This is a genomic window from Ensifer sp. Root142, assembly GCF_001426785.1.
Taxonomy (GTDB): domain Bacteria; phylum Pseudomonadota; class Alphaproteobacteria; order Rhizobiales; family Rhizobiaceae; genus Ensifer; species Ensifer canadensis.
Map to the genome: position 1 here is coordinate 230,686 of NZ_LMFK01000034.1, position 55,031 is coordinate 285,716.

The following is a 55,031-nucleotide window of genomic DNA, read 5'->3' on the forward strand; positions in this document are numbered from 1 at the left end:
GAGGCCGCTGCCGATATCGCCGAAATTGGCCATGCTGTTCACTCCATTCACTCCTTGCGACCAAGCAGATGCGCCGCGCCCGCCATCACATCAGCAGGCCGGCGGCCGTCACCACGCTTTGCGCGATTTCAGACATCTTCTTTTTTTCGTTCATCGCCGTCTGCCGCAGCAGGGCAAAGGCTTCCTCTTCCGAGAGACCACGGATCTTCATCAGGATGCCCTTGGCGCGCTCGATGACCTTGCGCTCCTCGAGCGCGGACCTGGCATCGGCCAGTTCCCGTTGCAATCGGCTGAAGGCGTTGAAACGACTGACGGCCATGTCCAGGATCGGCTTGACGCGCTCCTTTTTGAGACCGTCGACGATATAGGCGGACACGCCCGCCTCCACCGCCGCCTCGATCGAAGCGGTGTCGGAGCGATCCACGAACATCGCGATCGGCCGCCCGACCGTGCGCGTCAGCTGGAACAGATGCTCCATCATATCGCGATTGGGGTTTTCGATGTCGATGACGATGACATCCGGCCTGAGACTGTCGATGACGCGCGCGACACCCTGAACCTCATGAATGACAGTCACCTTGCGATGCCCGGCCTCATGCAATCCTTCCTCGATGATCGAGGCACGAATGGCGTTCTCGTCGATGACGAGAATGGTGAGGTCGCGGTTTGTCATGAGGCGATCATGATGCAGCGCAGCAATTTCCGCAACAGAATTGCCTATTTTCTTAACAAATTTATCGTTGCCTATTTTTTAGTCTATGCCGCGTCATTTGTAAGGTCGGAACTTTGCTCCAGACAGCGCTTCCGAAGCCGTAGGCTTCTTTCCCCAGAGATTATTCCCAAGACTATAGAATCCGGCAAGATGCTCACGGGGCATTCTGCGATCGCCTGGCTTCTCAGTCGTCGACGTAGTGGCGAGGGGCCCCATGCAATTGCTGCCAAGTCTGATCTGCGTCGATATGATGCCCGCAGGGCATAGGCCAGAATTGCGGTAATACCCCCGAGCAATCTCGAGCACGGAGTGTCGGAATCTCGCTTAGTCGATCGTCTTCAAGACAGACGAGCTATGGAGAACAGCGATGACTATCACCATTACCGCATTTGAACGGTCGCCCGATCGCGGCAGGGGCATGGCGCGTGACATGCGCGTTCGCTGGGCGCTCGAAGAAGTGGGCCAACCTTACGACGTTCGTCTTGTTTCGTTCAAAACGATGAAGGAACCCGCGCATTTAGCGCTTCATCCTTTCGGACAGATCCCGACCTATGAAGAAGGCGATCTCGCCCTGTTCGAGTCCGGGGCCATCGTGTTCCATATCGCCGAACGCCGTTCGGGCCTGCTGCCACACGATGCGAATGCCCGGGCACGCGCGATCACATGGATGTTTGCCGCGCTCAACACGATGGAGCCGCCGATCGTGGATCGCGAAATCGCCAGGTATCTGGAAGGCGATGAGACCTGGTACGAGCAGCGGATGTCTGCCGTCGAGGGCCGCATCCGTAAACGGCTGAGCGAACTTTCCGGGAGGCTTGGCAATGCCGATTGGCTCGACGGCGAGTTCAGCGCCGGTGACCTTCTTATGGTGACGGTGCTGCGCAGATTGGCAGGATCAGGCATATTGGACGAATATCCGAACCTCGCCGCCTATATCACCCGCGGCGAAGCGCGACCCGCCTACCAGCGTGCTTTCGACGCTCAATTGGCGGTTTTCACCGCTACATCAACAGGCGGATAAAGGTCCACTCTACGACGGACGCATCAACGTGAACGCGAGTATTCGCGCGACCGTCAGCCCCGCTGGGGACCGACCCTTTTGGCTGAGATCGACGCAACGGCGGAAAACCAATGAAGACACAGAAGGCTTCCAGGTGACGGTAAGTTGGAAACCGCTCCGATGGCTCATCTCGCCACCAACTGCCTGTCTCAGGGCTAGCCTATCTCTTCAGGAATGAAGCCGCCGGTCTGGCGTTTCCACAGACGGGCAAACAGGCCATCCTGTTCAACCAGTTCTTCCGGCCTGCCTTCTTCCACGATGCGCCCCTGATCGAGTACGATTATCCGGTCCATCATGGCGATGGTCGAAAGGCGATGTGCTATGGCAATCACCGTCTTTCCCTCCATCACCAGGTTGAGTTTTTCCTGGATGGCAGCCTCAGATTCGCTGTCGAGAGCGGAGGTCGCTTCGTCCAGCACGAGGATCGGCGCATCCTTCAGCAGAACGCGGGCGATCGCCACGCGCTGCCGTTGACCGCCCGAGAGCTTGATGCCGCGGTCGCCGACGAAGGCGCCATAGCCCTTACGGCCTTCGCCATCAGCAAGATCGGCGATGAACACATCGGCCCTTGCCGTTTTGGCCGCCTCTTCGACCTCTTCCTGCGTCGCCTCCGGTCGGCCGTAACGGATATTGTCGCCGACCGAACGGTGCAGTAGCGCGACGTCTTGCGCGATGACCCCGATGTTGCGGCGAAGACTTGTCTGTGTGACATCGCGGATGTCCTGCCCGTCGATCAGGATAGCGCCTTCGTTGATGTCGTAGAAGCGCAGCAGCAGGCTCACCAGCGTGGTCTTGCCGGCCCCGGAAAGGCCGACCAGCCCCACTTTCTCCCCGGGCCGCATCGTCAGCGATAGATTGGCGATGACGGGCTTGCCGGACTTGTATGCGAAGCAGACGTCTTCGAAGCGTATCTCGCCGCTGTTCACTACGAGGGTCTTCGCGTCAGGCCGATCTGTTATGGTCGGCGGCGTCGTCATCACGGGCATCGCATCCTTAATCGTCCCGATCGCCTGGAAGATCTGCTGGCCCATCTGCAGGAAGGTGAAAGTGTGCCCGGACAGTCTTTGGAGGATATAGACCGCCCCGACGAACTCGCCGACCGTGAGAAAGGCGTTGACGAGGCCCGAAAAACCAATCGAAAGCATCGCCAGCCAAAGTGCCATGTTCAGCGCCACGACAATGAGTTCCGACGTGCGGTAGATGCGCTGTTCCTTGTGCTGCGTCTGTATGGTTTTGTGAATGATGCGACGGATCGCGCCGGCCTCGCTGTCTTCGGCAGCGAACTGCTTGATCATTTGCATGTTGGTGTAAAGGTCGGTGATGGCGCCTGACACCAAGCTTCGCTGCTTGGCAGTGCTGCGCGAGCGTTCGACGAAAATCGGGGCCATCTTGATGGCGAGTGCCACATTGAGCCCTATCCAGACGATGACGGGCAAGGCGAGCTGCCAGGATAGGGCGCTCAGCAAAACGACTGAGCCAACCATCTGCAACAGGAAACGTGGAATGGACTGGAAGGCGGCGATGATCTGCTGCTGAACGGCGGATGATACTTGTGACAGGCGCGAAGCGACCTGTCCGGCAAAAAGATCGTGGAAAAATGCCAGATCCTGCCGCTCGACCGCCTTGTGACCCTGCCATTGGATAGCGGCCGGCATGCCGACGCCGAGCGTATGCGAGTTGAGTGTGTTCAGTAGAAACGAGGCGACTGGCATGGCCGGAAAGATCAGCAGCCCGAGAAAAGTCAGGAGGGGCCATTCGCTGTGCAAGAAGGCCGATGCACCTATCTGCGATACGCCATCGACGATGACAGAAAGCCCCCAGACGATGGTCAGGTTGATGGCCTCAATCGCCATGGACGAAAGCGCGAGCGCGATCAGCACGCCACGGAACATTGATATGAAATGCAGAAGGACGGTTGCGGGCCCCTTGGACGGCAGCGGTCGGTAAGGAATATCCAGGGGTCGGATCAAGGTTTCGAACGGACGGTAGATCGCATCTGAAATCGACATGGGCCACTCGGTCAAATAGCGGATGGGAAAGTCAGCGACGCAGATCGCACCTTACCACCCTCTTCCTGCAATCTTAATTAGAATATTTTGGTAAAATTCGGGCCTTTTGCAACTACTGGGAGGGAGCGAAGACCTCGTATATGTGTTCCCAGACCCGGCGTCTTTACCAACCACGCACGGTTGCCGAAAAGCGACCGCGGGCATATGTGCTCGCGATCGCATCCGTGTACTGAGGCATCCCAGTGTTCCGGCAAATCACCAGAACGCTGGGATGCCATTCTCTTGAAGCTGACGTACCGGCAGTTACGCGGCCGCTTCCCGCTTGGGCAGCACCCAGTTCGCGCGCGGAAAATGGCAGGTGTAGCCGTTAGGATAGCGCTCCAGGTAGTCCTGGTGCTCCGGTTCCGCTTCCCAGAAATCTCCGGCCTGCTCGACTGACGTCACGGCTTTTCCTGGCCAAAGTCCCGACGCGTCGACGTCGGCGATGGTGTCTTCAGCTATTCGTCTTTGCTCATCGCCAAGAACGTAGATCGCAGATCGGTACGAACTGCCGATGTCGTTGCCCTGCCGGTCGACCGTCGTTGGGTCGTGAATCTGGAAGAAATACTCCAGAATCCGGCGATAGCTGATCGTCTCGGGGTCAAACACGATCTCAATACCTTCGGCGTGGGTGCCGTGATTGCGATAGGTCGCATTCGGTACATCGCCGCCGGTATAACCCACCCGGGTCTTGATGACGCCGGGCAACGCTCGGATTAGATCCTGCATGCCCCAGAAGCAGCCACCGGCCAAAACAGCTTTCTCGGTCATTTGATAGTCTCCACTTGGTTGAGATAGGCACCATAGCCCTCGGCCTGCATTTCGCCGAGCGGAATGAACCGCAGTGCCGCGGAGTTGATGCAATAACGCAATCCACCCCGATCTGCCGGACCGTCGGTGAACACGTGGCCGAGGTGACTATCGGCATGAGCTGAGCGCACTTCGGTGCGGATCATGCCATGAGTACCATCAGACAATTCGCGAACATTTGCATGTACGATCGGCTTCGTAAAACTCGGCCAGCCGCAACCGGATTCGAACTTGTCGGCAGAGGCAAACAGAGGTTCGCCTGAAACGATGTCGACGTAGATGCCCGGTTCCTTGTTGTCATTGTACGACCCGGTAAAGGGCCGTTCCGTCGCATTTTTCTGGGTCACTTGGTACTGAATCGACGTCAGCCTGGCGATCGCGTCATCGGTCTTCGTGTACTTCACAGCCATTACTCCTATTGGACTTGCTGCCAGAATATGGCGCTGGGTCGGCGATTTTCCCAATAGAGGGCGTGCATAGATTCAATAGCGATGCCATGCGGCGTTTCAGCGCCTCAGGCCCAATCGTGACGGGCTGCCATCTGGGCGATCTTGCGCATCTCAAGTGGCGTGCCGGAACCGGAAACGGATGCCAATACCACCTCTCGTTCCAATGACATGCCTTCGATCCTGCGGGTCACTATCCCCTCAACCACGACCGAACGCTCGGGCATAATGCAGATCGCGCGGCCTTCCGCCACCAGTTGCTGGACCCAGTCCTCACGATCGGCACTGAAACGTGGCTGCATCACCGCGTTGTGGTTCATCAGGTGCTCTGTCATCTGGGTATGGAACTCGCAAGCGAGCCGGTCGACATATGGATACGAGGCGAGGGCCTTGACGCTGACGACGTCATTTTCAGCAAGTGGGTGCCCATCAGCGCAGGCGAGGAGAAATCGCTCACGAAACAGCGGCACGATGTTGAGCTTGGGGTTGAAACGCGGCGCTTCCGGAAGGATGCAGGCATGATACTTGCCCGACAGCACCTCCAGCGCACCCTCGCCGGCCGACAACTGATGCATGTTGAGGTTTACGGCAGGGAGTTGGCTGAGCACTTTGTCAAAGAATGCCGTGAACTTGGCGGGGCCGATCGTCGGGGCAACGGCAATGTCGAGAATACGGCGGCGGCCGTGGACCGTGCTTTCTGAATGTTCGCGCACGTTTCGAAGAGCGAGTTCCACCCGCATGAATTCAGCCTGGACGTCGCGACCAAGCGCCGTCAGGCGGCTGTCCTTGCCATCGCGGTAGATCAGTGGACTGCCCAGTTCTTCTTCGAGGCGCTGAATTGCGCGCGTCAAGCTCGGTTGCGACACGCCGCTTCGACGCGCGGCTTCCGTGAAGTTCAACGTTTCAGCCAGATTGAGGAAGTATCCGACCTGATTGATATCCATGTCTGATGCTCCACGTTGGTTGCCTGGCTGCAGTCGCAAAGTTGGCGCGCTTGTCACCCGCGAGAACGCAGCTTGCCGCAACGCTTGGCTCAGGTGAAGGGCACGAGCAGAATGGGTCCGGAACGAATCCGGGTAGCCGGTCGTCGCTGCTCATATAGACTGCGCACGTCCCAGCAGCGAAGGAGCATTCCTATGGCTTTCAGTTCGCAACGGCTTCAATTTGCCGGCCATTCCGGAGCAACTCTTGCCGCCCGGCTCGACTTCCCCAGCGGGCCCCTGCGCGCCTACGCTCTGTTTGCCCATTGTTTCACCTGTTCCAAGAACCTGGCGTCGGCGCGCCGGATCGCAGCGGAACTGGCCCGAGAGGGTATCGCTGTCCTACGTTTCGACTTCACGGGGTTGGGATCGAGTGAAGGCGAATTCGCATCGACGAATTTCTCCTCGAATGTTGCCGACCTTGTCTCGGCGGCCGACTATCTACGTCATCACTTCCAGGCACCCTCGTTGCTGGTCGGTCATTCGCTCGGCGGGGCCGCAGTACTCGCGGCGGCCAAGGACATTGCTGAAGTCCGCGCGGTTGCAACGATTGGCGCACCGGCCGATGTCGGCCACGTGTTGAAGAACTTGGGCGCGAGCCTCAAGGAGATCGAGACGTCCGGTTCGGCGGAAGTGGATCTCGCCGGACGCAAGTTCCTCGTCAAAATGCAATTTGTCGAGGATGCGCGTGCGCACCGCATCAAGGACGCCGTCGCGTCGCTGAAAAAGCCACTGCTCATTTTGCATAGCCCCTTGGACGAAACCGTCGGCATCGACAACGCTACCGAAATCTTCGGCGCAGCCAGACATCCCAAAAGCTTCATATCGCTGGACAAGGCAGATCACCTGCTCACAAATCTTGAGGACGCGGCCTTTGCCGGACGTGTCATTTCAGGATGGATGACGCGCTATCTCGCTGCCGATGCGCCGCAAGGCGCGGAGCCGATAGAGCATGTGCGGGTGACGGAGACAGGCGGCGGCAAATTTCAGAACACCGCCCAGGCCGGCAGCCATCGTCTTTTCGCCGATGAACCCAAGGCAATGGGCGGCCTCGATTCCGGCCCGTCACCCTATGACTTCCTGTCCATGGCGCTCGGCGCCTGCACGTCGATGACGCTGCGCCAATACGCCGAATACAAGAATCTGCCGCTCGGACGCATCGGCGTTGATGTCTCCCACACGAAGATCCATGCCAGGGATTGTGTGGAATGCACGGAATCTGAGCGCAGCACTGGCGGCAGGATTGATCGCTTCGAACGCGTCATATCAATCGACGGCGAGGTCTCAGAGGAGCTTCGAGGCAAGATCGCTGAAATCGCCGACAAATGCCCGGTCCATCGTACGCTGGAGGGTGTCGCAAGGATAGAAACGGTCGTGAAAGCGCCGTTGCGATAACCGCTCTCGATAGAGGCGCCCAATCCGCCTGCGCGGATACAAATGATTACAGAAACGCCCCTAGGCAGACATATCCGGTATACGCGATCGCAGGAAGATGGGTTCGTTGGCATCAGATACAAACGCTTGAGAAATCTAGGTTACGTCTACATGCGCAACGAATACCAGTGTTCCAGGTGCGTTATCGATCTGTGTCAAGGCGTCGAGACTTGCCTGCGGGCCATGTGGTTTGGCGGTAAATGGTCGGGGCAAGCAGCACTTGGAACACTGGCCGCGGATTGGGCGCCAATATCAAAGCAAGGCACGTGAAATGTCCGGCATCATCAATCTTTTCCTTGCCTTCTGCGTCGCCGCAGCGGCCTCCCTGTTTTACTCGGGCGATTTCAAGAGGGCACCGTTCGTGCCAATCAGTCGGTCCAGTGCCGGTCTCCTCGCCACAACTGAGGCACACGGAACGCTCGCTCCGCCTTTTCATTTCGAGGATCTCGATGAGGAGTTCTCACCCAGAACCCCGCGCCTCTAGCTGACAAGCACCGGCTGTGATTGATCGCGATCACCAGCGCTCCAATAGACTGCCCCTTGCTGGCCTCAGGCTCCGTTCTTTCGCCCTTGTGCACGCGAGTGGCGGAGTATGTTGACCGCCACCTTTGAAGGTTGGCACATTGGATCCGTGATCAGGCTGTCAGAAAAGACCGACGGATTGGGCCGGTGCCTTCCTCATCGCGACGATGTGCAGCGATGAATAATTTCGAGAAGGCGGTCACAAGACCGCTCGACATATTGCTGAGGACACGTGGCAACGCCCAAAAGCAGACCGGGTTTCGCGAAGGCTGGCGACGCGTGCCATACCGACAAGGGTGCCGGTGCCAGGCCGAACGGTAGCGTTTCGCGCACGATGGAAACATCCGGCGCGCCATCGGGGAGGCGCAACAGAACGGCCAGACCCGCCGTATCAACGATTATCCCGTCTGCGCGCGCCTCCAGACACCGCAGCAATGCGTCTCGGCGTGCCGTGTATGCGCGTTTCGTGCGCCGCAGATGCCGCAAGAAATGCCCCTCGCAAATAAACTCCGCGGTGGCGAGTTGTACGGATGGCCCGGGCGGAGGCGCCAAACATGCCGCCACCTCGGCGAAGCGGGCTTCCAGAGACCGCGGCACGAGGACAAAGCCGAGGCGCAATGTCGGACTTATGGTCTTGCTGAACGAGCCGATATGGATGACCCGGCCTGCACGATCAATCGAGGCGAGTGCCGGCGCGGCGCGGCCTGTCAGTTGCAACTCGCCCAAATAATCATCCTCGATTACCCAAGCTCCCGCCTGATCCGCCCAATCAAGAAGATGCAGCCGTCGCCCGAGCGAAAGCGTCATTCCAGTTGGAGCCTGCTGTCCAGGTGTCACAACGACTAGCCCCGCGTCCGGAGCGATGCGAAGGCCGTAGTCGACATCGATGCCGTCGGCGTCAACCGGGACAGGGACAGGCAACAATCTCGCCAACTCAAGCCCGCGCCGCGTGAACGGAAATCCAGGATCCTCCATCCATGCCTTGCGTCCTTCGAGCCCAAGCGCGTGGAGGGTCAATCCAAGGCCGCTGGCAAAACCGCAAGTGATGAGGATCTGAGAGGGCAAACACTCGATCCCGCGCGCAATGGCAAGATAGGCGGCGATCTCTCGCCGCAGCTCGAGTTCGCCGCGTGGGTCCGGATACATCGCCGGTGCGCTCGCCTCGGCGCGCACACTTTGGGACCGGATCCTGGCGAAGAGTTTTGCGGGAAAGGTCTCCTTCGCCGGCACGCCCATCTGGAAGATTGCCGGGCCCGCGATCATCTCCTGATACCGCTCCATGAAGGAGCCAGGCTCCGGTGGGGAATCCTGTCGCCGGGATAGGATCGGTCGCTCCGTTACACGCGTTCCCGTTGCGCGAGATGCAACGATAAGCTGAGCCGCCGCCAGTTTATCGTAGGCCAGCCGAACGGTGCCACGGGCGACGCCAAGTTGGGCCGCCAAGTCTATCCAGGAGGGTAGGCGCGCGCCTGATGCCAATACGCCACTGTCGATCGCGGCAGTGATGCCCATGCAGATCTGGTCCGCCAGCGGGGTCTTCGCAGTGCGATCAATCTGCAGCTCAAGCGGTTTAGCCATTCCGTCCCGTGGTACAAGATTTTCGTGCGTTCCTGGTGCTTAATACAGGACCAGTCGAGGGGTATTTATAGCGAGTAGATGAACAGGCCACAAAGGAGAAATGTCATCATGAATGCACGATCCATCATCGGTGCAGCCTGCGCCGCAGTCGCCATTGCCGTTGCGATGCCCGTCGCCGCGCATGATCCCCTCGAAACAGTTACGCCGGCCTTCGAGCAGAATATTCCGAACATTCCCGGCAAGTCGGTTCGCGCCGTGGTCGTCGATTACGGTCCAGGCGGAGCGTCACTGCCACATGTCCATGCAAAATCGGCGTTCATTTTTGCCTATGTTCTGTCGGGAGAAATCGAGTCACAGGTGAACGATGAGCCCAAGAGGACCTATCGTCCCGGCGAAAGCTTCTACGAGACCCCTGGCTCCAGCCACCTCGTAAGCCGCAACGCGAGCAAGACCGAACCCGCGAAGCTTCTGGCTGTCTTTGTCGTCGACACCGACGACAAGGAACTGACCACCACAGCCAAAGCAAAGGAATGAACCGATGTCAGCCCGTCTGGACTATAACCAAATCGCTCCTGGCGGCGCGAAAGCGCTGGGCGGTGTCTACGGTTACGTCATGCAAAGCGGCCTCCCATCCGTTTTGCTCGAGCTGGTCTATCTGCGTGTTTCCCAGATCAACAACTGTGCCTATTGTCTCGACATGCACACGCGGGATCTTTTGAAGAAGGGGCAGCAGATCGAGAAGATCGCGTTGCTTCAAGCCTGGCGGGAAGCCGGCCCTCTCTTCGACGAGCGCGAGCGTGCGGCGCTCGCATGGGCCGAAACAGTGACGCGCGTGGCAGAGACGGGTGTGCCTAGTGACGCCTATGACGCTGTCAGCGCCGTCTTCAGCGAACGCGAACGCGTCGATCTCACGATCGCGATCAGCCTCATGAACGCCTACAATCGGATGGCCATAAGCTTCAGGAATGTGCCCCACGCGGCGATTGGCAGATAGCCTCGAAACAGCGCTCGCGGACCGCGGCCGATCGCGCGTCCGCAGCGCGGCCCAACGCGATTTGGCGGTGGAGCCCGGGCTGTTTCACTGTGAGCAGCGCGCTCGTCACTGCACTAACATCGAGAGGAAAACACATGCCGGATGTCTCAAAGACCTTCTCAGGAAAGGCATGGCGCGTCCATCAGTTCGGGCCGCCAGATGTAATGCAGTTGGAGCGCGTGGACACTCCAGAGCCAGGGATGAACGAGGTCATCGTCAAGGTCCATGCGGCTGGTGTTGGCCCTTGGGATGGGTGGATTCGCGCCGGCAACAGCGCCCTGCCCCAGCCTCTCCCGCTCATTCTCGGTTCGGACATCTCAGGCGAGGTCGTCGCGGTCGGCGCTGGGGTCCCGCGGTTCAAGGTTGGAGATGATGTCTATGGCGTCACCAACAAGCGCTTTTGTGGTGGATACGCGCAATACGCAGTCGCCAGTGCTTCCATGCTCGATCACAAACCAGTGTCGATTGACCACGTCGCTGCGGCATCGCTGCCCGTGATCGCGGTGACAGCATGGCAGGCACTTTTCGATCAGGCTGGTTTGGAAAGGGGCCAAACTGTGCTGATCCACGGTTCGGCGGGAAACGTCGGCGCCTATGCCGTGCAATTCGCCAGAGAAGCGGGCCTTCGGACAGTGTGCACCGCCGCGTCAGGTGACATCGAAAGCGTTGTTGCTCTCGGTGGCGAAACGGTCATCGACTATACAAAAACCAGATTTGAGGACGAAATTCGCGATGTCGATGCCGTCATCGATCTGGTGGGCGGAGAAACCCAAACGCGATCGTTCCGGGTGCTGAAAAAGGGAGGGCGATTGATTTCGGCCGTTTCGGTTCCGGACCAGGCTCTGGCCGCACAGCACCAGGTCCTGTCCAAATTTTTTCTCGTCGACGTATCGACCGAAAGCCTTGCCCGCATCTCCTCTCTCGTCTCCCGAGGTGCCCTCCGGATGAATGTCGGGGCGACATTACGGTTTGAGCAAGCGAAGGACGCGCACTTGATGCTCGAAGGCGAGCTGCCGAGACCGAAGGGAAAAATCGTCCTGGCAATGGGTGAAGCCAACTAACGAAAATCGCGCCAGGCTACCGGAGAAATGGAATGATGGGTCGCTTCAACAGGCCCTTCTTCCATGGAACACACGGATCGCCAGAACGACCCCGGCGATCAGTATCGCAACGCCGGCGCCTTCCAAAACCGTCGGTATTCGAGCATGGACAATGAGCCCACCAATGACGCCGAAGGCCGTTTCTGAAACGATCAATTGAGCCGCCAGCGCGACCGGCAGGCTGCGCGCGGCCACATTCCAGGTCCAGACGCCGCCAACTGTCGCCACCAGAGCGAGCGACACACCCCACAGGTACAATGGTGCAGCGGTGCCCCATCCGAAACCAAGCTTGGGAAGCTGGAACAGCCCCATCGCTGCGCCAATCGGGTAGAAAACCAGCATCAAAATGCCGCCGCCGATGAGGATGAGAGCCGACCACACACCTGAAGGCATGCCCGGTCTGGCGGCCAGTGCTGCCTGGTTAGCAATGGCAAACCATACCCACAACACGACGGCTGCGATAGAAAGTGGAACCCCAATCCAGAGTGAACGCACAGAATCCAATCCGACCTCGGTGAACGCGGCGCTGTTGACAAGAACAAGACCGAACAACACCAGCATGAGCGGCATCATCAAAAATCGCCACGGCAGGGATCCCTGCCGCCGATTGCCGATGAGGGCCAGAACGATCGGGACAAGTCCGAGGAATGCGGGCGCAATCACCGGCCCGGCATAGATGGCCGCGCCCGTAACCGTGAGGAAATAGCCGACATAGCCGATGAAGGCGAGCCACGTGGCGATGAGCCAGTTGCCGGGGGTAAGGTACTGCGCCACCCCCTTGGTGATCACCAAGATATACACGCCAACCACCGCCGAAACGACATGGCGGATCAGAGCAAAATCGAAGGTAGAGTAATCGCCGATGACGAACGGCACGATGAAGTTGAGGGAAAAGGCGAATGCGGCAAAAATCGCCGCGAAAACGCCGATATAAAACTGTCTGTCCATAACTGGCCCCGATCTGCCAAGCCAAGCGAGGCGGTCCCGCCGTCTGCTCGTTCCATGGCCAATGTTTCTCTATGCTACACAGCGATAGAGCCTTCGCGCTTCCCTTGATCTAAGCGTTCGTTCGAGGGCACTGCCGGGCGTCGACGTTGTCGCCCGTGTGCCCTCAATGGTGGTCAGTTGGCCAGGTAGCGGTCGGCGGGTTTGTTCGTAGACAGATTGTCGGCCATCGCCTGGCGGGCAGCCTCGAAGGTGTCCCACTCGCCGACATCGTGAAGGCTGGGGATCGTAACGAATTCGTTGCGGGAGAGACCCATGAGCGCGGCGTCGACCAAGGCATCGGCCGGCATGACGATTTCCTGGGGCAAGTGCTGCACGGGCAAGCCGGCGATATCCCAGAAGTCGGTCGCAGTGGCGCCTGGCAAGACGACCTGCACATGAACGTTGCTGTCGGCGAGCTCCTGACGCAGGCTCTGGCTGAAGGCGAGAACAAAGGCCTTCGTGCCGCCGTAGACGCCATTCAGCCTCTCAGGTGCAACCGCCACGATCGAAGCGATATTGATGATAGTGCCCCTGTTCCGCTCGACGAAGGCAGGCACCGCGGCATAGGTGAGGCGCATCAGAGCGTCGACGTTGAGTGCGATCATCGCGCTCATGGCGTGAGCGTCAGATTGGAGCAGAGGCGCAGTTGCGCCGACGCCGGCATTATTGACCAGCATAGTTATCCGCGGATCACCGGCGATCTGCGCCGCGACCCGCGCCACATCGTCCGCGACCGTCAGGTCGGCCGTGACCGTTTCAACCGTGCGGCCCGTCTGCTCGTGAATGGTTGCAGCAGCTCGCCGCAGCCGATCGCCGTTTCGCGCGACGAGGATCAGATCATAACCCTTCCGAGCCAGGCGATCAGCGTAAAGCGCACCGATACCGCTCGATGCACCGGTAATGACAGCTTTTCCCAACGTCTCTTGCATCGTCGTTCCTCTCTGATTGTGGTGAAGGCAGGCCGTCATCGCTGGCGAGCTTCGGTCTCTGCTCATGCCCTTTAGATTAGGCTGGACACCCAGCGACCGGTACTGAGGGGAAATGAGAGCCAGCCTCTCGTTTCGTAGTCTCGGGTCACACAAGGCGCCGATATCGCGGCGCCAACTCGCCATTCACGAGATCATCGAGCAGCGTCTTGCGCGCGTGTTCGTACCGCGCCCATTGGCTTGCCTTCGCCAGAGAGGGAATGGTCAGCGGCTCGCGGCGGTCGAATCCGACCAATGCGGCATCCACCAGGTCGGCGGCACACATCATTCCGGGCAGAAGTTCGGCTTCACATCCCGCAAATGGCCAGACATCGGTGCGGATTGCGGCGGTCAGAACCAATTGTACATAAACGCCGTGATGTCCCAGTTCGTGTTGCATCGTGCGGGCCAGGGCGATCAGGAAGGCCTTGCTCGCGCCGTAGACGCCGGTTGCAGTTTCGGGTGCGATGCCGCCGGCCGACGCCACGTTGATAATCGCACCGTGGCGCCGAAGGGCCATGTTCCGGGCGGCGGCCGCCGAAATGCGCGTGTATGCCCTCACATTCGTGCCAATCAGGCGGTCGAGATCTGCCGCAGAAGCTTCGGCCAGTGCCTTGCCGGGAGGCAGGCCGAGGTTATTGACGACGACGTCAAAGCCGGTTCCTCGCGCGAAACTGGCTTCCACGTCATCCAGGCCGCGATCGGTGCAAAGGTTTGGAGTGATGATCTCGACCGCCGCTTCGGTTTCGGCTTGCAGAATACGTGCAAGCGCGGCTGGTCGATCAGCACCATTTGCAAGCATCACAACATCGTATCCGCGGCGCGCCAGCCGATCGGCATAAAGGAGACCGATCGCGCATGACGCGTAGGTCACAAGGGCCTTCGGGTGCGTTCGCGACATGACATTTCGTCCTTTCGCGACTGGTGTATGTCATTCCGCCCCGTTTGGGACTTGCCGACATCAAGAGGCTGCCTCTCGCATTCTTGCTCTACCGGCCGCGGGCGTGGCGCTCAATTCTTATGCCAGGTCCTGAACTCGTCGCTGACGACAAGCAGGCTGATTGAACCGCTATTTCCAAGCCTTCTGGGAGAAAGACATGCACATACATCTGAAACGGAAAATCGCATTCGCCCTGTCGATGGGCGTCGTGACGACGGGGATCATCTCCTTCTCGCTTCTCGCCTTCAATCTGGGCTTTTCGAATGGATTTGTCCTGACGTGGCTGCGTTCCTGGGGGATCGGATACGTGATCGTCATTCCCGCAATCCTCCTGATCGGCCCTCGCCTTCAGGCGCAAGTCGATCGCCTGGTCTACTGATCTGACGCTACATTGAGGAAACTGACATGCCAAAATCATCCATTCGGACGTTGTTCGCGGCCGCCGCGGTGCTTTGCTCGGCCATCGCTCCGGCAAGCGCCGAAGACAGCCAACAACCAAAGGCCAACATCGACTTCCTGAAGATCGATGCAGACATCACGCTTAGAAGAATGGTGGTGCATAACCCGAGACCGAAGGGGACCGTTCTCTTCCTGCATGGCTTTCCGGAGACCCTCTATGCCTGGAAAGATGTTTCGCTCGCCCTTGGCAATGACTACGAGGTTCATGCTTTCGACTGGCCAGGTTACGGTCTCTCATCACGGCCAGCGGTCGACAGATTTTCCTATGCACCCAAGGACTACGCGCGCGTCTTGAACGAATACCTGGCGAAAGCCGATATCGACACATCGAAGTTGACGATCTACGCAACCGACATCGGAGCCCTGCCAGCGCTGCTCCTGGCATTGGAAAAGCCTGATATCGCCAGGACGATCATTGTCGGCGACTTCGCTCCCTTCAACAGGCCCCAGTACATGTACGAGAGCCTGCAAAGCCTGAAAGTGGCGGGATCGACCGACCAGGCGCGCGCCCAACTGAACAAGAATCGCGCCGATATCCTCGAGAACGCCTTCAGACGAGGCCTGCCCCAAGAAGCTCAGTTCGAGGTATCGAAGGAATTCAAGGACGACATGGCCAATGGCTGGAACCACGGCGCTTTGACGACGGCAGACGCTTTCTCGTATTATTATTCTCACTTCACGCGGGACCAGGACCATTTTGAAACCCAATTGGCCAGGTTCAAAACACCCGTAAATGTGGTTTGGGGTGAGAAGGACCTCTACATCAAGAAGGAAATGGGGCTCGAACTCGCCTCAAGGCTCTCCGCAAAACTCAATCTTCTTGCCGGCGTTGGGCATTACCCTCATCTGCAGAGCCCGAAGCAAACGATCGAAGAGGTTCGAGCTTCATTTCGGTGACGGGGCGTAGCTGTCAGGCCGCCGATCCATACCCACTGCAAGTCGTACGGAGCCGCGGCAGGGCCCAGTCGATGAAGGCGCGCACCTTCAATGCGAGTAGCCCTTGACGCGAATAAACGATGTGGATCGGTTTCGCCTCGCCGCCATAACCTTGCAGGATCGGCACAAGCGCGCCGGTGGAGAGCTCCTCTGGCACCTGGTAGTCAAAGACCCTGGAGATGCCGACTCCACCTAACGCGGCGGCAACACAATTTGCCGCCGTGTTGACTTCGAGCCGGGTGACCGGAAGAGCTTCGATCAGTTTACCGTCGACGTCAAATCCCCAGAAGAACGAGCGGTTGTTGAACATGATGCCGTCATACTTCGGCAGGTCGCTCGGATGCTCAGGCACGCCATGCCGCTTGAGATAAGCTGGACTGGCAACCGTCAGAAGGCGAAACTCGCCAGCCTTGACTGCGTAAAGAGAGCTGTCGGCAAGTTCCCCGAGACGAATGGCAACATCCACCTGCTCGTTGACGAGATTGACTGAGCGGTCCAACGACAAGATGTTCAAGGAGACTTCCGGGTGCTTGTCCATGAAGTCCAATGCAATCGGCAGCACGTAGCGGCTTCCGAACTCCACCGGCATCGTGATCGTCAACGTTCCGCGCGGTGTTTGATATTCACCCGAGGCGCGTCGCTCGGCCTCCTCCAGGTCCGCCACGATCTTCCGCGCCGCTTCGACATAATCACGACCGGCATCAGTCAGTTGCAGGTTTCGGCTTGTGCGAATGATTAGGTTTGCACCGAGGTGCCGCTCGAGATCAGCGACTTTGCGGCTGACACTCGGCAAGGGAGCATTCAGCTTGCGGCTGCCAGCCGACAAACTTCCGGCGTCGACCACCGCAAGCAGTACCCGCATAGCATCAAGTCGATCCATTGGACCCCGCGACTAGAGCATCCCGCTTTCAAGTGGTATCACCGAAAGCGGATAAGATGCTCTAGAATCAAAGTGCTAGAGCGTCCTTTGTGCGTTCATCTGAACGCACGGCGCTCTAGAGTTTGCCCATAGGTACTGCATTCGTCCGAAGGTGACTACAGCGCCGCGCGTCTTATTAGACGCGCAAAGATCGCTGTAGCACTTTGAATTACCACATGTTTCCTTAAATCGAATAGGATTTAAGGAAACATGCAGTAGGGATTGCAGCCGGCCATCGGCCCTGACCGGACGTCTGGAAGCAACACACCTCGTGGAGGGGCAGTCGAATCCTTAGCTCTTCTCGACCTGTTCCGCGAGCCGTCGAAGCCCTGGCAGATCGCAGAGAAGCAGCTTCTGTCGTCCGCCCTGCACCAGTCCCCGTCCCTCCCACGCGCTGAGAATGCGCGAGACAGTGTGGAGCGTCGTTCCGGTCATTTCGGCAATGTCCTGGCGGGATATGGGAAAGTCGATGCGCACCCCGAGCTCTTCGCGTTTTCCGGCCTGTTCGGCCAAGCGCAGAACCGCGTGCGCGACGCGGCGTTCGACCTCCTCGGTCGACATCTCACGGATGCGGGTATGGGCCTCGTCGAGCCGCTGACCGATCGTGTGCATCGCATTGATGGCCAGATGCGGATTGCTCTCGACGAAAACATTCCAGAGTTCGGTCGGCCAGGCGAGGACGAGGCTTTCCGTTGCCGTCATCGCCGTGCCCGGATAGTCGCTGCGCTGCAGCGCGCGGGCAAAGCCGAACAGATCGCCCGGATTGACGACACGGACGATGATCTGTTGTCCGTCGCGGGTGACCTGAGTGACCTTAAGGCGTCCATGCAGGAGCAGGTAGAACGAATCTGCCGCAGCCCCCTGCTCGAAGACGGCCTCATTCTGCGGGACGCGCCGCACGGTCGCGTGCGCCAGGAGCTTGTCCAGCTCCTGATCGCTCATCTTCTGAAACAGCGGGAGTGATTTGACGAGTGTTCGGTCCAGTGCAGCCACGTCGTTTCCTGTCTCCTGCGGATCGGCGATGCGGCTGCTATATCACGTGCGATCGGGAGGAAGAAGCGGACAACACCCTTTCGCCGCCCTTAAGCGGCGATAATCAAGGCCCCGCGCTGTTACACCGCACCGGGAAAACGGCGCTCGAAGGCGTACAGCATGTCCGCATACCAACGATCGTCGCGAACCAGGCGGAAGCCGAGATTGTCCGGCGGCACGCCGACCGCGCAACCGCCGCTCTTCGGATCGCGAATGAAAAAGCTCATCGACGCACGGTGCTTGCCGTCGACGACGTAGATGCCGCAGGCTGGCGATATCTTTAGCACCTCACCATCCGCATCGATCGTAACGCGACGGTGGCAGGTCTGCGTCCATTCCCAGACATTGCCGTCGAGATCGGCGACGCCGAATTCGTTCTCGCCGAACGTGCCCGACGGTTGCGGCATTGGGTTCTTCGACTTCTGCCGTGTCGATTCGCGCTCGTAGTCGGCAAGCCATCTCAGCGCCGGGTTGTCCTTGCTGCCGTCAATGCCGAGCGCGTCGTCGGGAAATTTCCGGCCGGCCGCAAAGGCCCATTGCCGATCGGTCGGCAAACGCCAGACCTGCCCCGTCTTTTCCGTCAGCCAGGCGGCATAATTGCTGGCGTCGGTGTAGTTGACGCCGGTCATCGGCGTATCATTGCCGAGGCTTGCCGCCGGCTCACCCTTTTCGCAAGCGCCGTCTTCGACGCATCGCTGATAGTCCGTGCGGCTAACCTGGTACTTCATGATCCTGAACGGTTTCGCGAGCGTCGCATCAACCAGCGGTGCATCGACGGCAAAGCCATTCTTGATGAAGTGGCCTTCGGCCCGGTATTCCATGCGGCGCGGCTCGATCGTCACTGTCACTGGCGCTTCGATGCGGGTGTCGACCGTTGCGTCGAGGTCATCCAGCAGCCCGACCTTGGCCGAAAGCACCCCGCCGATGGCAACCAGCAGCAAGGCTGGAACGGCGACGGAAAACACCGAAACCGAATTCTTGTGACGTCTATCGCGCATGTTCTTCCCCTTCTATTGGCATGCGCCGACGGATCCGGCGCATGCCCTTGTCGCTGCCTCGCGCTGCCCAAAGACCTCTTCGGGCAACGCGGCCGATTGTCATGTCGGGGCTACATCGAAGCCGGCTTGACGACCGAGGTCATCAGATCGTCGTTCCACTCGCCGGTGACCTTGAAGTGTCCGGCCGCGCCCAGTTCGAAGGCCTCGATCAGGTTGTGGTTGACGTAGGCATAGATGCCCGGCTGCCGGAATGTGTAGAAGGCCGCGCCGGCGGTGCCGCCCGGAATGAACCAGGTTTCCTGATCGAGCTCGGGCGGATTACGGAATTTGCCGGTTGCCCAGACATAGTCGCCGTGTCCACCGATCAGGTGTGGCCGTGTATCGCGGTTGGCCTGCGAGTGGATGACGAGCACATGTTCGCCAACGGCCGCTGTCAGCGCCTTCTCGCCGGTCAGCGCTCCGACCGCGCCATTGAAGACGACGTGGGTCGGGGTCAGCGTGCGCATCACCTTGACGGTATCTTCATAGGCTTCGCCGGGCGTTTCGTATTTCTTGTAGTTGCCGGCTTCGTCGCGCGGGATGTAGAAATCCTGCTCGCCCACGTAGTAGACCTTGTCATAGGTCAGCGGCTGTCCCTTCTCATCCTTAAGCCCGTCACGCGGCAGCACCATGATGGCGCCGTTCATGCCCGACGTGACGTGCCAGGGCACCATGCCTTCCGGCGCGCAATGGTAGACGAAGACGCCAGGCTTGGTCGCCTTGAAGCGCAAGGTCGTCTCCTCGCCGGGATTGACCTGCGTCAGGCCGCCACCGCCCAAGGCCCCCGTTGCTGCGTGAAAGTCGATATTGTGCAGCAGCGTGTTGGTGGCGGGGTTGATCAATCTGAGTTCGACATAGTCGTTCTCGTGGACGACCATCAGCGGACCGGGAACCGAGCCATTGAAGGTCATGGCGTGCACTTCGGTGCCGTCGCCGTCAATGACCAGCTTCTTTTCTTCGATGGTCATGGTGAACTCGACCACGCGCGGGCCGGTCTTGGCGACCTGATCGTGAGCATGAACGAAGGGCGGAGCGACGAGGTCGACCTTGACCCGTTCCAGTGTCGCAATGTCGACCGGCGCCGTGTCCGCTGCCGCGGGAGCGGCGGCCGTTGCGGCCTGGGTCGAGGTCGCCGTCAGGATCGGCGTCAGCGCGCCAGCGAAGGCGGCGCCGGCCAGAATCGTCCGGCGAGTCATCTGCAGCTGTTCTGTCATCATTGCTCTCCTTGGGCATGACCGCGCGACCGGAGTGGCCGTCCGAAAATCATGCCGAAATTCAACGTGTTACGGTGTCCTCTGCCGTCCCTGGCGGGCTCACCTCAGGTTTTGACCACCGGTTTTTCAGTAGTCATGCCTCAAGTAGAACCGAGAGCGAATGACGTCTTTGTCTTGGAACAAATCGCCCCGGAAAGTGGATGTTTTTCTGCAAATCTTCACGGGGGCGGCGTTCGCCAGGCTCTATAATTGCGTTTTCGCAAAGATGCCTCGGCAAGCCCCGGATAAATCGATCCCATCCACCCGTCCGCTCGACGAAAGAACAGGATCGAACAATGTTTAGTTACTTCAGCAAACCAAGGCCCAGCGGAGGAATCCCGCGCGGAATCGCCACCACCGGTCCCGTTCTCTTTTCCTATGGCTTCAGACCCTTCTTCCTCGGCGCCAGTCTCTGGGCGATCTTCGCCATGGCCGGATGGATTGCCGCCCTTACCACGGGTATCGACATTGCCGGCGAATATGGCCCTGCCCATTGGCACGCACACGAGATGCTCTTCGGGTTCTCATCCGCCGTACTCGCAGGCTTCCTTTTGACCGCTGTTCCGAACTGGACCGGCAGGCTGCCAGTTTCTGGCAGGCCGCTCGCCTACCTGTTCGCCCTGTGGGTTGCCGGGCGGCTGGCGCTGCTTGCAACCGATGTTATCGGATTGAAGTTCGCAGTGATCATCGAGGCCGCCTTCATGCCGGCGTTGCTCGCCATCTGCGCGCGCGAAATCATCGTCGGTCGGAAGTGGAAGGATCTGAAAATCGTCAGCGGTCTGGTTCTTCTTTCAGCCGCCAATGCGTGGTTCCATATCTCCGTCGTCCGTGAGCTCGACGTCGACGCGGCGGCACGGCTGGCGATCGGCGCTTATGTCATGCTGATCATGATTGTCGGCGGCAGAATTCTGCCAAGCTTCACCCGCAACTGGCTGAACAAGTTCGGCCGGACCGACTTTCCGGTTCCCTATAACCGCTTTGACACAGTGACGATTCTCGTCGGCGTCGCTGCTCTTGTCTGCTGGACCTTCGCGCCGCAACACATCGTCACGGCTACGGTAGCGTCCGCCGCCTCGTTGCTGCAGGCGGCCCGGCTTATCCGCTGGCGCGGGTGGACCACGTGGCCGGACAAGATCGTGTTCGTCCTGCACGCGGCCTATGCCTTCGTTCCACTCGGCTTTGCCGCCGTTGCAGCAGGCGCGGTCGGCGCTCTCGACGCGTACCCCGTCATGCATGTGATGACCGTTGGGGTCATAGCCTGCATGATGCTGGCCGTCATGACGCGCGCAAGCCGCGGACACACCGGACGGCCATTGGCTGCATCGAACCTCAGCTGCGCCTCTTACATCGCCATCATCGGCGCGGCGCTGGCGCGCCCCTTCGCCGAGATCCTGCCGGCGCACTATCATCACCTGCTCGCGCTATCGGGAGCACTCTGGATCACAGCCTTTGCGCTGTTCTGCATCGAATACGGTCCGATGCTGGTTCGCGCCCGGCGCGCGCCACGGGGTGCTGCCTAGCGCCCCGAGTAAGTTGGTTCTGCATAACCAAAAAAGAAGGTTGCCGCCGCTGCGGCAACCTTCCGACGAGGCCATGTACTCATAAAGACGCCGCCCCGCAGGATCGAAGCTTGTGCCTCCGACAGCGGGCGTGAGGCGAACCTCTCGAAAATCGCTAGCGCAGCCAATAACCGGTCATTGGCTGCGCTGAAAAAAGCGATGGGGGCAGAAACACTTGCCACGGCGGCAGACGCAAGAAATCTAGCACTCATGCAGTGCCTGTGGTTCATTTCTTCGGTGACTTCCCAGCGGGGCGGGTGTCGGACCGTATGCAAAACATCCGGAACCCGCGGCGCGTGTTCAATCAACCCTCTCGAAGTCGCCTGGCTTCCAACTCTTGTCGAACCATGGCTCCAATGGAGCATACAGCCGCAACAGCGAATTCCAGCCCTTGCCGGGTATGGTTTGAACCCAGTTTCCCTCTTGTCCCGACGGAGCCTCTGGAGAGAACCAGACTGTCACCGAACCGTCCTCGTTCTTCTTGATGCCCGGCTGGTTGCTGTCGATACCTGCGAGCTTCTGGTCAGTCTCCAGCATTGATCTGGTCTGATTGTCATAGACCGTGAACGACCAGAACTGTCCGACCGGAACGGGGGCAGGCAAGGTGATTTTGTATGTCTTGCTGCCGTCGAGATAGGTTCCGGTCGAGTCCCTGACCGCAAACGCGTAGGCTGAGCCGGTGCCGGGCATCGCATCTGCCATCGCAGGTGTGATCCCCGTCGCCGCGTAGTGGAACATCGTGCGCGCGTCGAGCATGCGTTCGCCGTCGTTCAGGAACTGATAGCTGTTGCCGATGAAGCCATTGTTCCATTGACGGTCGGGGTAAAATTTCGCGCGTTCATCGCGGGGAGCAAAGACCATGGACCGGGCCGTCGCATTGCCGACCGCAACAGCCTCGGTGAGGATTGCCCTCATGCGGGCATCAGGCGCGAACGGCTTGCCCTTCTTGATGCCAATAGATGCGAACAGGCCGACAATTTCGGGATCGAATGCATCGCCCGGCTCGGTCTGGATGACGCTGTTCAGCTCCTCGTAGAAATGGAAGTCATTGGCATGGACCGTATTCATCTGCTTGCCGGAGATGTTGATAAAGGTGGTTTCCGGCGGCTCCTTGCCCGCCGACAGCGGATAGACACGCGCATGGTCCTTCACGCTCCTGACTGCCGCAGCGATGTCGCCGTCCTTTACGAAGGCGCGGTAGAGAATCAGGTTTGTGTTGGTCGGCGACTTGGTGGCAAAGTAGCCTTCAGCAGGCAACTCGCCGGAATAGGCTGGTGGCACGAAAAGATATTTTCCACCTTTACCGCGGTCGGGTCCGATGAGGCCCACATCGGTGACGTAGCGGAAGTATGCGTCGTCGACGGGTCCGAGGACGCCTGGAGGCACCTCCGCGACGACTGGTCCGTTCGTAAGATCAACGCAGAAAAAGACGTAGACGGTCGTCGTATTCGCGGTCAGAAACAATGAACGCGCGTCCATAAGATTTTCCGTAATGCCGATGCCCTTGTTTTTCGCGGCCCCGACGTCCTCCAGGCCCTGGCACAGTGCGTAGACAGACGCGGCTGGCATTCCCGATAGAAACGCTTCGACGCCCCTTGAAAAGTCGATGTTGTCATAAACCTTCTGCACCGTCTCTTGATCGGGAAGACCGTCCGAGAACTTCAGGGTTCCGATGCGAGTTTCCACGGTATCCGGCGTCTGGATGCTCGCTGGGACATCGGCCATGAATTTGGGCCCGAAATGGTCCTGCGCGGCAACGGACGTCGCTGAGACGAGCGAAAACAGCGCCAGCGCTGGCAATCGATTGAACCTGACCATGCACACTCTCCTGGACGTTGTCGGAGCGACATTAGCTGCAACCTTCCGATGAGCAAGTGTTGCAGCAAATCTCGACATAATCGCACACAGATTTCATTTGGGCGGGTCCCTCGTTCATTCACTTGCGGATCGGGCAACCGCATACGGACTCAAGGCGACATTGAACGCGAGCCTGTCTGGGATCATATCCTGAGAGCAATCTCGAACCTGAACGGTGCTGTGGTTCAGATGATTGACAGCACAGTGCGCACCAGCACGCTACATGCGTGCAAGTTTACACGTCCACGACCTAGTACCTGGCAGATGCCTCGCGCATCATTTCCGGGGTCCATGGCGGCTCGTAGGTCAGCCGCACTTCGGCATATTCCACGCCGGGAACGTACCAGACGCAGTTCTGCACGGCTTCCTTGAGAAAGGCCGTGGCGGGGCAGGCCTTTATCGTCGTGGTCATCGTTACGCGGACGATGCCGCCATCCTGGACAGCAATGTCGTAGATCAAACCGAGATCCACGACATTGGACCCCATTTCCGGATCGACGATCATCCGCAGGGCGCTGCGAATCCGTTCGACCAGCTCTTCGCGTTCAGTCGGCTGCATTTTCGTGCCCCTTGTTTCCACCGACGCGGACGAGGATGCGATAGGTCTCGCCCGCCGCGTCGAAGTTTCCGGCCCATTTGTGACCGCGTTTCGCTAGTTCGGGGTAGAGAAACAGCGGCTCGCGCGCGAGAAGTGCGAAAAGCACCTCGCCGGCCTGCATCTTTTCCACCACGGCGAGGATGCGAACCATCGGCTCGGGCGGGTCCAGATCCGTCAGATCGAGCTGGCGCGCGGGATCCGGCCATGCGTCCAGATCCGTGTCGCCGGCGGAGACCCTGATCTCGTCGACCTGTTCCTCCGGCGTGAACAGAACCTCCCAGTCGCCGTTGCCGAGCGGCTGGTCCTGGTGGGCAAAGCCGCGGCCGGCCATGACGCTGAAAAGCGGCACCGGCCTGAACGTTGCAATCAGTTTGAGCGGTTGTCCGGGTGCCAGACCGTCGACGGCGCGCATGATGGCCTGGAACGGATCACTACCGCTCTTGAGAAGCGGCCGGACGTCGAGCTCGATGGGGTCTTTGGTCATGGTTGTCTCCGTGACTGAAACGATGGGAAGAAGAGATGCGGACGGGCGAAGCCGCCAGGAAGCCGAAGATTACTGGGCACATTGCTGAGCCTTCGTGTTGCCACGAATTCCCAAAGCAACGCATTGACCGCAATCAACTGGCCAAAGCTGCTCGCCTGAAACAGCAATGCGTTGTCGAAATAGAGCGCTGTCGAGGCAACGATCACGGTGAGATAGTAGAGGCGAAACCAGAACGCCGCACGCGTTTCGACGACCAGATCCTGAACGCGCGGCGTCGGCATGCGTCCAAGCAGCGCGCCGTAACATTCGAGCCAGGTGATGAAGGGAACGATCTTGTAAAGCTGCGCCAACCCCATGCCCGTCAGCCAGCCAAAAGTGACGAGATAGACAAGCGCGCCCACGCCTTCTTCGATTTGGCCGCTGACGATCAAAGCTACGAAGAACACGGTCGCGACTATCAGCGCCACGAAAGCGCCGATGCCGGCGCGGCTGTTCAATTCGATGAGCTTGCGTTTGCGCTCGCGGTAGATCCGCACGATGTCCGCCATGTAAATTCCAATGGCGATCACACCGGCGAGCGCCGCACCGACGAGCAGGATCGTCCGCCCGTCCGAACCGGAAAGGATCATCGGCACAATGCAGACGATCATGCCGAGGGCAACAGCACCCAGCGCCCAGACGATCCTGCTACTATGCCGTTCGCGGTCCGGCGACAGCATGAACATGGTCAATAGCCGGTAGCTGACCCCCATGGTCGTGAAACTCAGCCAGCCGCCCAGCCCCAACGCGGCATGAAGCGAAATGCCTTCAAGGGTCAGATCGATCGCGGCCGGCGTATCGGAAAGTCCGGCAAGGACGAATGCGTAGATGCCACCGAGAAAGAAGGTCATGACCAGCGAGCCAAGACCAACGGCGACGAACCGCGCGGGCAAGGGCAGCGGTCGCGCCTGCCAAAGCGTCGATGCAAAGATGATGATGAGCAGGCCGAAACCGGCGATCGTCACAGTCGCCCCGAACGGCAGCAGGAGCGGTGAAAGGCTGTCGGCGCCTGCGAGGCTGACAAAACCAAGCACCAGGCTGGTTATGCCGACAACCAGCAGCGCCAGAGCCGGAAAAGCCAGGTTGGGAAACGAAAGCGGCCGACCAACGAGAACAGGCACGAACTGCAGCAGAGCCCCCGCCATCAAGAGGCTGAGCCATCCGAGCGCAATGGTATGGACGAGCGCCAGCGTCTCAGGGGCCTCGATGGATGAAACCGGATATCCGAAGCCGAGGACCATCATGATCTCGCCGATGGCAAGAAAGATCAGCGCGGCCGCGAAATAGGACATCGTCCAGCGGGAAAGCGTGGCACCGAACATCGCGGTTCATCCAGAAGAGCGCATTTCCAGGAAAGTGCGAAGCGGCTTTCCGGCCGGAAATGCGTAAACACAAAGAGATAGAGCGTTCCTGCGGCTACGCCTAAACTGGAAACGCCCTAGCCGGGACACTCGTATCAGTGGCCGCTGCTGCTGCCGCAGCAGCAATCGCAGCCGGAGGCCTGTTGCCGGCCGATCTCGACCCGCCAGACATCCGGTCCCTGCTCGAGGTAATCCCAGGTAAATTCGCCGGGGTAGCGGCTTTCCAACTGATAGTGCAGCGGACGCGGATCATGGTCGTTGACGATGATGAAGGAGCCGCCCTCGGCCAGCGCATTGAGCATGCCGAAGATCTTCGGATGGCGCTCCACCGGCGGGATGGTGCGCACGTCGATGAAGGGCTTGGTTTCTGTTTCTGCAGTGGTCATCTCAGTCCGTTCAGGGCGCCGTTGTTGCCTCAGCTTCCGGGAAACGCCGGCGCAAACGGCCCGGATTTGCAAAGGCTAATGCCGACGGCAACGCGACATTTTGTCGAAGCGCAAACAAATCCCGCTTTGCGCCTTCATGGTCGGTTACTTGGCATTTCGCAAAGAACGACGGGGGCACGCGGCCTAGAAACGGATCGATTGTTTCGACAAGCCGATAGGAACCGCCATGCAGTCCACCGCCCTTTTGAAATATGCCGAGATGCGCTTGCCGCGCTACACCAGCTACCCGACCGCACCGCGTTTTTCCGCCGGTGTCGATCGCACGACCTACGCCGATTGGCTCGGCGCGGTTCCCGAAGATCGGGATGTGTCTCTTTATCTGCACATCCCCTTCTGTCGATCGATGTGCTGGTATTGCGGTTGCCACACCACGATTACCCGGCAGGACGAACCGATCCTCGATTACCTCAACGTGCTGAGGCAGGAGATCGGCATGGTGGCCGATCATGTGTCCGCGCCGCTGCCGATCGGCGAGGTCCATTTCGGCGGCGGGACGCCGACGATCATCGAGCCGGAAGAGTTCCTTTCCCTGATGGCCCTCCTGCGCGAACGCTACCTGTTTGGTCAAAAGACAGGCGTGGCTGTCGAAATCGATCCCCGACGCCTGACCGCAGCCATGGCGCAAGCGCTTGGCGAAGGGGGCGTTGGACGCGCCAGCCTCGGCGTACAGAGCTTCGACCCGGTCGTCCAGAAGGCGATCAACCGCATTCAGACAGAACAGCAGACGGCGGATGCAGTGGCGCATCTTCGCAAAGCCGGTGTCACCGGAATCAATTTCGACCTGATCTATGGATTGCCGCACCAGACGGTTCGCTCCTGCGTCGAGACGGTCCAGGCGGCAGTGGCGATGCGGCCGGAGCGCTTCGCCGTCTTCGGCTACGCGCATGTGCCGTCGTTCAAGAAACACCAGCGCATGATCGACGAGAACGTTCTGCCCGACGCTTCGGCGCGCACCGATCAGGCGCTCGCCATCAGCGAGGCGCTCTGCGAAGCGGGTTACCGCCAGATCGGGCTCGACCACTTCGCCCTGCCCGACGACGATCTCGTGCTCGCGCAATCCTCTGGCACGCTTCGGCGGAATTTTCAGGGCTATACCACGGACAATTGTGAAACGCTGATCGGTTTCGGCGCCTCGGCAATCGGCCGGTCACAAGCCGGCTACGTGCAGAACGAGGTTCCCCCAGGACTTTATGCAAGCCACATCGCGTCTGGACGGCTGGCAACGACCAAGGGATATCGTTTGACCGATGAGGATCGCCTGCGTGCCGCGATCATCGAGAGACTGATGTGCGACTTCACGGTCGACATCAAGGCAATCGCCACCGCACACGGACGCGACCCGAACGTCCTTCTCGGTGGCAATGCACGGCTGACGACGATGGCCAATGACGGCGTGCTGGATATCGCCGACGGCGTCATAACGGTAAGCCAGGATCATCGCTTCGTGATCCGCGCCGTGGCCGCAGCATTCGATGCCTATATCGACGACGCGCCACGCACGCACAGCAAGGCGGCCTGAACCTCGGTTGACCACAAACACGAAAAGGCCCGGTCGAGACCGGGCCTTTTCGCGTTGTACCTGACCGTTCTATCCCGCCAGGCTTCGGTAGATCGCCGGCAATGCCGCCGGCAGCCGGGTGATATTGCCGACCAGCGCATAACCGTTCTGGCCGAACATGGCAGGCACATAGGACCTCGCCTCGCGGTCGACGGTGACGGCAAAAGCGCTGATGCCGCTGCGGCGCGCTTCCATCACCGCCCTGCGGCTGTCTTCCAGCGCGAAGCGTCCCTCATAGTGATCGACGTCGTTCGGCTTGCCGTCGGTCAGGACCAAAAGCAGCTTCTTGCGGTTGGGCTGCCTCTGGAGCTCTGATGTGGCATGGCGGATAGCCGCACCGATGCGGGTGTAATATCCCGGCTTCAATGCGGCGATACGGGATTCGACCAGCGGGCCCATCGGCTCGTCGAAAGCTTTGACGCTTTCCACTTTCACCCAGTCGCGCCGCCGCGAGGTGAAAGTGAGGATCGAATGATTGTCGCCGCAGGCCGAAAGGCCATGGGCGAGAATGAGCAGCGCCTCCTTTTCGACGTCCAGCACCCGGCGATTGTCGGACCAGGCATCGGTTGAAAGCGAGACGTCGACCAGGATGGTGACGGCGAGGTCGTGAACCTGCGGGCGGCTCATCAGATGGATGCGATCGCTCCCCTGCCCGCCGGCGGCCAGATCGGTGCGAGCCCGCACCACGGCATCGAGATCGAGATCGGCGCCGTCGATCTGCGCGCGCAGGATCTCGTTGCGCGGACGCAGCACTTCGAACTGGCGCCGTACCCGCCGGATCAGGCTCCTGGTTTCCGGTGTGAGCTCAGCCCGGTCCTCCATACCCGAGGCTGGGCCGGCCAGCACCCGGCAATGATCTTTCAGATAGCTCGACGTCCTGTAGTTCCATTCGGGATAGGTCAGTTCTGATGTCAGCGGTGTCGGGTCGACGGCTTCCGGCGGCAGGTCGAGATCAAAGCGGAAACGCGCAGACGGGCGGCCCTTCCGCTCGCCAAGCGTCATCTCGTCAAGATCCTGTGCGGCCTTGTTGTCGTGTTCGTCGCTGTCGTCGGATGGCCGGTCGACATTGACCATCTCGGCCATCGCCAGAATTTTTTCGAAGCGGTTGAGGATGAAGGGGCTACGATCGCCCTTGCGGTTCTCCGGGTTTTCCCTGACGGCCACGTGCCGTTCGGTCTCGGCGATCTGGCTGGAGGCGGCACCTGTTGCCGCCACATCGTCATCGCGTTCTGTAGCGGTCTCGGGTCGCAGCAAGGTATCGGGCCACAGCGGCACCGGCAGCAGCGGCAAATATCCCGGCGGCGCGCGATGCGGGAAGATTACCGGCAAAGTCGTATCCGGCTGTCCGGCCGCCTTGCGCAACAGCCGCAGGACACGGTTTTCGACATGCTGCTCTACCGATGGGAGTGAACCGCGCTGGCGCTCGATAAGAACGGCTTCAGCCAGGCGGCAGTATTTATAGCGCATGCCCGGAAACCGCTGAAAGACCTCGGCCACGGTTTCCTGCGCCCGCGACAGATACGTAAGGTCGGCCTGTAACGGGTCGACTTCACCGCGCGGGGCAAGCGGCATGGTCGCCATATAGGCAACCAGCCAGAGATAGAGGTCAATGTTGAGTTTCCGGTCGGGAAAGATGTCGATCTCGCCGGGCAGCATCAACGAGGCGTGATCCCGGCCAGGCTGAACGAGCTTTTCCTCTCCGAGCCCCATTTTCTGTCGCCACTTCAGACGGTGGCCAGAGGTGCGGCCGCGTGCGGGGACGATCTGGACCGCGGTCTCGCCGCCGTGTCCTCGAAAGCTGATCGCCAGCATCGGCATCATGTCGGCCAATTTGACAGCCTGCTCGGGATAACGTCGCCAGGTGCCGGTGTTGCCAATGAACCGGTGCCAGGCGCGCCCGACGGTTTCTTCGAGTTCTAGGAAATCCAGCATGGGCCTGTCCTCAAGCGATCAAGGAGGCGGCGACTTCGAGAAGGGCTGCCCGCACGTCCGGCTCATCGGTCAGCGGCTCGATCATCGCAGCGCGCACCGCATCCCTGATCGGCATTCCCGCATCGATCAGGCAGGCGCAATAGACAAGCAGCCGTGTCGAGACGCCCTCCTCGAGATCATGCCCTTTGAGTGCGCGCAGGCGCTGAGCGAGGTTGACGAGTGGCGCGACCTGGCTTGCGGCCAGTCCGCTCTCGCGCGAGACCACTTCGATCTCCTGGTTGCGTGGCAGGAAATCGAACTCGATTGCGACGAAGCGCTGTCGGGTGCTCGGCTTCAGGCTCTTGAGCAGGTTCTGGTAGCCGGGATTGTAGGAGACGACCAGCATGAACGCGGAAGGCGCTTCGAGCAATTCGCCGGTCCGCTCCAGCGGCAACATGCGGCGGTCGTCTGTCAGCGGATGCAGCACGACGGTGACGTCCTTGCGTGCCTCGACGATCTCGTCGAGGTAGCAGATCCCGCCTTCACGCACGGCGCGCGTCAGGGGGCCATCGACCCAGATCGTATCTCCGCCCTTCAACAGGTAGCGTCCGGTCAGATCCGCTGCGGCCAGATCGTCATGGCAGGAGACGGTGGAAAGCGGCAGGCCGAGCTTTGCTGCCATATGGCTGACGAAACGCGTCTTGCCGCAACCGGTCGGCCCCTTGAGCAGCAGCGGCAATTGCCGGACCCAGGCATTCTCGAACAGCGCGCATTCATTGCCGGAGGGGCTATAGGCCGGAATGTCGATCGATACCGGTACCAGGCTTGGTTGAACAATGCTCATGGCATGACTCCGTAAAAAAGGAGGAAGGAGATTGGCCGGTCCGGGCAACCCGGACCGGCACGTTCATTCATTCTGCGGGCTGCATCGATGCGCTCAGCGTCTTGCTGCGTTCCCGGCCGGGAACGAGGATTGCCCAGACGAACATCAGTGCCGAGATCAGCACGAAGACGCCGGAGCCAAGGCGGATCCAGTAGAACAGCGCGAGCTGGTCCTGGACGTCCATGTAGCTTTCACCGAGCACGCGCTGCAGATGGGCCTGCAGCACACCGGCGAAGGTGAGCGCGAAGGTCATCACCGACATGGCCGTGCACATGATCCAGAAGCTGACCATCGAAAGCATCTGGTTATAGGGCGCCCGCCCGCGGATTTCGGGGATCGCATAGGCCATGACCGCAAGGTTGAGCATGACATAGGCACCGAAGAAGGCGAGGTGCCCGTGAGCGGCGGTCACCTGTGTGCCGTGGGTGTAGTAGTTCACCGACGACAGCGTGTGCAGGAAGCCCCAGACGCCGGCGCCGAAGAAGGCCATAACCGAGCAGCCGATCGACCACAGCAGCGCCGCCCTGTTCGGATGCTTGCGGCCGGCCTTCCAGGTCATCACGAAGGTGAAGATCACCATGGTGAAGAACGGCGCGACCTCGAGCGTCGAGAACAGCGAACCGATCCACTGCCAGTAGCCCGGCGCGCCGATCCAGTAGTAGTGGTGGCCAGTGCCGAGGATGCCCGAAAACAGTGCCAGGCCGACGATGACATAGAGCCACTTTTCGACGACTTCCCGGTCGATGCCGTTGAGCTTGATCATCAGGAAGGCGAGCACCGACGCCATGATCAGCTCCCAGACGCCTTCGACCCACAGATGAACGACGTACCACCAGTACATCTTGTCGAGCGCGAGATTGATCGGATTGTAGAAGGCAAAGAGGAAGAAGATCGCCACACCCCAGAGCCCGAAGATCAGGATGTTGGTGACGGTCGTCTTGCGGCCCTTAAGGACCGTCAGCGTGATGTTATAGAGGAACATCAGAGCGACGATGACGATTCCGACCTTGATCGCGAAGGGTTGTTCGAGAAACTCTCGGCCTTCGTGGATGTGCAGGAGATAGCCGACGACGGCAATCGCAGCCGCGATCAGGAAGATCCAGAACTGCGCGATTGCGATCTTCGTGCTGTAAAGCTCGGTCTCCGCCTCTTCCGGCAGGAGATAATAGGTGGCCCCCATGAAGCCCATCAGCAGCCAGACGATGAGCGCGTTGGTGTGCACCATGCGAACGATGTTGAAAGGCAACAGTTCGGACAAGGTATTGGGAAGGACGTAGATGGTGCCGGCAAGGACGCCGAACAGCACCTGGGCGAGGAACAGGCCGATTGCTCCGTAGAAGTAGAGCATTGCGACCTTCTGGGTCTGGTATTTCATGATTTCACACTCCAATCGCAACGCTTAGCCGGCCTCGTTCGGCGGCCAGTTCTGGGTCTTGATGCGGCTCGTCCACTCCAGGAAATCGGCGAGGTCGTTGAGTTCCTGTTCGGTCAGGTTGAACTGCGGCATCTGGCGGCGCCCTTCGATGCCGCTCGGCTGGGCCGCCATCCAGGCCTTCATCGTCTCGCGCGCACCTTCCGGATCGGTCTCGCCGCCCCAGCGTTTCCAGACATTGCCGAGCTCGGGCGCGAAATAGGCGCCTTCACCGAGAAGCGTGTGGCAGTTGATACAGGCGTTCTTTTCCCAGACGTGCTTGCCGCGGGCGACGGCGTCCGTCAGGGTCGACTCATCGGTCGAAACAGTCCGCATGTAGTAGTGGCTGTGGGCGGTAAGCCCGACAAAGATTGCAAAAAAGAAAAAGGACCCGCCGTAAAAGACGTTTCGGGCCCCGGTCTTGGTGAGGCGTTCTGCCATCACGTCATCCTTTCGACTTCGGCCGGCCGCAAACACCGTGGCCGGCTTATCTGATCCCCTCCCCGCTTGGCGCCGCGACGTGCGGCACCGACGAACTGTCGGGGCGCGACCCATGTCTAGGGATTTCCGAAGGGCCTTCTTTGCGTTTTGGCAAACAAGACAGAGAGTGGTTTCAAGCGGATAGCACCACGCCCATCACAAGCTTGGCGATGGCCAGAAGCGCAAGCATCATCGGCCAGGCCAAGAGCCCAAACCGCAGGCCAGCCGGCGCCTGACCAAGGCCCATGAAATCGAGGGCAACAAGCCGGCATTTGATCACCGCCAGCACCAGCAGGGCCGCGATCACAAAAGCCGTGCCGCCGCAAAGCGTCATGATGGCCATGCCGGAAAGCACGATCGCGATCAGCACGGCAAAGGTATTGCGAAGTCGGCGCGCATTGTGATGGGTCATGGCGTTCACGCGAGATAGATGATCGGGAACATCACGATCCAGACAAGGTCGATGACGTGCCAGAGCGTGGTGATCAGAGCGATGTTTCCCGGGCTTGGGCGCCAGGCGACCAACAGCAGAATCACGCTGCCGAAGGCGACATGCACCAGGTGGAAGCCAGTGATGAGGAAATAGAGCTCGAAGAAGGCGCCGAACTGCGGCAACCCGGCGACGGCGACTTCGGTCGAATATTCGAAAAGCTTGATGGCGACGAAGGCGAAACCGAAGAGCGCGGCCAGAACGAGCGTGCGCCGGCGCGTCGGCGTCGAAGCGACCGGGCGCGTCGCCAGAGCCGCCTGCCAGCCGCTGGTCAGAAGAACGAGCGTATTGATACCTGCGAGCAACGGGTTGAGATGTGAACGGGCGGCGGCAAACGCGTCCGCCTGGATGACACCGACCACGAGAAAACCTACGAGCAGGATGCCGAAGGCGGCCAACTCGCTCCACACCAGCACCCAAAGCAGAAGGTCATCCGCGGATGCGTTCTCGTCTGCGTCTTGAACCGGGAGTGCCCGTCCGTCCATGCGCCAACTCCTTTGCCGGAACCGGCCGACACCTAGGCAGGCGGGGATGACCTGTCTTTGCGATTACGCAAAGAGGCCTGGCAACTGGGCTGATAGCAGCAGGATCATTCCAGGAGTTTTCCGATGACAGATGCTCAAATCGGCCTTTCCGTCGCAACCCCGATCATTGTCGGGTTCGCCATCCTTCTCTATCGCATGGGGGTCCTGCAGCGTGCGGCAACGCTGTCGGCTATCCTGTTTTCCGTCGCGATCGCCGTCGTGCTCTTCCTCGACCCGTCGCAATAGCCACGTCGCGGATGTCTCCTCACCAGTCGGTCGCCATCCACTTTGCGAAATGTCAAAGATCGCCCTTTCGATTGCGCCTAGACGATTGAGGGATGACAAATCTCGCTGACGGAGCTGCCCATGCCTGGACGGACTGCCTTGGAACAAGGCTATCAGAGCCTACTCGGATTGTGTGATCGCCTCGAGGCGATTGCCGACGCCCTGCCGCGCCGCATCGATGCAGCCGCTTGCAGCGAGATTGCAGAGAAGTTGCCATCGACGCTGCTGGCCGTGCACAGGCTTGAGGATCAGATCCTGTTTCCAGCCATCATGGCGGCAAGAAGCCCCAACGACGGACAGAGGCTGATCGAGCGTTTGCGCGACGAGCACCGGCATGACGGAAAACTGGCCGAGCAAGTCGCCCGCGTCCTCCATGAACTGCTTCACGCGCGCTGCCCGCACAGCTGGGAGGCGATCGGCTACATGCTGCGCGCCTTTTTCGAAACCGTCCGGCGCCATATCGCGACAGAACGGTTGCTCCTTGCTGAGAGGATCTGAGGCCCAGTGATGTCCAATTTTCTCGCGGCATTCGCAGTTTTCCTTGCCCTTCATATGGTGCCGGCATTGCCGACGCTGCGTCAGCGGCTGATCACACTATTGGGGCGGCGGACCTATTTCACCGTCTATTCGCTGCTGTCGATCGTCGCGCTCATCTGGGTTTTTCAGGCAGCGCTTGCGCTCGATTTCATCCCGCTCTGGGAGCCGGCCCCGTGGCAGGCGTGGACGACATTCGTCCTCGCGCCACTCGGGCTCTTCCTCGTTCTCGCCGGCCTGTTCAGTGAGAACCCGCTGTCGATCTCCATTTACCAAAGCAACGCCCGGAAGGGTGCGATCGTCAGCGTCACACGTCACCCGGTGCTTTGGGGCTTCCTTCTGTGGGCTCTCGGCCATGTCGTCACCAATGGCGATCTGCGCTCTCTGGTGCTCTTCGGCGGCTTCGCGCTTTTTGCACTCGGCGGTTTCCCGATGGTGGAAAAGCGTGTGCGGCGGCGCCTCGGGGACAATTACTCGATTACCCGGCAAGGCACCTCGATTTGGCCCTTTGTCGCGATATTGAAAGGTCAGGCGTGCCTGCGCCTCGATCCGGTGATGATCCTGTCAGCCTTCGCGACCGCGGCGATCACGTTCTGGCTGCTCGCCGGTGGCCACTACGTTATGTTCGGGGCAGATCCGCTGTTGCAGGCGTTGCCTTTCGACTGAACCTCTCCCTGCCATGCCGTTGCAAGCGGGCCGATCGGCAGCGCGAGGAGATCGATCGCCCTTGCGGCGAGATTATCGATGATTGCCTCGACGCTATCAGGCCGATGGTAGAACGCCGGCACCGGCGGCATGACGATCGCTCCCATCTCGGTCACCGCACACATGTTGCGCAAGTGGCCGAGATGCAGCGGCGTTTCGCGCGCCATCAGCACCAGACGACGGCGTTCCTTCAGGTGCACGTCCGCGGCGCGAACGATGAGATTGTCGGCAAGCCCGTTGGCGATCGCGGCAAGCGTGCGCATCGAACAGGGCGCGACGATCATGCCGGCGGTCGGAAACGACCCGCTGGCGATCGCAGCGCCGATATCGTCATGCTCATAGGTCCGGTCCGCCTTCTCCAGCAACCGCAACAGCGCATGTCCGCCAACCTCATGGGCAAGGGTGCGATGGGCCGACGGCGATAGCACCAGATGCATCTCCACTTCCTCGATCTGTGCAAGCCGCTCGGCAATGCGCAACGGTATGGCAGCGCCCGACGCACCGGTGATACCAACGACAATTCGGTGCCTGGTCATGATGCTTTCCTTTCAAGCCCAAGATCGGCCCAGATGGCATCCACCTGGCTGATGACATCGGGCGTCATGTCGAGCACCCGCCCCCATTCCCGACCGGTCTCGGAACCGATCTTGGTGGTGGCATCCAGCCCGAGCTTGCCGCCGAGACCGGAGCGCGGCGACGCAAAATCGAGATAGTCGATCGGTGTGTCGGCAATGATGGTGACGTCGCGGCTGGCATCGAAGCGGGTCGCCAGCGCCCACATGACGTCGGGCCAGTGGCGGACATTGATATCCGGGTCGACTGCGATGATCAGTTTGGTGTAGCTGAACTGCGGCAGCATCGACCACAGACCCATCATCAGGCGTTTCGCCTGTCCGGGGTAACGCTTGTCGATCGCGACCACCATGGCGCGATACGAACAGGCTTCCGGCGGCAGCCAGAGATCGGTGATCTCGGGGAACTGCTTCTTGGCGAGCGGAATGAACAATGTGTTCATCGCCTCGCCGAGCCGCGAAGGCTCGTCTGGCGGGCGGCCGGTGTAGGTGGAGAGGTAATAGGGGGCACGGCGCGTGGTGATGGCAGAAAGGGTCATGACCGGAAACGGCTCGACCGAATTGTAGTAGCCGGTATGGTCACCATAGGGGCCCTCGTCGGCGGTCTCGGTTGCCGACACCGTTCCCTCAAGCATGATCTCGGCATTTGCCGGCACGGCCAGCGGCACCGATGTGGCGGCGACTAATTGCGTTCGGCTGCGCCGCAGCAATCCGGCAAAGTTGAGCTCGCTCAGCCCCTCCGGCAGCGGCATGACCGAAGCGAGGATCGTCGCAGGATCGGCGCCGATTGCTACGGCAACCGGCATGTCGCGCCCCTGGCGCTGCCACAGGCGATGGTGTCGCGCGCCGCCGCGATGGGCAAGCCAGCGCAGGATCACTCGATCCCGGCCAAGCACCTGCATTCGATAGATGCCGACATTGACATCACGCGGATCGTCCGGTGCGCGGGTGATCACCAGTGGCCAGGTGATCAGCGGTGCGGGTTCGCCCGGCCAGCACCATTGGATCGGCAGAAGGCCAAGGTCGATGTCCGTACCGCGCCAGACGATGTCCTGACACGGTGCTGATGTCACATGTTTCGGCCGCATGTAGAGCGCCGAGCGCAACAGCGGCAGCCGGTCCCAGGCGTCGCGCAGCGATCCCGGCGCCCGCGGGTCTCGCAGTTCCGCCAGGTCTCGCGCAAGCCCGGTCAGCCCGCCGGCCGTCAGTCCGAAACCACGTTCGATCCGACGCTCGGTGCCAAAGAGATTGGCCAAGAGCGGGATGTCGTGGACGCGCCCTGACGCATCGACCGGCCGCTCGAAGAGCAAAGCCGGGCCCTGATCTGCCAGAATGCGCCGGTGGATCTCCGTCACTTCGTGCACCAGGGACACGGGACGGGAGATACGCTTCAGCTCCCCCTCGCGCTCCAGCGCACAGGCAAAATCCTGAAGCGAGACGAAACCCTTGGCGGGAAGGAAGCTCTTGTTCATACCGCCTCTTACGGGCGGCAAATGCCCGATGTCTTTGACGTGGGACAAACAGCGGTGGCGACGCGCCGACTAGCATGCGGCCATTCTTTGCTCCGTTTTCATGCAGGCAGCCTATGACCCTACCCTTTGCGATGACCGTGCCGCTCCGGATCGTACCAATCCCCCTCTTAGAACACGCCGCGCGGCTCGTCTTTGCCCAGGTCGTCGAGCAGCATCCGGATCTTTTTGACCGGCTCGGGGAGCACGCCGGCAAACGCTATGCGTTCATCCCGACGGACCTTCCGGTAAGCTTTCTGGTCGAGCCGGCCGCCCGGCGCATCTCTGTTCACCGCGCTGCCCATCTGCCGGCCGCTGACGCCTGCATGGGCGGCAAGTTCGTGCTGCTTCTGGCGTTGCTCGAGGGCCAGATCGACGGCGATGCCGTGTTCTTTTCCAGAAGCCTGACGATAACGGGCGACATGGAAGCCATGTTGGCGCTGCGCAACGCGCTCGACGACTGCAATATCGACCTGCCCGCAGATATCGCCCGCATGAGCGGGCCGTTCGCGCCTTTGGTTCTGCGCGCGGCATCTGAGATCAGGACACGCGCATTGTCCGGGGAGGCAGCCAGATGGAACTGATCTGTCCGGCAGGCACGCCGGCTGCCTTTCGCGAGGCCGTCGATGCCGGTGCCGATGCGGTCTATTGCGGCTTTCGCGACGAGACCAATGCACGCAACTTTCCCGGCCTGAACTTTTCGCGCGACGAGCTGAAGACGGCGATCGCCTATGCGCGCCGGCACAAGGTGATGACCTTCGTTGCCATCAACACCTTCATGCGGGCTGGCCACGAAAAGCTCTGGCATGACGCCGTCGACGATGCCGTGCGTCTGGGGGCCGATGCCGTGATCCTCGCCGACTTCGGATTGATGGCCTACACCGCCGCGCGCCACCCTCAGCAGCGGCTACACGTCTCGGTCCAGGCTTCCGCCTCCAACGCCGATGCCGTCAAATTCCTGGTCGAAACCTTCGGAGCGAAGCGCGTCGTGCTTCCGCGTATTCTGATCATTCCGGATATTGCCCGCCTTGCACGGCAGATCAGCTGCGAGATCGAGGTCTTTGTTTTCGGCGGGCTTTGCGTGATGGCAGAAGGCCGCTGCTCCCTCTCGTCCTATGCCACGGGCAAATCGCCCAACATGAACGGAGTCTGCTCGCCGGCAAGCCACGTTCGTTACCGCGAGGATGGCAGCGAACTGGTGTCGGAGCTGGGCGACTACACCATCAACCGATTTCCGGCCGGCGAGGCTGCCGGCTATCCGACGCTCTGCAAGGGACGTTTCGACATCGCCGAGGAGCGTGGCTACGCCTTCGAGGATCCGGTTTCTCTCGATGTCATGGATCATATCGATGCCTTGCGCGATGCCGGCGTCGGCGCACTTAAGATCGAGGGTCGCCAGCGCGGCAAGGCCTATGTCGCCGAGGTTGTTTCAATCATGCGCCGCGCCGTCGCTGCCGATGCGGCCGAAAGGCCCGCCTTGTTGTCACGACTTAGGCGGCTCAGCGAAGGACAGAAGACGACGTCGGGCGCCTATGAAAAGCGGTGGAGGTAACGACATGTCCGCAACAACCCACCCCTCGCTCAGCCTCGGCCCGGTGCTTTACCTCTGGGACGGACCCAAATGGCGCGACTTCTATTTCCGTATCGCCGACGAAGGCCCGGTTGATCATGTCACCCTCGGCGAGGCGGTCTGCTCGAAGCGCCTGCATTTCATCGAGCCGCATGTCGCGGAAGTAATCGAACGGCTGGAAGGCGCCGGCAAGAAGGTCAGCCTTGCCTCGCTTGCACTCGTCACCCTGGAGCGCGAGAGCCAACTCGTGCGCGGTCTGGTGCGCGACAGCATCCACCCGATCGAGGCCAACGATCTGTCCGCGCTCGGGCTCCTTGCCGGCAAACCGCATTCGATCGGACCTCTGATCAACGTCTACAACGGTGCCACCGCGAGACTGCTGGCGTCACGCGGTGCGACCAGCATCTGCCTGCCGCCGGAGTTGCCCATGGCATCAGTGCGCGACATCGTTCGCGATGCGCCTGATGTCGAATTTGAAATCTTCGGCTTTGGCCGCGTGCCGCTGGCAATCTCGGCGCGCTGCGCCCACGCCCGCTCCAAGGGGCTGGTCAAGGACAACTGCCAGTTCATCTGCGGCGAAGACAGCGACGGCCTCATTGTCGAGACGCTCGATCGCCAGCCGTTCCTCACGCTCAATGGGGTCCAGACCCTGTCGCACACCTGCCAGAGCCTGCTGCAGGAGCTTGCCGAACTGCCGGCCGTCGGCATCAGCCGAGTCCGGCTGTCGCCGCAGGACTGCGACATGGTGACGGTCGCCCGTATCTATGAGGATGTTGCAACCGGGCGGATCTCGGCCACAGAGGGGCTCGAACGGCTGGCGATCGCCTATCCCGGCGTGCCGTTGTCGAACGGCTTTCACCATGGTCAATCCGGCGCGTCGTGGATCTCAGCCCCGACCGGCTCACCCTAGGGAGGCGCGCATTGGCAGCTGCGTTGATCCACGCGGCCATGGTGCCGACACACGATGCCAACATCGCTGACTTCGTTGGCAGCATCCGCCGTCTGATCGATCACGCCACGCTCGTTTGAATTTGCCGGAAGAAAATCGATCAATTGCTCCAGCAGGTCGTGAGGCTTCCCCCCGACCGACTGCCTGAGCGAGCCGGTTGACGATCGGCATGCTCAGGCTGCTTGGTCGTCGGCTCGGCGCAACCGATTACTCTCCCGATCCCGTTTCTATCCGCTTCTCGGCGGGCGCTGCGGTCTCGTCGCTCAAGCCGTTCTTGAAGCTGCGAATGCCCTTGGCGACGTCGCCCATCAACTCCGGGATCTTGCCGCGCCCGAACAACAGCAACACGACTGCCAGCACGATCACCCAATGCCAGACACTAAAAGATCCCATATCGTTGTTTCCCTGATCCAATGAACCGTTACAATGCCGCGCGGCGATGGCGCCGCTGGCGACAATCGGGAAGCTAGCGGGCCATGAGGCACCAGTCTTTGTCAGGTCGCAAACATTCAAAGCGCGCGGCGCTCGTTCACCCGTCAGTCCGATCTGGTGTTCATTGGCGCTAAACCGCTACCAGAGATTGCCGGCCCGGTGGCATCCTTGTGTCGCCGACGGCGCATCCCGACGAGAAGCGAGCCAAGGCACTGCGCGCAATCGCCGGACTGTTCGACGCGGGGCAACTTCGGACGGATGTCGGCACTGTCCAACCGCTCAAGGAGGCACGGGCTGAGCATTGGTCGGCGCGCGCCCAAGTGAAGAATCAGGATAACCAGTCGTCCATCGGCTGCGCTTCGCCAGTCGCCGACTGCACTTCATCCAGAGCATAGGCATGAATATAGTCGATCTGCATTTCTGCTCCGTCGCCGAAGTCTGCGTTCGGTTCCCCCGCTGCCCCTCCCACCGCCAGATTGACCACCATGTACATGGGGTCGTGCATGTCGGCGGGCGTATCGGCACGCGCCACGGCGACGTCGTCGTAATACCAGACGATTTCATCCTCTTCCCATAGCACGCCGTAGGTGTGAAACCCTTCGGTACTGGCGACCTTGACTGCGGTCGTCTCGCTTGTCTGTTCGCCGGTCTCGTTGCTGTGAACGGTTACGTTGACAATGTTCGGTTGCTGCCCCCGCATCTCGACAACATCGAGTTCGGGGGGCCAGGAGCCATCTGCCGGCAACAGCCAGAACGCCGGCCAAGTGCCGGTTTCGGTCGGCATGTCCGCTCTGATTTCGAAATAGCCGTAGGTCTGGGCAAAGGTCGAGTACGTCGTCAGCATTCCGGACGTGTATTCGTACCCATCGATCTCTGATTCCAGTGCATCCGGGGTCGGCTCTGCCTTGATGGTCAGCACGCCATCTTCGACCGAAAATGGATTGATGGTAGCGGTCTCCGCATGGTCAGGATTGATGTACCACTGCAGTTCGCCGTTGCTGGCCAAGGTTCCGCCTTTTTCAGGCGCCCACCAGAACTTTGCATCCCATACGCCCTGATCGCCATCATGAAGGGAGAGGCTGTCAAACTCGTCGGCAAAACTCAGCGCAAGGTTTGAGCGATCGAGACTAAGCTGAAATTGCTCCGGCGCGAGATCGGCCACGGTCGTGTCAGCAAACAGCAAGCTCTCGCCGTCGCCGAGGTTCAGCCTCAAATCCGTGCCTTCCTGTGTCGCAAGGCTGGTGACCTGCTGGAAGCTTGTGAGATCGTAACCATTCAGCCGGACCGTATCGGAACTGTCGAAGTCGGCAATCAGATCGCTGCCGCCACCTCGGCCGACGACGAAGATGTCCGCGCCGCTGCCGCCGACCAGAATGTCGTTGCCGCCGCCGCCGTCGATCGTCTGGCTACCGGAAGCCCCCGAGATAATATTGTCGGCGTTGTTGCCGAAAGCATGCCGGCCGCTGCCGGTGACCGTCAGGTTCTCGAAATTCTCAGGCAAGGTATAGCTCATCCAGGTGTTGATGGTATCAACACCAGCTCCAGCCGTCTCCATGGCACGGTTGATGCCCGAATAGAGGTAGTAAATGTCGTCACCCTTCCCGCCCGCCATGGTGACATCGACGGAGCCATCGCCCCAGATCGAGTCGTTTGCCTCAGTGCCGTAAAGCACAGGCCCCGATCCCGTCGCAGAGAACCACGCAGTCGATGCTCCACTGTAAAAAAGCGGGGTGCCTACGGCGTTGACGATCGATTTTGGCATATGGTCAGCTCCTTCGTTTCCTCCCGAAGGCAAGCTAACATCGCTCGGCAGACGGTGGCACCGCCTGCATTTATGGGTTTTTGATGTGAATTGCGGCGCTGGAAAACGCAGGTGATCGGGATGATCTCAACGCTTTGCCGCAGTAAATGACACGACCCAGGTCACATCGCTGCAAACAGAATTTTGTCGCGTATTGAAAGGCTTAGAGGGAAATCCTGCCACATCCTCAGAGATCTTGCATGAACGCAAAGGTGTGTTCCGGCGTGCATGTGTGGATGCTCCCGGTTACGCAAGTAGGCTTCGAAGCATGCTGCCGAAATTGTCCGATTCGGAACCGCACGTGGCGCCTTGGATGCTCGGCAACGGCGACGGCGCCATCCGAAAAGCGGCACCGAAGCACCGGTTCGGGTGTGCTGGAGAACGAATTTCCGTTCGTGACGATCGCAAGCAACTCGTATCGTTGCCGCCGCCTACTGCATATTTTTATCCTTAAATCGCATTCGACTTAAGGATAAAAATATGCAGTAATTCAAAGTCCTACAGCGACCTTTGCACGTCTAATAAGAACGCGCGGTGGGTGGCTGCGGCATAAACGATCTTGTCGCCTCGCTAAACAGCTGGTCGCGAACTACCTTGGACGATGAGGCGCTTGACCGCTCCGGAAACTCATTCACGTCGATATGGATGCGTTCTGGGCCTCAGTCGAAGAGCAAGACAATCCGGGACTGCGTCGCAAACCTGCGGCCGCCTGCTTTAAAGCAGCAGAGAACGCCTCAGGGGCGATACCATCGGCGCGCAGAACCTGCCTGATAAGTGGATCTCTCAGAACTTCGGATATCGTCATGTCCGTCGTCATCACGTTTCTCCTCCACAGATCCGCGGATGAAATTTACCTCATCGGCGTCAGCTCGAATGTTCCACTGGTAACAGGAGAGAGCGGGACAACGTCGCGATCTAAATGGCGTACCACTCCGGCGTGACGCGCGCTTGGATCCACAGGTCGATCCGCCCCATCGGCAGAGTGCAGCCCTTGCCGACTGCCGCGACCGCTCATTGGTCAAGACAATCGAACGTCCGGCGCAATGTTCTGGTTCAAGTGGAAGATGTTCTCCGGGTCGTAGACGCGTTTGATCTTCTGAAGTCTCGAATAGGTTTCAGCGCCGAGAGCATTGCGAACCAGGTTGTCACCCTCGCCGAGCCCGGGAAAATTCAGGTAGAGGCGACCCGTGGAATGTGGCTGCATGTCCTGCCATGCATTGCGAACCCAACTGATGTTCGCGTCATCATCTGACGGATCGGACCAGATTGCATCAAGGCTCAACATGTAAGGTATGTTGCGATCGCCGAAGGCAGTGGCATCGGAAGCAACGCGCTGCATGGCTCCGCCAAATTTCCAGATCGACGCGTAGGTCATCTCGGAGGGTCGTTTAATCAGGCGCTCGATGATCGCGCCGATGACATCGTCACCAAGGCCCGAAAGGTAGGTCGATTTCCAGTAGCAGCGGTCACGCCCCTTGGGGAACAATCCGTCATAAATGGACTGGAGCTCGCGATAGGGCATCTGACCACTGAAATCGAGCAACGGCTCACCAAGAGCGCGCAACGGCTGCATGACGCGCTCCCCTTTTTCAGCGGGACCGTCATAAACAGTGGCAAGCGTTATCACTCGCCTGCCCCATGTCTGTTCCGGATAGGCCTGATCACTCGGTATGGTGGAGAATTCGGCGAGACCACTGACTTCGTCAGGGGCTGAAGCCATATGGTCGCGCCACTGTGGGATGACGTCGACGGCGTGCTCTTCCGGATAGGCAGGCGCGCAGAACATCACCGGATCGGCGATTTCGTGAAGACGAAGCTCGAAGTTCACGACGATGCCAAAATTCCCGCCGCCGCCCTTTAGCGCCCAAAGCAAGTCGATATTCTCGACTTCGCTGGCGCGGATGAGCCTGCCATCACCGGTGACCACATCGGCAGCAATGAGATTGTCGCAGCTCAGGCCATGGGTGCCGCGCAACCAGCCAATGCCGCCCGAAAGAGTGAGCCCGGCCACGCCTGTCATCGAAATCAGTCCGCCCGGCGTGGCCCGCCGAAAAGGCGTGGTCGCCGCATCGACATCGCCCCATGTCGCCCCGCCTTCGATCAGCACACGGTCGAGCCCAGGCGCGATGTGGACGGCATTCATGGGCGACATATCGATCATCAGACCATCATCGCAAACGGCGTAGCCGGCGACATTGTGCCCGCCGCTGCGAACGGCGATGGTGAGCCGATGCGTCCGCGCATGGTTTACCGCTGCGATGACGTCGGCAGCATTGCGGCATCTGGCAATCAAGGCAGGCCGCCGATCGATCAGCCCGTTCCAAACCACTCGAGCAGCGTCATAAGCCGAAGTTCCGGGCTCGAGCAGCTCGCCACGCAGTACACTGCGGAGCACATCATGGGACATGTCGAGACCTCCTCTTGGCTGAAAGAGCCTAGTCGCGTTCGACGCTTGGTACTAAAGTCGAAAATGCTGGAAGGCGGTCATTTCTGCCATGCTTGATCAGGACAGCCCTATCAATGTAGCACTTCTCGCGGTGCCCGAAGTCACGGCCTCCGCCTTGTTCGGCATGTTCGATCTGTTTTCATCTCCCGGCCGCGACTGGCCGTTCATCGTCAAGGGTGAAGCGGGACAACAGCGCATGCGCCCCTATGTCGTTGCCCGTTCACACAGTGGTTTTCGCGCCGCCAACGGCATTTGGGTCAAACCAGACTTCGCATTCGGCGACTCCCCTCCACCGCAGATCGTGTGCATTCCGGATTTTTTCATCAATCCGGGCGACAGCGTCGCAGGGCTGTATGAGCCTGAAGCAAGATGGCTAAGGCGAACGCATGAGGATGGCGCGTTGCTGGCCAGTGCCTGTTCCGGTGCCGTCCTGCTCGGCGAGGCGGGACTGCTCATCAATTGCGAAGCGACGATCCACTGGGGCTATGTCACGACCCTTTCCAACAATTACCCTGGTGTCAGGGTGCGCCTGGATCGGTCACTGGTCCTGAGGGGTGAGGCGCAGCGCATCGTTATGGCGGGGGGCGGGTCAAGCTGGCAGGATCTCGCTCTCTACCTCATTGCGCGGTTCGTCGGCCTCAAGGAGGCGATGGAAGTGGCCAAGGTCTACATGCTGCAATGGCATGACCTGGGGCAGCAGCCATTTGCGTCACTCATGAGCCTCCGCCAGACGGTCGACGCGGTGATCAACTCCTGCCAAAAGTGGCTCGCGCTGAACTACAAGACCCGCGCGCCCGTTGCCGCAATGGTGGCTCTTTCCGGGCTGTCGGAACGCTCGTTCATCCGCCGCTTCACCAAAGCGACAGGTATGACGGCCGCTGGCCTACGCACACGCGCTTCGTATCGAAGAAGCAAAGCAGATGCTGGAAACAACCGACCTGACGATCGAGGCGATCGCCAACGAAACAGGCTATGAGGACGCAAGCTTCTTCAGCCGCCTGTTCCACCGTGAAACGGGCCTGACCGCCGCGCATTATCGCCTCAGATTTGGCTCGCTGCGCCAAGCCTTGAAACATACCTGATTGGAGCCGCGTTTCGGCACAGCCGGCGACGATCGCCGATATCGATCTCGACCGAGAGGAACCGAAGGTGCCTTCGGTTCGCATATTTACCTATTGCCAGTTTCGGGCGAATACTTGCCTGCTGATAGGCACTACACCGGAGATCGGCAGAATAATGGATCGCATTGATGCAATGAAAGTGTTCGTGACCGCGATCGACGAGGGCAGCCTCGCAGGTGCTGCCCGTCGGCTGAAGCGCTCCCCGACGGCGGTCAGTCGCGCGCTGAGCTTCCTGGAAGCGCATGTGGGTGCCGAACTGCTGCATCGAACGACCCGCACACTCAAGCTCAGCGAGGCCGGCCAACGCTACGCGACTGCCTGTCGGCGGGTGCTGATCGATCTCGAGGAGGCCGACATGCTCGCCGGCGGTGAGCGTGCGGCTCCGCGTGGAACGCTGACCATTTCCGTGCCGCCGATCATAGGGGACGAGGTTATGCGTCCGATCCTGGATGATTTCCTCGACGTCCACCCGGCTGTTTCTGCCCGGCTGCTGCTGCTCGATCGGTTCGTCAACCTGGTGGACGAAGGCGTCGACATTGCGTTGCGTATTGGCCATCTGGCGGATTCGTCACATATTTCCACGCGATTGGGCGGTGATGTCAGGCGCGTGGTGGTCGCTTCTCCCCGCTATCTCGCCAATCATCCCGTCATCGAGGTGCCAGCCGACCTCACAAAGCACCAGATCATCGCCTTTACCAATTTCGGTCTCGATTCCTGGAACTTCACACCGGCAGAAGACTCGACCATTCCGCGGACGGTTCACTTCACGCCGAGATTGATCGTCAACAGCGTTCGGGCCGCCGCTGCTTCGGCCGTCGCGGGTAGAGGCGTAGCCAGGCTCTATTCCTATCATGTCGCTGAACATGTCAAAGACGGGCGACTGAAGATCGTCCTCGCCGACGCCGAGCACCCACCCCTGCCCGTTCATTTGCTCGCACCCCAGGGGCGCATGTCCGTGCCCAAGGTTCGAGCCTTTGTCGATTTCGCCACGCCACGTCTGCGCTCCGAATTTGCCCGACTGGCTGCAGAAGCAGGTACGCTCCCTTGATTATGCCGATATTCGAATGACTGACGTCCAACTTCTGACCATTCTCCCGATCTCAGGATAGATCTAAATCAATAGCACCAACGCCGAGGGCGTCGGGCGGGCGTCGATCAGACGGTCGCTGCCATTGAGAAAGGATCACATCATGAATACCGAACAGAAGGTCGTCATTATCACCGGCGCGTCACAAGGCATCGGCGCCGCCCTGGTTCGCGCCTACCGTGACCGAAACTTTCGCGTCATAGCCAGTTCCAGGTCGATCGCGGCCACGGCCGACCCGGACATTCTCGCCGTGCCCGGCGACATCAGCAGGCCGGAGACCGCCGAACGGATCGTCCGCGAAGGTATGGAGCGCTTCGGTCGCATCGACTCGCTTGTGAACAACGCCGGCGTGTTTCTTGCCAAGCCGTTCATTGAAATGACCCAGGAAGACTATGATCACAACCTCGGGGTCAATGTCGCCGGATTCTTCCACATTACCCAGCGTGCCGCGGCCGAAATGTTGAAGCAGGGCTCGGGCCACATTGTCAGCATCACCACAAGCCTGGTCAATCAGCCGATCGTCGGCCTGCCTTCAGCGCTTGCTTCCCTGACCAAGGGTGGGCTGAACGCGGTCACCCAGTCGCTTGCCATGGAATTCTCGAAGAGCGGGGTTCGCGTCAACGCGGTATCCCCAGGGGTTATCAAGACCCCCATGCACGCGCCCGAGACACACGCGGTCCTCTCTGCGCTGCATCCGGTTGGCCGGATGGGCGAAATCCGCGATATCGTCGACGCCGTACTCTATCTGGAGAACGCGAGCTTCGTCACCGGCGAGATCCTCCATGTCGATGGCGGCCAGAACGCCGGGCGCTGGTAACCTCATGGTGCTGGCTCGGGACAACCCCCGCGCCAGCACACCAAATCCGATGATTTACCGAACGAGAGCTCCGCCAAGTGCTCCCGTCGAATGACGAACCAACTCTCGGCAAGGAGACTGCAATGCCTATTGTCACCGTACAGGTTACCCGCGAAGGAACCACGCCCGGCCGCAATTCGGTGTCGGCGGAGGAAAAGGCGGCCATCATCAAGGGCGTCAGCGAGGTGCTGCTCAATGTTCTGCACAAGCCGCTTGAATCGACCTATGTCGTGATCGAAGAGGTCGATCTTGAAAACTGGGGCTGGGGTGGGCTTCCGACGGCACAATACCGCACGCAGCGTGCTGCCGGCGCCAAGTCCTGAAGCAGCTGGCCAACGATTTCAACGGTCTCTGCCCAAACGTATGGACAGAGACCGCGAAGGTGGAGACGCCAGATTTCGTAGCGCAAAGCATGAACGTCGAATCTCTGTCAATCAACCTCGACGTTCGTCCATTTCTCCAACCATTCCAGGAAAACGCCTGCCATGCCGAATTCGACGGGCCTTGAGATCTCGTAAGCACCGACCACCGGCAACACCGACGCCGCCAAGGCTACAAGCTGCCCCGATCTCAGCTCGTGTTCGATAAACAGCGGGCTTGCCTGTCCCACTCCCAATCCCGAGATTCAAGCGGCAATCGACGCCTCGTCGGTATCGAAAGCGATGCTTCCGCCCCGAGGCTCGAACGTGAGCGCCGCGGTATTGCACCAGCACCGCCAAGACCATGCGTCTGCCGTGTCCAGCAAGATGGGCAAATCGAGGATGTCACTCGCCTCGAGCTGCCCCCTGCTTCCGGCTATCAATTTCGGCGAGCGAACTGCCATCGTCCTATCCAGCAGGAACGCCGATGAGACTTCCCGAGCATCGGCGCTTCGCCGATATGAGATGGTTAGGTCGGGCCTTTCAAGCGAGCCCAGCGCGAGCGATTGGATGACAAGGTCGGCGGTCGGGTTCTCCTGCCGGAATGATCCGATGCGGGGGATCAACCATCGTTCAGGTTCATGTCAGGTTCGAATGGCCTGTTGCGAATGTCGGTAGACCTTCATCGCCCGCGATGAAGGTCATGACGCAAGGTATCAATCGGATTGCGACCCATGGCCAACAAGGCACAACATCTGCATCTTCGCTCCAGCAGGAAGGACGAGGTCTTTGCCCGTGACGACCAACAGGTCGGGGATTTCGCCTTCAACGCAACGGTTGCGGATGTGTTCGACGACATGGTCGGTCGCTCCGTTCCTTACTACGAGGAAATGCAGCGCATGGTGTGCGAGCTTGCGCGTGATTTCGCGCAACCCGACACCAACCTCTATGACATCGGCTGCTCCACAGCCACGACCCTTCTAAGCCTCGACGGCGTCATCGAGCCGAGCGTTCGCTTCGTCGGCATCGATAATGCGCCCGACATGCTCGACAAGGCGCGCCAGAAGATAGACGCATCGGCACCCCGCAGGCAGATCGACCTCAAGGTCGCCGACCTCCATCAGGGCGTGGACATGGACAATGCGAGCGTCGTCACCATGTTGCTGACGCTGCAGTTCATTCGTCCGCTCTACCGCGAACGCGTGATGCGCATGATGTATCAAGCTCTCAACGATCGAGGCTGCCTGCTTCTGGTCGAGAAGCTGACGGGTGAAGATACGACCTTCAACCGGCTCTTCATCCAGCACTACTACGATTTCAAGCGGCGCAACGGCTACTCCGAGATCGAGATATCCAAGAAGCGCGAAGCCCTGGAGAACGTCTTGATCCCCTATCGCCTGGAGGAAAACCTGCAACTGCTGAAAGAAGTGGGCTTCCGCAGCGTCGAAGTCTTTTTCCGCTGGTACAATTTCTGCGGCATCGTCGCGGTCAAGTAGGGCGCGGACATGAAGACGATAATGATACAGCTCGGCAATTTCTTCTTCCGATACCGCAACCAGGTCTTCCCGGCCATCATCCTGGCACTCTTCATCCTGGTGCCGCCGTCAACCGAAATGTGGGGCAGCGGGACAGCGAACCTGCTGAAGACCGCGGCCGCCATTGCTGTTGTTCTCGCCGGGCTGGCATTACGCATGGTCGTGGTGGGCTACGCCTACATTAAGCGCGGCGGGTTGAACAAGAGGGTCTACGCAAAGGACCTGGTCACCGAAGGCATGTTCGGCGTCTGCCGAAACCCGCTCTATGTGGGCAACATGCTCGTCTATACCGGCATTTTCCTGCTGCACGGCAATCCGCTGGTCATTGCGATTGGCGTTGGCCTGTTTGCCTTCATGTACCAATGCATCGTCTATGCCGAGGAAGTTTTCCTGGAGCAGAAGTTCGGCGAAGCCTATCGCGCCTATTGTCGAGACGTGCCGCGCTGGGCGCTGCGGCTTGAGAACTTCCGTCACTCGATCGACGGGATGTCATTCAATTTCAAACGCGTCGTCGCCAAGGATTATTCGACTGTCTCAGCCGCTCTGCTCGCCATCCTCGCAACGGAAATGTATCGGTTCGCCATCGCCGAGAACCTTGAGCACCGGCGATCCTATCTGCTTGTTCTCGCTGCCCTGATGGCGCTTGTCGGCATGGCGACCGCATTGGTCAGCCACTTCAAGAAGCACGGTGCGTTTCGCGAACCGAAGACTTCGCTCTAAGGGCGCCGGCTGCCGGGCACCCTGCCCGGAGACGATGGCTTCCATCGTCTCGCGCCCTTCGGGTTCATGCCAGGGATCCCGCAGCCTACGATCCACAACTCGGCGCCTTTTCGGCAGGCAAGGGAGCCATGGCCTCATGAGCAATCCGCCCGATCGAAAAACAATCGACTTGACGCATGCCTATGGGCAACAATAGGCAGAGGTTGTTCTGTGGCGGGTGATAGCTTGCGCGTTCTGCTTGTGGAAGACGATCAGGTCCTGGGGGAGGCGCTGCGTGATCACGTCGCCGCCGCGGGCCATGCCGTAGACTGGTTCTTAAGCGTCGTTGATGCGATGTCGGCAACGGGGACGGTCGAATACGGGCTTATCCTTCTCGATCTGAGATTGCCGGATGGAGATGGACTATCATTGCTCCGGTCTTTACGCTCACGTCAGGATGCAACGCCGGTCATCATCCTGACAGCGCACGATCAGGTATCCGATCGGATCGAGGGACTTAACAGCGGGGCAGACGACTATCTCGTCAAACCCTTCGACCTCGACGAGTTGACTGCGCGCATGCTGGCTGTATCGAGGCGCTATGCCGGCAAGCCAACCTCGACCATTCGCCTACCAGGGATCGAGATAGACCAGATCAACCGAAACGTGGTGGTGGACAACGAAATCCAGCTCTTGAGCGCCCGCGAATGGGCAGTTCTGGACAAGCTGGCGGCCCGACCCGGAGCGATTGTGTCCAAGGCTCAGCTTCACGAGGAGCTTTACGCCTTCGGCGCCGAAATCGAAAGTAACACGGTCGAGGTCTACATCAGCCGGCTGCGAAAAAAGATCGGCCATGACCGTATCGAAACCGTTCGGGGTGTGGGCTACTGCATCAAGTGAGTGACCATGTTCCAGAAACCAAGCATGACCCGCAAGCTCGTCGTCGCGATCACAAGCGTCGTCGCGGTTTTCTGGCTCGTCGCCATGGGATTTGGCATCCTCATCATGCAGGACGAGTTTTCCGAGATATTCGATAGCGGCATTCAGGAAACCGCCGAACGCCTGCTTCCGATCGTCATCGACGATCTGGCCGGGCGGGATGCGGGCGATGCGCTACGACGCCCGGCAGAAAAAGCAGCCAGCAACCGCGAGTATCTTGTCTACCAGGTTCGCGGTCGGGACGGGCAGATCCTGTTGAAATCGAGGGATGCGCCTGCCGAGCCCTTCCCGGCCCCCCTCGAGGTCGGCTTCTCGCAGAACGATACGCACCGGATATACACGGCCGGGACCGCGGACGGCTCATTCTACATCCAAGTGGCGGACTCCCTCGACAATAGGCGCGAGGCTGCAATCGAGGGGGGAATGGCGCTCTTTTTCCCGATCCTGGCACTCATTCCCGCCAGCATCATTGCCATCATCCTCGTCGTCCGTATGACCCTGTCTCCAATTGAAGGGCTGCGCGACGATATCGGCACCAAGGATGGTGGCAACATGGTCCCGGTGGATGAAGCCGGGCTCCCGGTCGAGCTTCGCCCGATCGCCCGCTCCGTCAACTTGCTGCTGGATCGACTGCGGGCCGTACTCGAATCCGAGCGGGAATTCACCGCCAACAGCGCACACGAGTTGCGCACACCGATTGCCGGCGCGCTGGCGCAGACCCAACGGCTGCTCGCGGAGGTGCCGCCTTCGCTGTCTGCCCGTGTCGGACAGATCGAACGATCGCTTCAACATCTGGGGCGGCTGGCGGAAAAACTGCTGCAGATGTCGCGCGCTGAAGCAGGCATCGGCGTGTCGGACGAAAAAACGGACCTCTTCCCGGTCCTGCAGGTTGTCATCGAAGACATCGGGCGATCTGCGTTGGGCGCGGGGCGCATCGTACTTCATGCGCCGGATGGGGCGCGCCTCGAACGGCAAATCCGCCCGGATGCCTTCGCGATCGTCGTGCGCAACCTGCTTGAGAATGCACTGGTCCACAGCCCGCCAGGCAGTGGCGTCGATGTCTATTTCGGCAGTGATGGCATCCGCGTCGTCAATGAAAGCGCCGTCCTCGATCAACCGACATTGGCGGGCCTGACGAGGCGTTTCACGCGCGGACCAACGCAAGCGGCCGGCTCTGGACTTGGGCTGTCGATCGTCAAGCGCTTCGTCGAGCAGATGAACGGCAGCCTGGCACTCCAATCTCCTGCGACCGGGAGGTTGGGCGGCTTCGAGGCCGCCGTGCGCCTTTAACCCAGAGGGAGCCCGCCTTGTCCAAGATCGCCGCGCTAACCGAACGGTTTTACAGACGCATGAGGGCGTATGGGCCGCTAGGCATCGCCGCCTTTGCACTGGCATCCGGAGGCGCCTTTGTCTTCATTAGGCTGACGAGCGAGGTGGTCGAGGGAGAAACGCGCGCGTTCGATGAGGCGATCCTGCGCGCGCTGCGCCAGCCCGGCAACCTCTCCGCTCCCATCGGGCCCGGATGGTTGACGCATGTGGTCACCGACATCACCAGCCTCGGTGGCACCACCGTACTGACCCTCGTCACTATCGTTACAGTCGGCTATCTGGTTCTCGCTTCGCGTCGCGCCACCGGTATGTTCGTACTGCTCTCGGTTCTGGGTGGATGGTTGCTGAGCACGCTTCTGAAAATCGGGGTTGCGAGACCTCGACCCGACATCGTGCCCCACCTGGTCGATGTCCATGATCTCAGCTTTCCAAGCGGGCATGCGATGCTGTCTGCGGTTACCTATCTGACGTTGGGCCTGCTTCTCTCGCGGGTCCAATCGAACCGCGCCACGCGTCTCTACGTCATCGCCGTGGCCCTGGCGCTGACTTTGATGGTCGGATTGAGCCGGATATACCTCGGCGTTCACTATCCGACAGATGTATTTGGCGGTTGGTGTGCGGGTGCGACATGGGCAACGATCTGCTGGATGATCGCCAGGCGTTATCTGCCCCGCCCCGAGGAGAGTGCCGGTTAGAGCGCTTCCGATTCAAGCGGTGTGAAAGAAATGCTCCATCTCTTTGTTTCCAAACATTTCCTCACGGAACGTCGCTTGGCACTTTTCCTGGAAATGCCCTAACCGGCGAGGCCGAAGACCTTCTCCAACATCTCCCAGTTCTCATCCATTGCGTAGCTGGGGGAAAGGTAGGGGATCCCGATGTGCCCGAAGCGTATCGACAGCTGTTCTTCGGCGGTCTCTTCGTCGGCCTTGGCGATTTGCTGAAGATAGATGACCGAAGCAAGCCCCGTGCGGTCGGCGCCTGACCGGCAGTGAATGAGGGCCGGTTTGGGAACATCGCGCAACAGCGATACGAGGTTCAAGGATTGATCGAGTGTCATCTCGTGGCTCGCGGACATCTTGAAGTCCACATGTTTCAGACCGAGCGCTGCGGCAGTTGCGACCTCATCGCGATACCAAGCCGCGCCGTTGTCGACACCACGAAGATTGACGATCGACTTGATGCCATATCGCTTGGTGTAGTCGGCGATCTGTGCCGATGTCGGCTGGTTCGAACGGTAAAGCTCGCCCGGAACAACCTCGTGGAAGTTCCCGGAAAGCTGGATAACGCCGAGGTACCCGCCGATGATCAATGCGGCCGCGAGGGTCGCCCACAGGATTAGTCTTACGGATCCAAGCTTCATCCAAAGTGCTCCTTTTCGAGCACCATGGATGCAACCGCTGACATGAAGCTGAACGCCAATGTGGTCAATGTTCGCCTGCTGCGGCTGACCATTGGTAGCTGGAGACGGCGTCATCGCCGCTTGCGAAGAAATCTGTTCCGGCGGCTTCCGAAAGATAGGCGTCGAGCAGGACGATCAGCGTCTCTCGATGTCGAGACAGACCTCGAGAGACGCCACCGATTGCCTCAGCCAAGGATCGCCTTGGGCTCAAGTTGAGCCTCCAGGCCCACGACGCCGCGTTCACGGCCGATGCCTGACTGCTTGAATCCACCGAAGGGTGCCAGGGGCTCGTGGGGTGCTCCGTTGATGACGACTCGCCCGGCCTCCAGGCGCGCGGCAACCCGTCGCGCCCGCACGGGATCGGACGACAGGACATAGGATTGCAAGCCGTAGGTCGTGTCGTTGGCGATGGCGATAGCGTCTTCCTCCGTGGCGTAGCCGATCACGCTCAACACGGGTCCGAAGATTTCCTCGCGCGCGATCCGCATGTCGTTGGTGACGTTGGCAAAGACGGTCGGCTGCACGAACCAGCCGCGCTCAAGGCCTTCAGGTCGGCCCTCGCCGCCGACCAGCAGCGTCGCGCCTTCCTCCTGTCCAAGCTTCAGATAGGATTGCACCCGGTCCCACTGCTTCCGGCTGACCATTGGGCCAACGGACACTTCGGGGTTGGTCGGATCGCCGGCGCGGACCGCCTCGACCTCGGCCTTCAGTCTCGCCAGGATCTCTGCCATTCTGCCTTCCGGAACGAGAACCCGCGTCCCCGCCACGCAAGCCTGGCCGCTGTTCATGAATCCGGACGCGACCACCACCGGGATCGCCTCATCGAGATCTGCGTCATCAAGGATGATCTGCGGCCCCTTGCCGCCGAGTTCCAGCGTCACGCGTTTCATCGTCTCGGCTGCGGATCGCAGGATCGACCGTCCAACTGCAGTCGAGCCGGTGAACGTCACCTTGGCGACGTCGGGATGAGAGGCGAACTCCGCGCCGACGACATCGCCCCGTCCGGTGACGATGTTGAACAGACCTGCAGGAGCGCCAGCCTCATGCAGCGCC

At 60.2% G+C, this 55,031-nt stretch carries 57 protein-coding genes and 2 pseudogenes (2 of these 59 only partly in view); 26 read left to right on the forward strand and 33 right to left on the reverse strand.

Features of this window, described 5'->3' with window-relative positions; all coding sequences use genetic code 11:
* A pseudogene (locus tag ASD52_RS25890) lies at positions 1-33 on the reverse strand (CmpA/NrtA family ABC transporter substrate-binding protein) (it extends 1,249 nt beyond the left edge of the window).
* 52 nt (positions 34-85) lie between these two features.
* Positions 86-673, reverse strand: coding sequence for an ANTAR domain-containing response regulator (locus ASD52_RS25895; RefSeq protein WP_025430178.1), 588 nt, complete (start codon positions 671-673; stop codon positions 86-88).
* Between the two features lie 406 nt (positions 674-1,079).
* Between ASD52_RS25895 and ASD52_RS25900 the strand changes: the two genes are divergently transcribed.
* Positions 1,080-1,733, forward strand: coding sequence for a glutathione S-transferase family protein (locus ASD52_RS25900; protein ID WP_057225831.1), 654 nt, complete (start codon positions 1,080-1,082; stop codon positions 1,731-1,733).
* Positions 1,734-1,927: 194 nt separating this feature from the next.
* On the opposite strand, the gene ASD52_RS25905 is transcribed toward ASD52_RS25900, so the two are convergent.
* From ASD52_RS25905 to ASD52_RS25920, 4 genes are all read right to left on the reverse strand, one after another.
* Positions 1,928-3,781, reverse strand: coding sequence for an ABC transporter ATP-binding protein (locus ASD52_RS25905; protein WP_057225833.1), 1,854 nt, complete (start codon positions 3,779-3,781; stop codon positions 1,928-1,930).
* 303 nt (positions 3,782-4,084) lie between these two features.
* The gene (gene msrA / locus ASD52_RS25910; RefSeq protein ID WP_057220030.1) at positions 4,085-4,591 is read right to left on the reverse strand and encodes a peptide-methionine (S)-S-oxide reductase MsrA; all 507 of its coding nucleotides are present in this window, start codon (positions 4,589-4,591) and stop codon (positions 4,085-4,087) included.
* Complete coding sequence (gene msrB / locus ASD52_RS25915; protein WP_057220082.1) at positions 4,588-5,034, reverse strand: peptide-methionine (R)-S-oxide reductase MsrB; 447 nt, start codon at positions 5,032-5,034, stop codon at positions 4,588-4,590. Before msrB ends, msrA begins: the two co-directional genes overlap by 4 nt.
* Positions 5,035-5,144: 110 nt before the next feature.
* Positions 5,145-6,020, reverse strand: coding sequence for a LysR family transcriptional regulator (locus tag ASD52_RS25920; RefSeq protein ID WP_082555591.1), 876 nt, complete (start codon positions 6,018-6,020; stop codon positions 5,145-5,147).
* Between the two features lie 192 nt (positions 6,021-6,212).
* Between ASD52_RS25920 and ASD52_RS25925 the strand changes: the two genes are divergently transcribed.
* Together ASD52_RS25925 and ASD52_RS25930 are read left to right on the forward strand one after the other, a co-directional pair.
* The gene (locus tag ASD52_RS25925; protein WP_057225835.1) at positions 6,213-7,451 is read left to right on the forward strand and encodes a bifunctional alpha/beta hydrolase/OsmC family protein; all 1,239 of its coding nucleotides are present in this window, start codon (positions 6,213-6,215) and stop codon (positions 7,449-7,451) included.
* 310 nt (positions 7,452-7,761) lie between these two features.
* Positions 7,762-7,974, forward strand: a complete 213-nt coding sequence (locus ASD52_RS25930) for a hypothetical protein (RefSeq protein WP_025430185.1) — start codon at positions 7,762-7,764, stop codon at positions 7,972-7,974.
* Between the two features lie 194 nt (positions 7,975-8,168).
* Here the strand turns inward: ASD52_RS25930 and ASD52_RS25935 are convergent, their stop codons facing one another.
* The gene (locus ASD52_RS25935) at positions 8,169-9,590 is read right to left on the reverse strand and encodes a PLP-dependent aminotransferase family protein (RefSeq protein WP_057220032.1); all 1,422 of its coding nucleotides are present in this window, start codon (positions 9,588-9,590) and stop codon (positions 8,169-8,171) included.
* A gap of 108 nt (positions 9,591-9,698) precedes the next feature.
* Here ASD52_RS25935 and ASD52_RS25940 point away from each other — a divergent pair, with 108 nt between their 5' ends.
* The 3 genes from ASD52_RS25940 (at position 9,699) to ASD52_RS25950 (ending at position 11,684) form a co-directional block, all read left to right on the forward strand.
* Complete coding sequence (locus tag ASD52_RS25940) at positions 9,699-10,124, forward strand: cupin domain-containing protein (RefSeq protein WP_025430187.1); 426 nt, start codon at positions 9,699-9,701, stop codon at positions 10,122-10,124.
* 4 nt (positions 10,125-10,128) lie between these two features.
* Positions 10,129-10,584: a carboxymuconolactone decarboxylase family protein gene (locus tag ASD52_RS25945; RefSeq protein ID WP_057225837.1), complete on the forward strand. Its 456-nt coding sequence runs from the start codon at positions 10,129-10,131 to the stop codon at positions 10,582-10,584.
* Positions 10,585-10,718: 134 nt separating this feature from the next.
* Positions 10,719-11,684 carry an NADP-dependent oxidoreductase gene (locus tag ASD52_RS25950; protein ID WP_057225838.1) on the forward strand — a complete coding sequence of 322 codons (966 nt, stop codon included), beginning with the start codon at positions 10,719-10,721 and terminating at the stop codon, positions 11,682-11,684.
* Positions 11,685-11,729: 45 nt separating this feature from the next.
* Here the strand turns inward: ASD52_RS25950 and ASD52_RS25955 are convergent, their stop codons facing one another.
* The 3 genes from ASD52_RS25955 to ASD52_RS25965 form a co-directional block, all read right to left on the reverse strand.
* Positions 11,730-12,671, reverse strand: coding sequence for a DMT family transporter (locus ASD52_RS25955; RefSeq protein WP_025430190.1), 942 nt, complete (start codon positions 12,669-12,671; stop codon positions 11,730-11,732).
* A gap of 173 nt (positions 12,672-12,844) precedes the next feature.
* Positions 12,845-13,639, reverse strand: a complete 795-nt coding sequence (locus ASD52_RS25960; protein WP_057217031.1) for an SDR family oxidoreductase — start codon at positions 13,637-13,639, stop codon at positions 12,845-12,847.
* Positions 13,640-13,784: 145 nt separating this feature from the next.
* Positions 13,785-14,576, reverse strand: a complete 792-nt coding sequence (locus ASD52_RS25965) for an SDR family NAD(P)-dependent oxidoreductase (protein ID WP_057225840.1) — start codon at positions 14,574-14,576, stop codon at positions 13,785-13,787.
* Between the two features lie 196 nt (positions 14,577-14,772).
* Between ASD52_RS25965 and ASD52_RS25970 the strand changes: the two genes are divergently transcribed.
* Both ASD52_RS25970 and ASD52_RS25975 read left to right on the forward strand, forming a co-directional pair.
* Complete coding sequence (locus tag ASD52_RS25970) at positions 14,773-14,994, forward strand: DUF2798 domain-containing protein (protein WP_025430193.1); 222 nt, start codon at positions 14,773-14,775, stop codon at positions 14,992-14,994.
* Positions 14,995-15,020: 26 nt separating this feature from the next.
* Complete coding sequence (locus tag ASD52_RS25975; protein WP_057217027.1) at positions 15,021-15,971, forward strand: alpha/beta hydrolase; 951 nt, start codon at positions 15,021-15,023, stop codon at positions 15,969-15,971.
* A gap of 13 nt (positions 15,972-15,984) precedes the next feature.
* Here the strand turns inward: ASD52_RS25975 and ASD52_RS25980 are convergent, their stop codons facing one another.
* The 4 genes from ASD52_RS25980 to nirK all read right to left on the reverse strand — a co-directional run bounded on the left by ASD52_RS25980 (position 15,985) and on the right by nirK (position 20,212).
* Positions 15,985-16,890 carry a LysR substrate-binding domain-containing protein gene (locus ASD52_RS25980; protein WP_057225841.1) on the reverse strand — a complete coding sequence of 302 codons (906 nt, stop codon included), beginning with the start codon at positions 16,888-16,890 and terminating at the stop codon, positions 15,985-15,987.
* Between the two features lie 330 nt (positions 16,891-17,220).
* Positions 17,221-17,922: a Crp/Fnr family transcriptional regulator gene (locus ASD52_RS25985; RefSeq protein ID WP_025430196.1), complete on the reverse strand. Its 702-nt coding sequence runs from the start codon at positions 17,920-17,922 to the stop codon at positions 17,221-17,223.
* A gap of 119 nt (positions 17,923-18,041) precedes the next feature.
* Positions 18,042-18,959, reverse strand: coding sequence for an SUMF1/EgtB/PvdO family nonheme iron enzyme (locus ASD52_RS25990; RefSeq protein WP_057220037.1), 918 nt, complete (start codon positions 18,957-18,959; stop codon positions 18,042-18,044).
* Positions 18,960-19,069: 110 nt separating this feature from the next.
* Positions 19,070-20,212, reverse strand: coding sequence for a copper-containing nitrite reductase (gene nirK / locus ASD52_RS25995; RefSeq protein ID WP_057207332.1), 1,143 nt, complete (start codon positions 20,210-20,212; stop codon positions 19,070-19,072).
* Positions 20,213-20,547: 335 nt separating this feature from the next.
* Between nirK and ASD52_RS26000 the strand changes: the two genes are divergently transcribed.
* On the forward strand, positions 20,548-21,771 hold the full coding sequence (locus tag ASD52_RS26000; protein WP_057225843.1) for an NnrS family protein: 1,224 nt from the start codon (positions 20,548-20,550) through the stop codon (positions 21,769-21,771).
* 339 nt (positions 21,772-22,110) lie between these two features.
* Here the strand turns inward: ASD52_RS26000 and ASD52_RS26005 are convergent, their stop codons facing one another.
* From ASD52_RS26005 to ASD52_RS26025, 5 genes are all read right to left on the reverse strand, one after another.
* A complete protein-coding gene (locus tag ASD52_RS26005) occupies positions 22,111-23,610 on the reverse strand; it encodes a DUF1254 domain-containing protein (protein ID WP_244497518.1) in 1,500 nt (499 codons plus the stop codon).
* A 307-nt stretch (positions 23,611-23,917) separates the two neighbouring features.
* Entirely contained in the window at positions 23,918-24,226 is a 309-nt protein-coding gene (locus tag ASD52_RS26010) for a metal-sulfur cluster assembly factor (protein ID WP_057225846.1), read from the reverse strand.
* On the reverse strand, positions 24,213-24,749 hold the full coding sequence (locus ASD52_RS26015) for a DUF2249 domain-containing protein (protein WP_057225848.1): 537 nt from the start codon (positions 24,747-24,749) through the stop codon (positions 24,213-24,215). Before ASD52_RS26015 ends, ASD52_RS26010 begins: the two co-directional genes overlap by 14 nt.
* Complete coding sequence (locus tag ASD52_RS26020; RefSeq protein WP_057225850.1) at positions 24,746-26,110, reverse strand: hypothetical protein; 1,365 nt, start codon at positions 26,108-26,110, stop codon at positions 24,746-24,748. The genes ASD52_RS26015 and ASD52_RS26020 overlap by 4 nt, the downstream gene beginning before the upstream one ends.
* 134 nt (positions 26,111-26,244) lie before the next feature.
* The gene (locus ASD52_RS26025; RefSeq protein WP_025430205.1) at positions 26,245-26,535 is read right to left on the reverse strand and encodes a DUF2249 domain-containing protein; all 291 of its coding nucleotides are present in this window, start codon (positions 26,533-26,535) and stop codon (positions 26,245-26,247) included.
* Positions 26,536-26,761: 226 nt separating this feature from the next.
* Between ASD52_RS26025 and hemN the strand changes: the two genes are divergently transcribed.
* On the forward strand, positions 26,762-28,114 hold the full coding sequence (hemN, locus tag ASD52_RS26030; RefSeq protein WP_057225852.1) for an oxygen-independent coproporphyrinogen III oxidase: 1,353 nt from the start codon (positions 26,762-26,764) through the stop codon (positions 28,112-28,114).
* A gap of 69 nt (positions 28,115-28,183) precedes the next feature.
* Here the strand turns inward: hemN and ASD52_RS26035 are convergent, their stop codons facing one another.
* The 6 genes from ASD52_RS26035 to ASD52_RS26060 all read right to left on the reverse strand — a co-directional run bounded on the left by ASD52_RS26035 (position 28,184) and on the right by ASD52_RS26060 (position 33,813).
* Positions 28,184-30,085, reverse strand: coding sequence for a nitric oxide reductase activation protein NorD (locus ASD52_RS26035; RefSeq protein WP_057225854.1), 1,902 nt, complete (start codon positions 30,083-30,085; stop codon positions 28,184-28,186).
* A 10-nt stretch (positions 30,086-30,095) separates the two neighbouring features.
* Positions 30,096-30,908, reverse strand: a complete 813-nt coding sequence (locus tag ASD52_RS26040) for a CbbQ/NirQ/NorQ/GpvN family protein (protein ID WP_025430208.1) — start codon at positions 30,906-30,908, stop codon at positions 30,096-30,098.
* A 67-nt stretch (positions 30,909-30,975) separates the two neighbouring features.
* Entirely contained in the window at positions 30,976-32,322 is a 1,347-nt protein-coding gene (locus tag ASD52_RS26045) for a nitric-oxide reductase large subunit (RefSeq protein WP_025430209.1), read from the reverse strand.
* 24 nt (positions 32,323-32,346) lie between these two features.
* Entirely contained in the window at positions 32,347-32,799 is a 453-nt protein-coding gene (locus ASD52_RS26050; protein WP_025430210.1) for a cytochrome c, read from the reverse strand.
* Between the two features lie 172 nt (positions 32,800-32,971).
* Complete coding sequence (locus ASD52_RS26055; RefSeq protein ID WP_057225856.1) at positions 32,972-33,250, reverse strand: cytochrome C oxidase subunit IV family protein; 279 nt, start codon at positions 33,248-33,250, stop codon at positions 32,972-32,974.
* Between the two features lie 5 nt (positions 33,251-33,255).
* Positions 33,256-33,813, reverse strand: a complete 558-nt coding sequence (locus ASD52_RS26060; RefSeq protein ID WP_057207216.1) for a cytochrome c oxidase subunit 3 — start codon at positions 33,811-33,813, stop codon at positions 33,256-33,258.
* Positions 33,814-33,936: 123 nt separating this feature from the next.
* Here ASD52_RS26060 and ASD52_RS39465 point away from each other — a divergent pair, with 123 nt between their 5' ends.
* The 3 genes from ASD52_RS39465 (at position 33,937) to ASD52_RS26070 (ending at position 35,337) form a co-directional block, all read left to right on the forward strand.
* Positions 33,937-34,098, forward strand: a complete 162-nt coding sequence (locus ASD52_RS39465) for a hypothetical protein (RefSeq protein WP_164474911.1) — start codon at positions 33,937-33,939, stop codon at positions 34,096-34,098.
* A 120-nt stretch (positions 34,099-34,218) separates the two neighbouring features.
* Complete coding sequence (locus ASD52_RS26065) at positions 34,219-34,635, forward strand: hemerythrin domain-containing protein (RefSeq protein WP_082571880.1); 417 nt, start codon at positions 34,219-34,221, stop codon at positions 34,633-34,635.
* Between the two features lie 9 nt (positions 34,636-34,644).
* A complete protein-coding gene (locus ASD52_RS26070) occupies positions 34,645-35,337 on the forward strand; it encodes an NnrU family protein (RefSeq protein ID WP_057225859.1) in 693 nt (230 codons plus the stop codon).
* Here ASD52_RS26070 and ASD52_RS26075 read toward each other — a convergent pair.
* Positions 35,286-35,912 carry a UbiX family flavin prenyltransferase gene (locus ASD52_RS26075; RefSeq protein WP_057225860.1) on the reverse strand — a complete coding sequence of 209 codons (627 nt, stop codon included), beginning with the start codon at positions 35,910-35,912 and terminating at the stop codon, positions 35,286-35,288. The two genes, ASD52_RS26070 and ASD52_RS26075, sit on opposite strands and share 52 nt — an antisense overlap.
* Entirely contained in the window at positions 35,909-37,420 is a 1,512-nt protein-coding gene (locus tag ASD52_RS26080) for a UbiD family decarboxylase (protein WP_057225862.1), read from the reverse strand. Before ASD52_RS26080 ends, ASD52_RS26075 begins: the two co-directional genes overlap by 4 nt.
* A 113-nt stretch (positions 37,421-37,533) precedes the next feature.
* Between ASD52_RS26080 and ASD52_RS26085 the strand changes: the two genes are divergently transcribed.
* From ASD52_RS26085 to ASD52_RS26095, 3 genes are read left to right on the forward strand one after another with little or no spacing between them, the layout of a single operon-like run.
* Positions 37,534-38,040 carry an SCP2 sterol-binding domain-containing protein gene (locus ASD52_RS26085; RefSeq protein WP_057225863.1) on the forward strand — a complete coding sequence of 169 codons (507 nt, stop codon included), beginning with the start codon at positions 37,534-37,536 and terminating at the stop codon, positions 38,038-38,040.
* Positions 38,031-39,008, forward strand: a complete 978-nt coding sequence (locus ASD52_RS26090; RefSeq protein WP_057225865.1) for a peptidase U32 family protein — start codon at positions 38,031-38,033, stop codon at positions 39,006-39,008. The genes ASD52_RS26085 and ASD52_RS26090 overlap by 10 nt, the downstream gene beginning before the upstream one ends.
* Positions 39,009-39,012: 4 nt before the next feature.
* The gene (locus ASD52_RS26095; RefSeq protein WP_057225867.1) at positions 39,013-39,936 is read left to right on the forward strand and encodes a U32 family peptidase; all 924 of its coding nucleotides are present in this window, start codon (positions 39,013-39,015) and stop codon (positions 39,934-39,936) included.
* Positions 39,937-40,182: 246 nt separating this feature from the next.
* On the opposite strand, the gene ASD52_RS26100 is transcribed toward ASD52_RS26095, so the two are convergent.
* Together ASD52_RS26100 and ASD52_RS26105 are read right to left on the reverse strand one after the other, a co-directional pair.
* Positions 40,183-40,368 carry a twin-arginine translocase TatA/TatE family subunit gene (locus ASD52_RS26100; RefSeq protein ID WP_025430220.1) on the reverse strand — a complete coding sequence of 62 codons (186 nt, stop codon included), beginning with the start codon at positions 40,366-40,368 and terminating at the stop codon, positions 40,183-40,185.
* Positions 40,369-40,735: 367 nt separating this feature from the next.
* A complete protein-coding gene (locus ASD52_RS26105) occupies positions 40,736-42,169 on the reverse strand; it encodes a family 16 glycosylhydrolase (protein ID WP_057225869.1) in 1,434 nt (477 codons plus the stop codon).
* Between the two features lie 680 nt (positions 42,170-42,849).
* Between ASD52_RS26105 and ASD52_RS40345 the strand changes: the two are divergent.
* A pseudogene (locus ASD52_RS40345) lies at positions 42,850-42,915 on the forward strand (DNA polymerase IV); the annotation flags it as partial.
* A gap of 311 nt (positions 42,916-43,226) precedes the next feature.
* Here ASD52_RS40345 and ASD52_RS26115 read toward each other — a convergent pair.
* Positions 43,227-44,615: an FAD-binding oxidoreductase gene (locus tag ASD52_RS26115; protein ID WP_057216991.1), complete on the reverse strand. Its 1,389-nt coding sequence runs from the start codon at positions 44,613-44,615 to the stop codon at positions 43,227-43,229.
* Between the two features lie 88 nt (positions 44,616-44,703).
* Between ASD52_RS26115 and ASD52_RS26120 the strand changes: the two genes are divergently transcribed.
* From ASD52_RS26120 to ASD52_RS26165, 9 genes are all read left to right on the forward strand, one after another.
* A complete protein-coding gene (locus ASD52_RS26120; RefSeq protein WP_200954093.1) occupies positions 44,704-45,630 on the forward strand; it encodes an AraC family transcriptional regulator in 927 nt (308 codons plus the stop codon).
* A gap of 260 nt (positions 45,631-45,890) precedes the next feature.
* Positions 45,891-46,823: a LysR family transcriptional regulator gene (locus ASD52_RS26125; protein WP_057207206.1), complete on the forward strand. Its 933-nt coding sequence runs from the start codon at positions 45,891-45,893 to the stop codon at positions 46,821-46,823.
* Between the two features lie 142 nt (positions 46,824-46,965).
* Entirely contained in the window at positions 46,966-47,679 is a 714-nt protein-coding gene (locus ASD52_RS26130; protein ID WP_057225873.1) for an SDR family oxidoreductase, read from the forward strand.
* Positions 47,680-47,801: 122 nt separating this feature from the next.
* Entirely contained in the window at positions 47,802-48,041 is a 240-nt protein-coding gene (locus ASD52_RS26135) for a 4-oxalocrotonate tautomerase family protein (protein WP_057225875.1), read from the forward strand.
* A gap of 770 nt (positions 48,042-48,811) precedes the next feature.
* Entirely contained in the window at positions 48,812-49,573 is a 762-nt protein-coding gene (gene cmoA / locus ASD52_RS26145) for a carboxy-S-adenosyl-L-methionine synthase CmoA (RefSeq protein WP_057225879.1), read from the forward strand.
* 9 nt (positions 49,574-49,582) lie between these two features.
* Positions 49,583-50,332 carry an isoprenylcysteine carboxylmethyltransferase family protein gene (locus tag ASD52_RS26150; RefSeq protein ID WP_057225881.1) on the forward strand — a complete coding sequence of 250 codons (750 nt, stop codon included), beginning with the start codon at positions 49,583-49,585 and terminating at the stop codon, positions 50,330-50,332.
* 225 nt (positions 50,333-50,557) lie between these two features.
* Positions 50,558-51,211 carry a response regulator transcription factor gene (locus ASD52_RS26155; RefSeq protein WP_025430235.1) on the forward strand — a complete coding sequence of 218 codons (654 nt, stop codon included), beginning with the start codon at positions 50,558-50,560 and terminating at the stop codon, positions 51,209-51,211.
* Between the two features lie 6 nt (positions 51,212-51,217).
* The gene (locus tag ASD52_RS26160) at positions 51,218-52,540 is read left to right on the forward strand and encodes a histidine kinase dimerization/phospho-acceptor domain-containing protein (RefSeq protein WP_057225883.1); all 1,323 of its coding nucleotides are present in this window, start codon (positions 51,218-51,220) and stop codon (positions 52,538-52,540) included.
* A gap of 59 nt (positions 52,541-52,599) precedes the next feature.
* A complete protein-coding gene (locus tag ASD52_RS26165; protein ID WP_051509367.1) occupies positions 52,600-53,274 on the forward strand; it encodes a phosphatase PAP2 family protein in 675 nt (224 codons plus the stop codon).
* A 98-nt stretch (positions 53,275-53,372) separates the two neighbouring features.
* On the opposite strand, the gene ASD52_RS26170 is transcribed toward ASD52_RS26165, so the two are convergent.
* From ASD52_RS26170 to ASD52_RS26175, 3 genes are all read right to left on the reverse strand, one after another.
* A complete protein-coding gene (locus ASD52_RS26170) occupies positions 53,373-53,939 on the reverse strand; it encodes a dual specificity protein phosphatase family protein (protein ID WP_057225885.1) in 567 nt (188 codons plus the stop codon).
* A gap of 64 nt (positions 53,940-54,003) precedes the next feature.
* Entirely contained in the window at positions 54,004-54,171 is a 168-nt protein-coding gene (locus ASD52_RS38830) for a hypothetical protein (protein ID WP_156613038.1), read from the reverse strand.
* On the reverse strand, positions 54,164-55,031 hold the 3' portion of the coding sequence (locus ASD52_RS26175) for an aldehyde dehydrogenase family protein (protein ID WP_057225886.1). It continues 548 nt past the right edge of the window; only the last 868 of its 1,416 coding nucleotides appear in the window; the start codon falls outside the window, past its right edge; the stop codon is at positions 54,164-54,166. Before ASD52_RS26175 ends, ASD52_RS38830 begins: the two co-directional genes overlap by 8 nt.

Bases quoted from the DNA above. Each gene is read 5' to 3' on its own strand.
- ASD52_RS26075 (WP_057225860.1), bottom strand. From the start codon at position 35,912: ATGACCAGGCACCGAATTGTCGTTGGTATCACCGGTGCGTCGGGCGCT.
- ASD52_RS25920 (WP_082555591.1), bottom strand. From the start codon at position 6,020: ATGGATATCAATCAGGTCGGATACTTCCTCAATCTGGCTGAAACGTTG.
- ASD52_RS25895 (WP_025430178.1), bottom strand. From the start codon at position 673: ATGACAAACCGCGACCTCACCATTCTCGTCATCGACGAGAACGCCATT.
- ASD52_RS26085 (WP_057225863.1), top strand. From the start codon at position 37,534: ATGACCCTACCCTTTGCGATGACCGTGCCGCTCCGGATCGTACCAATC.
- ASD52_RS26090 (WP_057225865.1), top strand. From the start codon at position 38,031: ATGGAACTGATCTGTCCGGCAGGCACGCCGGCTGCCTTTCGCGAGGCC.
- ASD52_RS26130 (WP_057225873.1), top strand. From the start codon at position 46,966: ATGAATACCGAACAGAAGGTCGTCATTATCACCGGCGCGTCACAAGGC.
- ASD52_RS39465 (WP_164474911.1), top strand. From the start codon at position 33,937: ATGACAGATGCTCAAATCGGCCTTTCCGTCGCAACCCCGATCATTGTC.
- ASD52_RS26040 (WP_025430208.1), bottom strand. From the start codon at position 30,908: ATGAGCATTGTTCAACCAAGCCTGGTACCGGTATCGATCGACATTCCG.
- ASD52_RS26135 (WP_057225875.1), top strand. From the start codon at position 47,802: ATGCCTATTGTCACCGTACAGGTTACCCGCGAAGGAACCACGCCCGGC.
- ASD52_RS25970 (WP_025430193.1), top strand. From the start codon at position 14,773: ATGCACATACATCTGAAACGGAAAATCGCATTCGCCCTGTCGATGGGC.
- ASD52_RS26055 (WP_057225856.1), bottom strand. From the start codon at position 33,250: ATGACCCATCACAATGCGCGCCGACTTCGCAATACCTTTGCCGTGCTG.
- ASD52_RS26015 (WP_057225848.1), bottom strand. From the start codon at position 24,749: ATGACCAAAGACCCCATCGAGCTCGACGTCCGGCCGCTTCTCAAGAGC.
- cmoA (WP_057225879.1), top strand. From the start codon at position 48,812: ATGGCCAACAAGGCACAACATCTGCATCTTCGCTCCAGCAGGAAGGAC.
- ASD52_RS25960 (WP_057217031.1), bottom strand. From the start codon at position 13,639: ATGCAAGAGACGTTGGGAAAAGCTGTCATTACCGGTGCATCGAGCGGT.
- ASD52_RS26045 (WP_025430209.1), bottom strand. From the start codon at position 32,322: ATGAAATACCAGACCCAGAAGGTCGCAATGCTCTACTTCTACGGAGCA.
- ASD52_RS26150 (WP_057225881.1), top strand. From the start codon at position 49,583: ATGAAGACGATAATGATACAGCTCGGCAATTTCTTCTTCCGATACCGC.
- ASD52_RS26000 (WP_057225843.1), top strand. From the start codon at position 20,548: ATGTTTAGTTACTTCAGCAAACCAAGGCCCAGCGGAGGAATCCCGCGC.
- ASD52_RS26095 (WP_057225867.1), top strand. From the start codon at position 39,013: ATGTCCGCAACAACCCACCCCTCGCTCAGCCTCGGCCCGGTGCTTTAC.
- nirK (WP_057207332.1), bottom strand. From the start codon at position 20,212: ATGACAGAACAGCTGCAGATGACTCGCCGGACGATTCTGGCCGGCGCC.
- ASD52_RS25955 (WP_025430190.1), bottom strand. From the start codon at position 12,671: ATGGACAGACAGTTTTATATCGGCGTTTTCGCGGCGATTTTTGCCGCA.
- msrA (WP_057220030.1), bottom strand. From the start codon at position 4,591: ATGACCGAGAAAGCTGTTTTGGCCGGTGGCTGCTTCTGGGGCATGCAG.
- ASD52_RS26060 (WP_057207216.1), bottom strand. From the start codon at position 33,813: ATGGACGGACGGGCACTCCCGGTTCAAGACGCAGACGAGAACGCATCC.
- ASD52_RS26165 (WP_051509367.1), top strand. From the start codon at position 52,600: ATGAGGGCGTATGGGCCGCTAGGCATCGCCGCCTTTGCACTGGCATCC.
- ASD52_RS26050 (WP_025430210.1), bottom strand. From the start codon at position 32,799: ATGGCAGAACGCCTCACCAAGACCGGGGCCCGAAACGTCTTTTACGGC.
- ASD52_RS26025 (WP_025430205.1), bottom strand. From the start codon at position 26,535: ATGACCACTGCAGAAACAGAAACCAAGCCCTTCATCGACGTGCGCACC.
- ASD52_RS26020 (WP_057225850.1), bottom strand. From the start codon at position 26,110: ATGTTCGGTGCCACGCTTTCCCGCTGGACGATGTCCTATTTCGCGGCC.
- ASD52_RS25900 (WP_057225831.1), top strand. From the start codon at position 1,080: ATGACTATCACCATTACCGCATTTGAACGGTCGCCCGATCGCGGCAGG.
- ASD52_RS26120 (WP_200954093.1), top strand. From the start codon at position 44,704: ATGCTTGATCAGGACAGCCCTATCAATGTAGCACTTCTCGCGGTGCCC.
- ASD52_RS25965 (WP_057225840.1), bottom strand. From the start codon at position 14,576: ATGTCGCGAACGCACCCGAAGGCCCTTGTGACCTACGCGTCATGCGCG.
- ASD52_RS26160 (WP_057225883.1), top strand. From the start codon at position 51,218: ATGTTCCAGAAACCAAGCATGACCCGCAAGCTCGTCGTCGCGATCACA.
- ASD52_RS26035 (WP_057225854.1), bottom strand. From the start codon at position 30,085: ATGCTGGATTTCCTAGAACTCGAAGAAACCGTCGGGCGCGCCTGGCAC.
- ASD52_RS26010 (WP_057225846.1), bottom strand. From the start codon at position 24,226: ATGCAGCCGACTGAACGCGAAGAGCTGGTCGAACGGATTCGCAGCGCC.
- ASD52_RS26065 (WP_082571880.1), top strand. From the start codon at position 34,219: ATGCCTGGACGGACTGCCTTGGAACAAGGCTATCAGAGCCTACTCGGA.
- ASD52_RS25945 (WP_057225837.1), top strand. From the start codon at position 10,129: ATGTCAGCCCGTCTGGACTATAACCAAATCGCTCCTGGCGGCGCGAAA.
- ASD52_RS26070 (WP_057225859.1), top strand. From the start codon at position 34,645: ATGTCCAATTTTCTCGCGGCATTCGCAGTTTTCCTTGCCCTTCATATG.
- ASD52_RS25990 (WP_057220037.1), bottom strand. From the start codon at position 18,959: ATGCGCGATAGACGTCACAAGAATTCGGTTTCGGTGTTTTCCGTCGCC.
- ASD52_RS26105 (WP_057225869.1), bottom strand. From the start codon at position 42,169: ATGCCAAAATCGATCGTCAACGCCGTAGGCACCCCGCTTTTTTACAGT.
- ASD52_RS25930 (WP_025430185.1), top strand. From the start codon at position 7,762: ATGTCCGGCATCATCAATCTTTTCCTTGCCTTCTGCGTCGCCGCAGCG.
- ASD52_RS25925 (WP_057225835.1), top strand. From the start codon at position 6,213: ATGGCTTTCAGTTCGCAACGGCTTCAATTTGCCGGCCATTCCGGAGCA.
- hemN (WP_057225852.1), top strand. From the start codon at position 26,762: ATGCAGTCCACCGCCCTTTTGAAATATGCCGAGATGCGCTTGCCGCGC.
- ASD52_RS26100 (WP_025430220.1), bottom strand. From the start codon at position 40,368: ATGGGATCTTTTAGTGTCTGGCATTGGGTGATCGTGCTGGCAGTCGTG.
- ASD52_RS26115 (WP_057216991.1), bottom strand. From the start codon at position 44,615: ATGTCCCATGATGTGCTCCGCAGTGTACTGCGTGGCGAGCTGCTCGAG.
- ASD52_RS25935 (WP_057220032.1), bottom strand. From the start codon at position 9,590: ATGGCTAAACCGCTTGAGCTGCAGATTGATCGCACTGCGAAGACCCCG.
- ASD52_RS26125 (WP_057207206.1), top strand. From the start codon at position 45,891: ATGGATCGCATTGATGCAATGAAAGTGTTCGTGACCGCGATCGACGAG.
- ASD52_RS25980 (WP_057225841.1), bottom strand. From the start codon at position 16,890: ATGGATCGACTTGATGCTATGCGGGTACTGCTTGCGGTGGTCGACGCC.
- ASD52_RS26170 (WP_057225885.1), bottom strand. From the start codon at position 53,939: ATGAAGCTTGGATCCGTAAGACTAATCCTGTGGGCGACCCTCGCGGCC.
- ASD52_RS25940 (WP_025430187.1), top strand. From the start codon at position 9,699: ATGAATGCACGATCCATCATCGGTGCAGCCTGCGCCGCAGTCGCCATT.
- ASD52_RS25950 (WP_057225838.1), top strand. From the start codon at position 10,719: ATGCCGGATGTCTCAAAGACCTTCTCAGGAAAGGCATGGCGCGTCCAT.
- ASD52_RS26080 (WP_057225862.1), bottom strand. From the start codon at position 37,420: ATGAACAAGAGCTTCCTTCCCGCCAAGGGTTTCGTCTCGCTTCAGGAT.
- ASD52_RS25975 (WP_057217027.1), top strand. From the start codon at position 15,021: ATGCCAAAATCATCCATTCGGACGTTGTTCGCGGCCGCCGCGGTGCTT.
- ASD52_RS25905 (WP_057225833.1), bottom strand. From the start codon at position 3,781: ATGTCGATTTCAGATGCGATCTACCGTCCGTTCGAAACCTTGATCCGA.